Origin of the sequence: uncultured Thiothrix sp., assembly GCF_937873765.1 — a bacterium.
Taxonomy (GTDB): domain Bacteria; phylum Pseudomonadota; class Gammaproteobacteria; order Thiotrichales; family Thiotrichaceae; genus Thiolinea.
The window spans coordinates 170063-227299 of sequence record NZ_CALMZC010000014.1; the positions used below are offsets into that span (position 1 = coordinate 170063).

A 57237-nucleotide genomic window follows, 5' to 3' on the forward strand; every position below is an offset into this window, starting at 1 on the left:
GGTGATGGCGGTGATGGCGGTGATGTTTACTTAGTGGCGGATCGTAATCTCAATACTCTGATTGATTTCCGACATTTACGCCACTATGAAGCTGAGCGCGGTAAGAATGGTGCTGCACGCAATATGACGGGCAACCGTGGTGAGGACAAACTCGTACCCGTACCGGTAGGTACAATGGCCTTCGATGAAGAGACGGGTGAGTTGATCGGTGATTTGACCGAACCAGAGCAACGCTTAATGGTGGCTAAAGGTGGCTTTCACGGTCTAGGCAATTTACGCTATAAAAGTTCAGTGAATCGTGCGCCACGCCAATGCAAACCGGGTACTGAAGGCGAGTTTCGTACCTTGCGCCTTGAATTGAAATTATTAGCGGATGTGGGCTTATTAGGCTTACCGAATGCAGGTAAATCAACCTTGATCAGTGCGGTATCCTCTGCGCGCCCGAAAGTAGCGGACTATCCCTTTACTACTTTATACCCGAATTTGGGGGTAGTGCGGGTAGGCGATTTGCAAAGCTTTGTGATGGCAGATATTCCCGGTTTGATTGAAGGTGCGTCGGAAGGCGCTGGTTTAGGGATTCAGTTCCTCAAGCACTTATCGCGTACCAGTTTACTTCTGCATGTGGTGGATATTGCACCTTTAGATGATTCTATTGATCCCGTTGAATCGGTGCACACGATTGAGCACGAACTAGAAAAATACAGTGATGAGTTGGCTGATCGTCCACGTTGGTTGGTCTTAAATAAGATTGACCTAGTGCCTGAAGAAGAGCGCCAACAGCGCTGCCAAACGATGGTCGATGCTTTAGACTGGCAAGGTGAAGTATTCTTTATTTCTGCGGCGACCGCCAATGGTACGCAGGATTTATGTTATCGAATTATGCAGTACTTAGAAGAAAATGCAGAATAGGGCTGAATTTATCCATACGACGCGCCGCTGGATTGTCAAAATCGGTAGTGCTTTGTTAACTCGCGATGGCGAAGGCCTAGATCGTGCGGCTTTGGCCGATTGGGCAGGGCAAATGGCACGCCTACGCAAGCAGGGTGTTGAGATCGTACTGGTCTCTTCGGGAGCGGTAGCTGAGGGAATGAGTCGGATGGGCTGGAAACAAAAGCCTAAAGCCTTATTTGAAAAGCAAGCGGCGGCTGCGATTGGGCAAATGAGCTTGATTCATGCGTATGAGGTCATTTTCCAAGAGCAAGGTTATTTAGCAGCTCAAGTGTTATTGACACACGATGATTTAGCGAATCGCCGCCGTTATCTGAATGCACGTAATACGCTACGCACCTTAGTCGAGCTAGGTACCATTCCGGTTATTAATGAGAATGATACGGTGGCTGCTGAAGAATTGCGCTTAGGTGATAATGATACGCTCGGTGCTTTAGTGGCTAATTTAGTGGAAGCTGAGTTGTTGGTCATTTTGACCGATCAAAATGGCTTGTATGACAAAGACCCACGCAAGTTCACAGATGCCCAACTCATTAGTTCTGGTCGCGCCAATGATGAGCGCTTTTTAGACTATGCTGGTGGAGCAGGAACGATTATTGGTAGTGGGGGTATGCGTACTAAAGTATTAGCCGCGCGCCGTGCCTCTACGTCAGGTTGTGCCACGATTATTGCTTCAGGTCGTGAGCCTAAGATATTAGAGCGTTTATATGCTGGTGAAGACCTAGGCTCGCTACTTTTACCGGATGAAGCGCCACTCGCTGCTCGTAAGCAATGGATTGCCAGCCAATTACAGTCATGTGGCAAGTTATGGCTAGATGCAGGGGCTGCACGGGCTATTCAGAGTACTGGTGGTAGCTTGTTGCCGGTGGGTGTTGTGAAAGTGGAAGGTGAGTTTGAGCAAGGCGAAGTCGTCAGCTGCTTAAGCCCTGAAGGCAAGGTGTTGGCGAAAGGTCTCGTTAATTATAGCAGTGAAGAGGCTGAGCTGATTAAACGCAAACCTTCACGTGAAATTGAAAGTATCCTTGGGTATATTGATGCGCCAGAGCTGATCCATCGGGATAATCTGGTTTTATTATGATTTCGTGATAGGCTTCCTTTGCGACAATCCCCTTTTAAATTAATACGGTAGTGAGAGTGCATGAGCGTTCAAGAGGCTTACGATATTCAAGTTTCGGTAGAGGCTAAATACCTAGAAGCGGAATCTGATCCTGAGCATGATCGCTATGTGTTTGCCTATACCATCACGATTGTTAATCAAGGCACCGTAGCAGCACGCTTACTCACCCGCCATTGGATTATTACCGATTCAAATGCGATGACTCAGGAAGTGAAAGGGGATGGCGTGGTGGGGGAGCAACCTTATTTATCCCCCGGTGAAGGTTTCCGTTATACCAGTGGAGCTGTATTGGATACGCCGGTTGGCTCTATGCAAGGTAGTTACCATTTACGGGCGGATGACGGTCATGAGTTTGATGCGCCGATTAAACCGTTTAGCTTATCTAATCCCCGTTTACTCCACTAAGCCATCTCTATCTTAAATCCCATAGACATAAAAAAAGCTCGTGTAAGTGTTTACACGAGCTTTCCTGTTGTAGTTTCACTTTCCTTGTGAAGACCACGAACTTATTCCATTAACACACAGGGGGCGACCTTGCCCAATCCACAACGGAGTTTAAAAGTTTGCAGTCGGTCATTACAGCTGAAACCAAGATAGGCGGTTGAAAACCGGTTACCAACTAAAAATTCGTCTGCCATCTGTCTGTTAGACAGTGACAAAATAAAAGAAACTTATAAAAATACCCAGCATAAACAATAATACTAAATGGCTCAAACCCCTGCGCCCTTGTTACTTGTCAATCACAATAACTAAGTTTGGACAACCAGAAGTATAATAAAATGAGTGCAATCCAATTTAAGCGTGACATTGTGTGGAAGTGCGTTATTCCACTGGTGCTAGCCACAGGCTTCAGCCAAACCGTATCTGCTGATATTTATATGTATACTGATAAAGATGGTACCCGTTGGTTAACCAATGGTTCTGTTGCCGGTAAAAACGCCAAGCTTATTGCGCGCACCCCTAAATCCAAATCTAAAAAATATGCCGCTTCTAATGATTCCTTAGAGAGTATTGAACCTCTGCGTGTGAGCGGTCGTGCAGGTAGTTGTACTCGGCTGAATCATAATCAAGTTGAACAGCGAACAGCACCTCACATAAGTACTATTCGTAAATATGCTGAATATTACGGGGTGGAGGAAAATTTAATTCGCGCCGTGATGCGCCAAGAGTCTTGTTTTAATGAGGGTGCACGTTCCCAAGTTGGTGCTACTGGCTTAATGCAACTCATGCCGGGTACTGCTGACTTATTAGGTGTCGCGAATATCAATGACCCGCGCCAAAATATTAAAGGTGGTGCTAAGTATTTAGCACAAATGCTGAAGCGCTTTAATGGCAATAAACAACTAGCACTTGCTGCTTATAATGCCGGGCCCGGTGCTGTAGAAAAGCATGGCGGCGTACCACCTTATCGTGAAACTCGCGATTATGTGGTGAAAGTATTATCTGAATACAAACGCTTAGAAAAACATCAACAGCAAAATGAGTTTGTTCAGGCTAATTATTATATGGAACAACCACAACAAGTTAGGCGTAGCTCTACACAACAACGTCCACGCAATAGCTATTCACGTAGTGGTTATCAATTAACGAGTTTCTCTCGTAGCCAAGGTGAAGACTTTAGCGTCTTTACTGGGCGCAATCCTGATCAGTATTAAGCACCTGCTTGTTTCTCTTGGCCTTGCTTTTTCTAGGTAAGGCCTCTTTTTTCACACAAGTCTGGCGTGTTTTTCATAGGCCATGCTATCCTTTTCGGCTAATTTCATTATTCACTACGGGAGTAGATTGCAATGTCAATGGCAGATCGTGATGGCGTAATTTGGCTGGACGGTGAAATGGTGCCGTGGCGTGAAGCTAAAACCCACGTCCTGACGCATACGTTGCATTATGGTATGGGGGTTTTTGAGGGGGTACGTGCGTATAAAGCTGAGCAGGGTACATCTATTTTCCGTTTAAAAGAGCATACCGATCGCTTATTTAATTCTGCGAAAATTATGCGTATGAGCATTCCTTATAGCAAAGAAGAGCTCAATGAAGCACAACGTCAGGTCGTGCGTGAAAATAAGCTAGAAACGGCTTATTTACGTCCTATGTGCTTCTATGGTTCTGAGGGTATGGGTTTACGAGCGGATAATCTGAAAACGCATGTCATGGTCGCTGCTTGGACTTGGGGCGCGTATTTGGGCAATGAGGCGATGGAGAAAGGCATTCGGATCAAAACCTCTTCCTATACGCGCCATCATGTCAATATTGCGATGTGTAAGGCTAAAGCCAATGGCAACTACATTAACTCGATGCTGGCGTTACGTGAAGCCTTAGATGATGGTTATGATGAGGCTTTACTATTGGATGTTGAAGGCTTTGTCGCAGAAGGCAGTGGTGAAAACTTTTTCTTGATTAAAGATGGCGTGATCTACACGCCTGATTTAACCGCTGCTTTAGATGGGATTACACGTCGTACTTTATTAGCAATGGCGAAAGATTTAGGCATTGAAGTACGTGAAAAGCGGATTACTCGTGATGAGGTCTATATTGCGGACGAAGCTTTCTTTACAGGTACTGCTGCTGAGGTAACACCGATTCGTGAATTAGATCGTCGCCCGATTGGAGAAGGTGTGCGTGGCCCGATTACAACGAAATTGCAGCAGCTATTCTTTGATATTGTGCATGGGCGCAATCCAGCTTATTTAGCTTGGTTAACACCGGTGGCTGCATGAAAACACCGGAGTTAAAGGACTATAAAAGCCTGAATGATACGCGAGAAGTCGTAGTTAATGCTCAGGATTTACCTTTGCATTGCCCAACCAATGAAAATGCTCTGTGGTGCGCTCACCCTAAAGTGTTTTTACCGATTGATACTTCGCCTGATAAGACCTATCGCTGCCCCTATTGTGGGACTTTATATCGTTTAATGAATTAAGCTGGGCAGGCTCAAGCAGTCGTCAATGGCTACTTGAGCCAAACCATTAAAACATACTGCGATTAAGCAGCATGTGAGCAGCAATACTGCCGAAATAGCCGAGTGCAATCACAGGTGTCCACCTCAGGTGACTCATAAAAGTGTAATGCCCACGCGCTTGCCCCATAAGAGCTACTCCAGCGGCAGAGCCGATGGATAATAAGCTACCGCCAACACCTGCAGTTAAAGTTACCAATAACCATTGCCCAACAGGCATCTCAGGATTCATCGTTAAAACCGCAAACATGACAGGAATATTATCTACTACTGAAGATAATAGGCCGATGGCGATATTGGCATAAGTAGCGCCCAACTGACCGTAGAGTAGTTGTGAGGCCATTTCTAAGTAGCCAATAAAGCCCAAACCACCTACGCACATAACTACTCCGTAAAAGAACAACAAGGTATCCCATTCAGAACGGGCGATTTTGTCGAAAATATCAAATCCCTGTCTAGCTGTGGGTTGCACATGCGCCATGTTGGATTCAAAGGGGTCAAAATAGCCGCGAATCCGCGCTCGATGATAGGTTTTCTTTAAGTAATAGCCATAAAGTTGGAGTAAAGCCAAACCTGTAAACATTCCCAATACCGGTGGTAAATGCAGTGAGTTATGGAAGGTAACGGCTAGCGCAATGGTGAAAATAAATAGAGCTAAAATGGCAAAGGCCCCGCGTTTGACCGGAACGGGGCGCGAATCAAGAGTCTGTGGTGCGCTTTTGGAAACGGTAAAGCTCATGATTAAAGCCGGAATAAACCAGTTGAGGACAGACGGGATAAACAGTGCAAAGAACTCCCAAAATTCTACTACACCTTTTTGCCAAACCATTAAAGTGGTGATGTCGCCGAAAGGGCTGAAGGCGCCACCGGCATTCGCCGCAATCACGATATTGATACAGGACACTGCAATAAAGGCGTGATCATCCCTTCCCACGGCGAGAATGACGGCACACATCAATAAAGCCGTGGTCATATTGTCGGCAACGGGCGAGATAAAAAAGGCCATTACCCCAGTTAACCAGAAAATTTGTCTTAGATTAAAGCCTTTATGTAGTAACCAAGAGCGCAAGGCATCGAAGATACGTCGCTCTTCCAAGGCATTGACATAGGTCATCGCGACTAATAAGAATAAAAATAACTCTGCGTATTCTAATAAATTATGCCGTGCTGCTTCAGCGGGTAAACCACTCTGTCCACCATAGGCAAGCGCAATGGCGACCCAGATTAAACCTGCTGCTAAGATGACCGGTTTAGATTTACGTAAATGCGTATATTCTTCTAAAACTACTAAGGTATAAGCGCTGAGGAAAGCGATTAGAGCAAAATAACCAGCGGTGTGATTGGTTAAATCAAGACGTGTTTCGGTGGTAGTTGTGACTGCCCAAGCAAGCTCTGGTAAAGCGCTCAAACAGCAGATGAGTAACCAGTTTAAAGATCTATATGGCATAAGCGCCTCCTAGCACTGTGATGTTGAAGGGAGACTAGATTTTATGATGAAAGAAGCACTTAGCTTCGCTTTTGAATCTCGCATCTTCTCTAAAATGAGTCTAGTCTTTTTTGGTAAACTATCCATTTAGATGGATTATTTTGCCCCCACAAGCCAGCAATGATATATAGACCAAAATTTTTTCAAAAAGGGCATGCTATGAAACAGTTGTTATTATTAGGATTGGCAAGTTTATTAGTCGCTTGCGGTGGTAAAGAAGAACCCAAGGTATCTAACACCACTACAACACCGCCAACAGCCTCTACACCGCTTGATAAAGCTGCTTTAAGCGAGCAAGCTAAAAATGCAATCAAAACGTATGGTGGTAGTTTAAAAGCAGAGTTGCAAACGGCGATGCAAGCGGGTGGACCTGTCAATGCCATTAGCGCTTGCCAACTAAAAGCTCCTGAAATCGCTAAAACGGTCTCTGAAGCTGAGCAGTTGCAAATTTCGCGGGTTAGCCTGCGTAATCGTAATCCAGTGATGGGTGTACCGAATGAATGGCAAACTCAAGTCCTGAATGATTTTGAAGCCCGAAAAGTAAAAGGTGAAGCGCTTGAATCCTTGGTATATTCTGAATTGGTAGAAAACGGTGGGAAGCAGGAGTTTCGTTTTATGAAAGCTATTCCGACAGAAGCGATGTGCCTAACTTGCCACGGTAGCGAAATTAGCCCAGCAGTCATGACTCGCCTAAAAGAACTGTATCCGCAAGATAAAGCGACTGGTTTTAAGGAAGGTGATTTACGCGGGGCATTTGCAGTGGTAAAAAATTTACCTTAACCCCAAAGAATAGGCAGTTTAGGTTTGAAAAGCATGTTATCCAATGCCTTGGAGCTTTATATCACGGCAGCCCATGAATGCCCTTACCTCGCAGAGCGTAAGGCAACTAATCTGCTTGTCGATCCGGCTTATGCTATGGATAATCGCACCTATAGCCATTTGCTAAATAAAGGTTTCCGTCGCAGTGGAAGCGATGTCTATCGCCCTTGCTGCTACCGTTGCCAAGCGTGTATTTCCACTCGCATTCCGGTCGAGCGCTTCCAACCTTCCCGCAGTCAAAAGCGCACTTGGAAACTGAATCAAGATTTGATAGTGCGCATCAATCAAGACGGCTACAAGGATGCATATACTGAGCTATATTTAAGCTATGTGCGCTCGCGGCATACTGGCGGTGGGATGGACGATGATACACCCAGCACCTTTGCAAGCTTTATCCTAACGCCTTGGTGCCAAACCGTACTGATTGAGTTTTGGAAAAATGAGACTTTATTGGCGGTAGCAGCGACGGATTGGCTGAAGCAAGGTCTATCTTCGGTTTATACCTTCTTTGATCCAAAGGAGGGAAGTGAGCGAGGTTTAGGCACTTTTGCTTTACTTTGGCAAATTCATTGGGCAACTGAATTAAAATTGCCTTATGTTTACCCAGGCTATTGGATTAAAGAATCGCAGAAGATGAATTACAAAGTACGCTTCCAGCCTATAGAGGGCTTTGTTAATAATCAGTGGGTACAGCTTGAGAAGCCAGATTAGGAAGCCAACATGGATTTAAGCGACGAGCAACTCTTGCGCTATAGCCGCCAAATCCTCCTTCCACAATTTGATGTTCAAGGCCAAGAGCGCTTACTGCAAGCTACTGTACTTATCTTTGGCTTAGGAGGGTTAGGTTCTCCAGTTTCTTTATATTTAGCTGCCAGTGGCATTGGTAAACTTATCCTAGTTGATCCCGATCATGTCGATTTAAGTAATCTGCAGCGGCAAATTGTGCATAGTGAAGCAACAGTCGATCTGCCAAAAGTCAATTCGGCTCAACAGCGTTTACAAGCCATTAATGCCAGTATTGAAATTAAAACTCATCAGCAAGCTTTTACTGGAGAAGCACTCGTTGCTCTAATTCAGCAAGCTGATTTAGTTCTCGACTGCACCGATAATTTAGCCACTCGCTTAGCGATTAATGCTGCTTGTGTGCAGGCTAAAAAGCCCTTGGTGTCGGCTGCAGCAATTCGCTTTGAAGGGCAGATTGGTGTATTTCAGGCTACTGAAACTTCACCTTGTTATCAGTGTTTCTATGGCAAGGTTGTAGACTTGCCACAAACCTGCACGACTAATGGTGTGTTAGGACCAGTGCTGGGTGTGCTTGGGAGTATGCAAGCGATTGAGGCGATTAAACTGCTTACACAGATCGGCGAACCTTTGGTAGGACGTATGCTGTTATTTGATGCGCTCAATATGGAGTGGACAGCGATTCGTGTACCTAAGCGAGTTGATTGTCCAGTGTGTGCCTAAACGGGCTTTTTTTAAGCTAACCGCCACCGCGACGATAGTAAAGGTCAAACTGCGTCAAAAACTGCTTGATTTCAGTATCACTTAGGTCAATGAACTGGATGTGCATCGGTAGGTAGGGAAGCGCGAGTAAAGCAATTCTGCGTACTTGCTCAGCTTGCAGTTGAATAGTCACTGAGCCATTCGCAACAGCAACAGTGATGAACTCGTCACTCGTTTGATAACTATAATTGCGCAACGCAGAGGGCAGAATTTGCATGAATTCTGCCCGTGTAAAACCCATTTCTCGATATAAAGCTTGCAGCCTAACCTCCTGCAACGGGTGGCCAAATAGCGACAGCATCATTAGGTTTTAGCGCAAAGGCTTGATCACGATCCCTATCACAAACAAACACCCCATTCACTAACACCAAATGTGCCATTGGCCGGGGTATTTGAAAGCGGTCGATTAACTCATTTAAGCTAATCGATTCTAGGACTTCGATCTCAGCTTTATTGTGCTTAGCACCTGCGGGTAGCAAATCGCCAAGGTGGGCGTAAAGTTTTAAGGTAATCTGCATGATTAAGCAACGCGCTGCTGTAAATAAGCCTCCATAAAGCGGCTTGGGTTATCCATCAAATAGTCTTTCCACTTCCCTAAGCGAGTGCGATTTTGAATTAAACCCCGCAAAGCCCCAATATGCTGTGTCATACCTAAAGTATTCGCGCCGACCAGACGCTCACCTTTGAATTGCAGGTTGATGTAGCGATAGTGCTCAGGGTCATTCAAAGTCGCTGACTCGCCATTTTCGACACCTTGCCACAAGCCAAAAGAGGCTGAAATCAGTCCCATGGTGTCTAGTACATTCATATTGACGCTGCCTTGGTGCAGGTAATGGCCACCGGACATATTCGTCGCAGCAATAAAACCATGCTCCACTGCAGTCGGCTGAATCGCTTGTACACTATAATCGCCGGTAGAAAAGTCCCTACCTTCTGCTACATCGCCGGCTGCAAAGATGTCAGGATGGTTGGTTTGCAAACGTCGATTGACTAAAATCCCGTGCCTCGTTTGGAGCCAGCCTTTAGCCAATTCTATATTCGGCTTTACCCCTGTTGCGCAAATCAGTAAATCCACTTGCATAGCGGGCTGAGTCTCCAGTTCAACATAGAGCTTTTCGCCTGCTACACTGACTGCTTTCACTTTAGTGGAGGTGAGCACGCGCACACCTTGCTGCTCACACCAGCGTTTTAATAAGCCACCGGATTGTTCATCCATCATGCGTGGAACCATGCGATTTTCCATTTCCACCACAGTGAGATTCACGCCACGCTTAGCTAGAGCTTCCAGAATGATACAGCCGATAAAGCCCGCCCCCATGAGAATGACATCATCACCTGCATTCGCTTTAGCAATAATTCGGCGCGCATCCGCCAGCGTCCAGCAATTGGTTACCCCCGGTAAATCCATGCCCGGAATCGGTGGACGCACTGCTCGTGAACCCGTAGCAAGCAGCAATTTGTCAAAGCCAAGTTGGGAACCATCTGCCAAAGTTAGTTGATGATTATCCACTTGAATATTGCTGACATGTTGTTGAATGCATTGAATTCGCTCGCGTTCAAAATGAGCAGGTGCTTTGCGTAGATGCGTACCTTCTTCTGCAATATCTCCGATCAAATGATAAGGGATAGCCATGCGTGAATAGGGCGGCTCTGGCTCGTCACCAATTAAGGTAATGGCTGCTGTAGATTCACGTTGCCGTAAGGTTTCAGCGGCCACGACACCGGCAGGGCCGGTGCCAATGATCACATAATTCATAGGCAATCCTTAGCTAGGTAAGCCATAGCGCTGCCGAGTTTCTGGGGTGAGCTGGCCTTCTGTTGTCCAACCACGCAGTTCATAGTATTTCGGTAGCATCGCTCCTAGATCACAAACCTTGCCTTCAGCGGGGCCAACATTCGCGGCGTCCTTCAATAAACGCTTAGGTAAGGTGTCATCAGCCGCAGTTAAGCCTGCCCGCATATTGAAATCACGCTCGAGTTGCCAAATTCGCGCACCGACTTCAGCACATTTCTCAACTGACCAATCCCCTTCACAAGCAGCATCGATCTGAGGAGCGATATTGTCCAGTGACCAAGCGAAAGTAGAGAAGATGCATAGGCCAGAGGAGTCGACGGCTGCAGTCGCATCTTGGAAAGCAATAACCAACTCTGGCTTGCCATCAGTCGCTAAAGGATCAGTTTTGACTGGAATCCCTAGTACCTCAGAGGACACCGTATAGCTACGTAAATGGCAAGCTCCCCGATTTGAGGTGGCATAAGTTAAGCCCATGCCTTGGATACCACGTGGGTCATACGCTGGGAACTCTTGGCCTTTGACGGTCATCGACAATTCTGGGCGACCATACTTTTCGCACAGCCGCTTAGAACCTAAACCGATTTCTTTACCAAAACCTTCCCCCCGTGCAGTTAATTCGGCGATTTTTACTAGAGCTTCTGCAGAGCCAAATTTCAGTTCAATCCCACCTGTTTGTTCAGTGGTAATGACGCCATCTTCAAATAACTCCATAGCAGCGGCTACGGTAGCACCAAAGGAAATCGGGTCAATGCCATCTTCATTGCATAGGAAATTTACATACGTCAGTGCATCCAGATCGTCGACACCGGTATCTGGCCCTAGTGCCCATGCGGCTTCATATTCTAAGCCGCCAGAATTGCCCCAATATTGTGGTTTATCTTTGACGCTGAAGTGAGTGCGGTCAACACTCGAAATCCGCCCACATGCAATTGTGCAGCCAAAGCAACCACCATTGCGCGTGAGGTTTTTCTTACCATCGGAAGCACGTGGCTCATGCATGGCTTCACCCGAGACACTATGTGCGCCTTCAAAGCGTACTTCACGCATATTACGGGTTGGTAAAGCACCTAATTCATTAATAACATTCATCAGCACTTGCGTGCCATAAGTAGGTAAGCCAGCCCCCGTGACTGCATTCGCGGCTAGTACTTTCTTATGCTCGAAAGTCGCATCCATGAAGCGTTTCATGTCTTTGATATTTCCCACACCACGTGTACCGCGTAAAGCAACCGCTTTCACATTTTTGGAGGCTAGCACCGTACCAACACCAGAGCGTCCTGCTGCACGGTGCAAATCATTTACCACAGCAGCGAATAAGTTGCCGCTTTCAGCCGCACGCCCAACACAAGCAATCCGAATCTGTGGGTCTTGATGCTTTTTATGAATTTCTTCGTCGGTTGCCCAGACTGATTTCCCCCAAAGATCCTCAGCAGGAATGAGCCGTGCTTGGTCGTTTTCTACATATAAGTACACAGGAGTAGGGGATTTGCCTTCGAGTATAATCATATCCCAGCCAGCATTTTTCATTTCAGCACCAAAGAAGCCACCCGAGTTAGAGCAAGCAATCGTGCCTGTTAAGGGGCTTTTGGTGATACAAGAATAGCGTCCACCCGTAGAAGCCATCGTGCCAGTCAATGGGCCGGTCGCCATAATAAATTTATTATCAGGGCTTAAAGCACCGACCTGTGCATCCACTTCTTCCACAAAATAGCGGGTGGCTAAGCCACGTTGACCCAGATATTGCTGCGCCCATTCCATATTCAGGGGTTCAGCACTGATTACGCCATCCGTTAGATTGACGCGTAGAATTTTTTTAGTCCATGCCATCTTCTAATCCTCTTTAGGCGTGTGTTGAAGCTTGAGTATCAGTTTTTGCAGCCCACATGCGCATGCGCTCTAAACCCGTTGCATTCGCATCAATGTAGGTGATCGCACCCGTTGGGCAAGCTTCAGCGCATTTAGGATCACCACCACAGAGATCACATTTAATGACTTTACCGGTAGAAGTATTGTAGTTGACCGTACCAAAAGGACAGGCAATCGTACAAACCTTACAACCGACACAACGGTCATTCAGGATATATTTAGCACCAGTAACAAAGTTAAGCACAATGGCATCGACGGGGCAGGCTTGCATACACCAAGCTTCATCGCATTGTGTGCAGGTATAAGGCACAAAGCGGCCTTCATCGTGGAAAGTAAAAACTTTAATGCGGGATTTAGAGGGGTTGAAAACACCTTCATTCTCATAAGAGCAGGCCATTTCACATTGTAGACAACCGGTACATTTCTCCGGGTCGATATGTAATGATTTTTGCATCGATCATCCTCCGTTAACCGTAACAAGACAGCATTTTTTAAAATAGCTTATTGGCTGCTATCCATGATTAAAGCACAAGGTTGGTTTAAGGTTGGTGTTTTGTAGGGATATTGTCTAAGCACTCTTGAGTTTGGAGTGCTCAGACCGATTAAATGAGGCGTTTGGCTTAACGGAAGTTATCAGCTTTATAACGAGTGGACATGAAATCTTGAAGATTGGATACGACTTCAAAAGCGTCTTTGAGGTGACGCCGCTCTAAAGCCGATAATTCTTCAGGGGGTACATAGTTATTCGGCTTTTGACCTTGCTCAATTTGCTTGGCTTGATGCTGTAAACGCACCATGCTAATGAATTCAAAGGCATCTTTGAGATCATCGATGTTTACTTGAGTAATACCATTACTAGCGGCAATCGCATCCAAACGCTCCCAAGTATTCACCGCATGTAAACCTCCGGCTAGGGCGTAAACGCGTGCTAGGTCAATGACGGGCACCACGCCGCGTTTTTTCATATCCATGCCTTTTTCATCGCTATCAACACTTTCTTTATCCAGCACGAAACTACGGAAAAAGCCAATCGGTGGGCGATGACTTAAGGCATTACTGGCCATAAAGGCTTGGAAAATAGTTCTTGATTTAGTTTTAGCTAAGAAGTCTTCTTGTAAGGATTCAAGTAAGCTGCAATCACCGTATAGACAACGTAAATCAAAAAAGATACTGGCATTTAATAAAGCTTGACCGTTAGGTGTGTCGATCCAATTATTAAAATAACTGCGCCATACGGCTAAGGGTTGTCGCCATTGCTCATTGGTTGCCATGATATTGCCTGGGCAATACACATAGCCACATTCATTCATGCCATCGCTGACAAATTTAGCCACATCTCGGAAATATTGCCCATGCTCGGCTTCATTATATGTATCCGACAAAATCATGCCGTTATCTTGATCAGTATGCGCAGTTTGCTCGCGGCGTGCCATTGAGCCTGCCACAATGAACGCGTAAGGAATGGGTGGTTTACCAAACTGTTGTTCAGCCATTGCGATTAAGCGGCGCACAATGGCTTGCCCAATTGAGGTAATCGCATGCCCTATATCATAAGCAGGCAAACTTTGCTTGACTAAACCCACTAAAACTTTCGGTAAGTTTTTACTGAGTTCACTTAGACGTGCTACAGTTTGTGCACAGTAAATATCCGCTACTAAATAAATAGCGCTATGCGTTTGTCCACGTAACAAATCAGTCGCAGAAATCACCCCTACGATCTCATTTTTATCAATGACTGGGACATGCCGGATATTCCGGCGTGCCATTAACAACAAAGCTTCAGAGGCTTGATTGTTGGGAGCTAAAGTGAGGGGTTCTAGAGTCATAATTTCTGTGACTGGCTGATGGATATCTAAGCCATGCGCAACAATCGAGCGGAAATCTGCATCGGTTACAATCCCCGCCAAATGCTGCGTTTCATCGACTACGAGAGCGGTGCGCGAGCTATGTTCATTCATTTGCTGTGCGACTTTTTGAATGGTCGTGGTTTTGGGAACTAACATCGGCTGCTTCATCAAATCACTGACATGTAAGGTGATCATGGCGTGATTATCAGTATTGCGTAGCTCTTGTAGGGCATTACGCACGCGATCTGCTTTATGCTCAGAGAAATAGCTGGCAAAGCGCTGATAGCTTTCAAACAACCGCATAAAGAGATTACCCGATAGGGTATAGAACAGAGAGTCTTCTAAAGCACGGACGGTTAAATTAACCTCACCTCCACGTATGACAGAGCGATGGCCAAACCAGTCGCCTACTCCAAACCGCCCATGCAAAATCCCATCTTCACGCACTAATTCGACTGCACCATAACGAATTAAAAAGACATGATCATTGGTTTTGCCAATGCGCATAATTGTTTCGCCTTGCTCAGCGTTGATTTCTTCAACAGAAGCGGCTAATTCATCAAGAGTTGCAAGGGGAAGACCCTTTAATGGCATAGTTTGTGCCAGATAGTCGCGGATTTCTAAGGTTTTTTTGTCCATGAGAGAGTTCCAAGCTAAATTTTAAATCTGCGGTGCGCAAGCTGATTGCTGCATTGCAACAGATAGAAGTGTATAGCTTTTAGCTTACTATGAATTTGATATGCAGCAAAAACTACGCGGATAGCTTGTTAAGCAATACGAGAACACCTAACTTTGGACTTTGCCCACAAAGTTGTGTCTATTGAGCATGCAGGACAAGACTGCATGCTGAGTTGGTGGATTATCCTGCAATATAACGTTGAAGCTCGGCAATCATGAAGCGTTGCTCATCCATAATGACCTTCATCACATCTCCGATCGAAATAATCCCAATCATGTGACCTTCACTGTCCGTAATGGGTAAATGACGAATCCGCCGCTCGGTCATAATGGACATACAGTCATGGACGGTTTTATCAGGTTGAATCGTAACTAGTTTAGCGGTCATTATGTCCTTAACCGCAGTTTCCCGTGAGCGTTTACCTTGTAAGATGACCTTACGAGCATAGTCACGCTCTGAAATAATCCCAACCAATTCTTTATTTTTAACCACAGGCAGGGCACTTAAATTACGCTCTGCCATAATAGTGAGTGCATGATACACCGTATCATCAGGTGCTACTGTTGATAAAGTCTGATTGGCACTGTTTAAAAACTCCCTGATTGTTCTCATATCCTCTCCCTCGTAGGTTTTTGGTTGCGTAAAACTAACTTGAGTGATGCTGCAGTGCACTATAGCATAGGACTATCTTTTCGACATTTCTGAAGAGTGCCATAGTTTATTGAATGGGTAAACTATCCCAAGATAAAGATATGTGCATACAGTTGGCTATTTCTTTTTGATAATACTCAGATAGAATAGAAAGTTTTCCAAAACTTCCTGTAAGGAATATTGAACATGGCACGTGTTACCGTTGAAGATTGTCTACCTTACGTAGAGAACAATTTTGAGTTAGTACTAAAAGCAGCCAAACGCGCACGCGATATCTCTCATGGTGCTCAACCTTTAATTGACGAAGAAGGGGACAAACCAACTGTGATTGCCTTGCGTGAAATTGCAGCTGGTTTATTAAACAAGAAACGTACCCAGGATTTTGATGTGGGCTAACTAACCACAAGGCAAGGGCGATATGTTGAGGGGCTTAGCTAATGAACGACTCAGTACCTCCGAATGATTTTTTTCGCGCGAATGATCTGACGCGGACGGTCGAGCGTTATATGACCCCAGAAGAGAGTTCGCGAGTCTATGACGCTTTTTTGTTGGCAGCACAGGCACATGCAGGTATCACGCGTAAATCTGGTGAGCCCTATATCACACATCCTTTAGAGGTCGCACGTATTTTAGCAGATATGCATCTGGATGCAGATGCAGTCTGTGCGGCTTTGTTGCACGATGTTTTAGAAGACACGGATTATAGTTATACCGATTTAGAAAATCGCTTCGGTAAAGTAGTGGCTGATTTAGTCGAAGGTGTGACTAAACTAGAGTCCGAGCAATTCACTGATAAAAACGCAGCCTCAAAAGCAAGTTTCCAAAAGTTTATGCAGGCCATGTCGGATGATTTCCGAGTGGTCATCATTAAACTGGCAGATCGCTTACATAATTTGCGTACTTTGGGCTATAAAAAGCCTGCTTCACGCCGTCGTATCTGCAAAGAAACTTTAGATATTTATATTCCATTGGCGCATCGGATGGGTATGAATGCTTTGCGTCGTGAACTACAGTCTTTAGTTTTTGAGCATTTATACCCTTGGCGTTATTGTGTTTTAAGGGCTGAATTAGACCGCTATTTAGTATCCGTTAAAGAACTGAGTGAAACCGTCGAAAATACAGTCAGTCAACGGTTAAGCGAAACTATTTCCAATCCGCTAGTCTTTATCCCGGATAAAAATCTTTACCGTATTTATGACAGCATGAAAAACGGTGAATCCTTTGATGAAGATAAAGAAGTCATTGAATTGCGCGTGCTAGTTGGTACGGTGGACGAGTGTTATCGTGCTTTAGGCATTTTGCATGCCACTTATCGCCCACGTCCCGGCAAATTCTTAGATTTTATTGCCACACCGAAGTCCTATGGTTATCAAGCTTTACAGACTCTATTGATTCCAGCGGGACAGCGCCGTCAAGTAGCAGTGAAGATTCAAACTCGTTCAATGTATCAAACGGCTTTGTTTGGCATTACTGCTCAATGGCGGTATCCAGGGCAAAATGCAGGGCAGCGTTCTTTATTTACTCAAGAAGCGCTCAAGCGTTGGCAAGAGCAAGTGCGCGATTTAGATTCTAAGGCGGGTAATGCGTCTGAGTTTTATGACGATATGCAAGCTGATTTATATCGTACTGAAATTTATGCTTTTACGCCTAAAGGGGAAATGAAAGAATTTCCACGAGGTGCTACACCTATTGATTTTGCTTTCGCGATCCATACAGAAGTGGGCTTACACTGTACGGGTGCGAAAATTGATGGCAAAGAAGTGCCTTTGCGCACCCGCATTCCTGATACGGCAACTGTAGAAATCTTGACAGATGACAAGGCCGTACCTCAGCCCTCTTGGTTAAATTATGTTGTTACTGGACGGGCACGGGCTACCATTCGCAATTGGTTGCGCCAGCAAACCAATGCAGAGCAATTAGATTTAGGTAAGCACCTATTGGAGAAAGCTTTGCATGATCGTTCATCGAGTTTGGAAAAAATTAGCCCTCACATGTTAAGCGAGTTTTTGAGAGTATCCAACTATCAAGATCTAGACGAGCTGTACATGGCGATTGTGCATAATGACCAGTGTTCACGCTTAACGGCGCAGCGCCTAATTAGTATGGAAGGTAATTCAAGTAATAGTTTCCTAGCGATGGGTGATAATGATACGCCATTGGTGATTAAAGGGACTTCAGGCTTAGCAATTCATTTTCAGACATGTTGTTATCCCTTACCGCAAGAGCCGATTCTGGCTACCTTAACATCTAAGAATGGTTTGGAAGTCCATCGGGATGGCTGTGCGGTTTTACATGCACAGGCAGAGCCACTTGATATTTTATCGGTGGCTTGGGCTGAGCAGCAGTCTGAGGAAAAGTGTTTCCTTGCAGGGATTCAAACCCATGCCCATAATGTGGTCGGCGTGCTACACCACATCACTCAGTTGATGCACCGCTTAGATGTCAATATTGAGGCCGTCAATACGAGTGGGGATCGTCGGGTTAAGGAAACAAATTGGGTGTTATGGGTGCGGGATTTAGCCCACTTAGAGGAAATTATCCATCAAGTTGAGCGTGTACCCTCTATTCTTAAAGTGAAGCGCTTAGAAGCAACTGATAAACGTAAACCAACAAGCCTTGATGATTAAACCCTAAGGCTGTTGCGGCAGCCAAGCGGGAGAACAATCATCATGTCGAGTAGGTTGGCGAGCGAGCAGCGGATTGCTGCTGTTGATTTGGGGTCAAATAGTTTTCATATGATCGTGGTGAGCGTCGATGCGGTAGGCAATGTACGTATTCTCGATCGCTTACGTGAGCCAGTGCGTTTAGGTAGTGGCTTAGATGAGTTTGGCAACTTGTCACTGGAAGCGAGACTACGCGCACTGGATTGTTTACACCGCTTTGGCGAGCGCTTGCGCGATTTTTCTTCCACCGAAGTTGCTGCGGTAGGGACTAACACTTTACGCATGGCGCGCAATTCGCGTTCTTTCCTAGATTTAGCGGAAGAAACTCTTGGTCACCCGATAGCAGTGATTAGCGGGCGCGAAGAAGCGCGTCTAATCTATTTAGGGGTGTCGCATTCTTTAAGTGCGACTGAGGATCAAACGGCACGTCGCTTTGTGATTGATATTGGTGGAGGCAGTACCGAGCTTATTATTGGTCAGGGCTATGAGGCGCTGTATACAGAAAGCTTACGGATGGGTTGTGTGAGTAATACCCGTCGCTTTTTCCCGAATGGATCTTTAGATAAAAATTGTTGGAAAGAAGCGATTACTGCCGCGCATTTAGAGCTAATGCCTATCCAGAAAAGCTATCGTGATATTGGTTGGGAAGCCGCAAATGGTGCTTCAGGGACGATCAAAACGGTAGAAAAAGTTATCCAACAAGCAGGTTTAGCAAATTTCGGCATTACCCTTGGACAGATGTACGAAATTCAAAATCGGATGATCGCGGCCAAATCGATTGATAAGCTGCAATTACCCGGTTTAAGTGAGGATCGTAAACCCATTTTTGCAGGGGGGTTAGCTATTCTCATCAGCGCTTTTGAAGCGCTACAGATTAAACAGATGTTGGTGTCTGAAGGCGCCTTACGTGAGGGCTTGGTCTATGAGCGACTTAATCGCCTGCATCAAGAGGATTTGCGTGGCAAAGCAGTCCTAAATTTACAAAGTCGCTTCCAAGTGGATGTCGTGCATGCGCAAGCGGTACGCAAAACTGCTTTAGAGCTGTTTGATGCTTGCCAAGTTGCATGGAAATTATCCACAGAATTACGTGAAGTGTTGTCTTGGGCCGCTGATTTGCATGAGATTGGTTTAGCCGTATCACATAGCGGCTATCATAAACATGGTGGCTATTTATTAGATCATTTTGATTTGGTGGGTTTTTCAACCGAAGAACAACATTGGCTAAGCTTATTAGTGCGGACGCATCGGCGTAAAATTTTCCCTCAACTTTTTGAAGGTTTAGAGGCCAAACGCTCACAACAAGCAGTGTATTTGAGTGTAATTTTACGCTTAGCCGTACTCTTACATCGTGATCGTAGCGGGCAAACTGCTTTGAATATCGAAAAGCTAGAAGCCAGTGAACAGTTACTAGATTTGACCTTTGAAGATATTGAGCGTGACCGCCCCTTATTAGTGGCTGATTTAGAAGAGGAAAAGAAATTCTTAAAAGGGATTAGTTTTCGCTTGAAATATTCGATCTAAGCACTTAGCGCCCTTTCACTTTTGGTGTAGTAGGCGCATACGCCTCTTCAGCTTGTGTGACCATCTCATTCACAAACTTCAAGATATTTGGAATTTGTACCTCAAGCGTAGCATCCAAATGGGCGCTTTGTTTCACTGGTAACTCAATACCTAATTGCTGCAAAGCGGCTGGAATTTCAACCGCATATAGAAGGCGGTACTCAGCATAAAGATTGTGCTGCAAGGCAGTTTGCCAAAGCTGCAAAGTACGTCCTAGAGGTAAATCACGATAGCGCTGTATATAGTTTTTCACAGTTTGAATCTGCTGAAAAATATGCGCCCGCTGATTAGTCAACATGGTTAGGCTTTCGAGCACATTATTTGAGCCATTCTTATTCAGCCACTCCATGATCTGTTGACGATTATCCGGCTTATAAGAAGTCAGCCCCTGCTGTGCTGTTGGCAGCTTATTAGATTTCAGCATCGTTTCAGCAGCCCGCATAGCTTCAATAATATACTGAGCTTGTTTAGCTTGATTATCTATATCATCACCACGTGTCTGCTGAATATCTTGGATCAAGCGTGTTACTACGGGCTGAAATTTCTGTAGAGTATTTTCGCTGTTGCCCGTGCTGTAATGTACCCAAAAATTACGCAATTGCTGACTCACTTCTAGATAACGTTGTGAGTAGCGCTTGTAGGTTTCTTGGCGTAATTGATAAATCCGATTGAGGAGTGGAATTTGCTTGGGTACAGAGGGTGCAAACTGTTTGATCTTAACAAAAAATGCATCTAAGCCCTTAATATCACGATATAGAGAAGTGCGGTTATCGTATAGTTCAGAGAAGTTTTCTTGCTCAAAACGAGCTAATTTTTGCTCTTCAGTAAGCTTCTCTTCCGGCTGATTGAGGATATCCTCGGCTAAAATCGAGTCTGAATTGTTAGTGGTCGCTACTGGATTAAAAGTTGTATTGTTGTGCCGCCAGTGATTCAACTTAAAGGCGTAGCTGAGCCAAATAAGACCAGCCAGCATGATCACTACTAAAGTGATTAAGCCACGTTTTTCAGGCGCAATATCTAAATGTGGGTTTTCACCTAAAAGCCATTGCCAAAGCAGGTAGAGGCCTAACAGCCCCAGAATGATGTAAAACAGAAAAATAATATCAGCAAAACCCAAACCACTCTCTCCAGCGAGCTATAAAAAGTCTATTAAGAAGTTTAGATTAGCTCGTTCAATACGGCTTGAGCTAGTGAAAACCACTCTGCTATTTAGCATAGCAGAGGGTAGGTCTGCAAAGGCGGGAATGTTTTAGTTAACGGCTTGCCATTGACCGTTAGCACCACGGCAAGCATTCATTTGAATGTTTTGCTGTTGACCATTGATATAACCCACGACAGTGACTGGACGGCAAGCAGTTTGCTGACCTTGGTAATTAGAGTTGTAAATATTACCCGGAGTCGCTGTATAGCTATAACCCGTGTTAGGATTCTGCCAAGTAGCTGGACGGCCAGAGTAAATGGCACTACCCACTTGTTGTTGATCATAGGCATCCATGGATGCACCAATTTGACCACCAATATAACTACCTAACATAGTACCGGCGATCGTAGCAGCAACTTTACCATCGCCTTTACCCAATTGATTGCCAGCTACACCACCTAAAACAGCACCCATCATGGCGCCACCTTGAGCATTATTCGGCGGATTACAGCCTGCTAAAGCGAAGCTAGTAGCCAGTAAGACGGCAGCTACTTTAGTCGTTGTTTTAAACATTTGGGAAACTCCTTTATCATAAGCTATTTGTTTAACCTTGTTCTTGTTAGATTAGCCCAATGAGAACTATTCTGTTGGCTTAGACTAGCGACTAATACGCAAGTTCTAAAAATCCCGCATTATTTATCCGTAAAGTTGAATGTGTAATCTGTCACAGCGTCTTGCGTTACCTTTAGACTAGCCTCTAAGATTTTTTTATCTAAGAGCGCCTTGATACGATATTCACCAACAGCCAAACGTGTTTTCATCGATTCTTGAAAAACATGCCGAGAGATAAATTCGCCCTTAGTGGTATATACAGCATAGTTCACGGCTACTGGTTGCTGAGTTTTATTCAGTGCGTTTACTACAAGCTCGCCAGTAGGGCCGATATTAAAGGTTAAGGGGGTAGCCTTACCTGAATGAATCGTGACATTTTCAGATTTTTCTACCGTCTGCCAAATAGCTTTTACGCGATACTCACCCGGTGGCAAATATTCAGTGACACGGTTACGAGCAGAAAAATTCACCACGTTCGTGCCATCAGGATGATAAATCGAATAGTTAGCACGTAAAGGCTCGGGGTTACCCTCTGCTAAAATATTTAGCTCTACACTGCCTGGCTGAGATTTTTTATCAATCAAAGTACGAGTAGGTTTAGCAGCTTCGGTAATACCAACCGCTTTGGCTTGTACGCCCGCTAATAGAGTTTTTAAGCGCTCTGTGTCGGTGGCAACTACAAAAGCACCTCGTCCATTCTCAGCAATACATTCTAGTTGAGCTTCTTTTTCCGCACGGAAGCCCACTACATCAATTTGTAAGCTCGGATTGGCCTCGACTAATTGCTGAGCTGTGGCACAAGGGTCGCCTTCACAACTTTCAATCCCATCACTGACTAATAAGATGTGGGCATTTTCCGTTGGTAATTGTTGAGCAGCCTCTTTCAAAGCAGCCGCAATCGGTGAACGTCCTTTGGGTTTGAGTTTGTAAACTTCTTTGAGGACTTTTACCAGATCATAATTTTCTGGTTTCACGACTAGATTAAAATCATTACAGCCGGTTTTTTTGCCTTCAGACCCATAGGTGAGTAAGCCAAATTGAATATTCCCCTCAGCACTTTCTAATAGAGTACGAATACTTTCGCGAGCTGTGATAATTTTGTTCACCTTATTGAGTTGCCCCCACATGCTATTGGAGCCATCCAAAATTAGCATTGTGGTTTGACGCGGCGAAGAGGTGTCTGCTACAGGGGCAGGATTGGCTGGAGGGGTTGGTTCATTAGCCAACAAAACTGGACTGAGTACGACTGTAAACGCCGCCCCGAGTAAAACACGCAACATAAAAATCTTCTTCATTATGAATGGGGTATTCTGAATCTTGCTGCCAAGAGTAGCATTATCTAAACAAAAATGTAGACCAAGACAGCAATGAGTGGCGTTATTTCCAGAACAAGCACCTAAGAATACGATAGATGGTTAGGTGAGACATAACTTGCAGGTTTTAGTAGATGTCTTTATTGTGGGCAAGTTTGTTTTCTAGCGGAAGATTAACTTATGCCTTTATCTAAGCCAGTTGAGCGCGAATTGGCTCATACCCGCACGATTATCTGTCACGGCTATGAGCGCAAAGATGGTCTATGGGACATTGAAGCCCAGATTATTGACACCAAACCTTATTCCTTCCCGAATAAAGATCGTGGTGGGCGTATTGAGGCCGATGAAGCTTTGCATGATATGACGGTTCGCTTAACTGTGGATGAAACTCTATTAATCCATGCTGCTGAAGCGACTACGGATTATGCACCCTTTAACTACTGTACAGTGATTCACCCAGCTTATACTAGCTTAGTCGGTTTGCGGATTGCGCCCGGTTGGAGTCAGAAGCTTAAGGAAATCTTTGGTGGGACTCAAGGTTGTACGCATATCACCGAATTATCATCTACCCTAGCGACAGCAGCTTTTCAAACGGTAGGGGGTTCAAAAATGCGGCGGAATAATTTTGTTGCTGACGATCCTCAAGCGATTCCTAAGCATTTAAATACTTGTCATGCGTTAGCTTTTACCAGTCCAGTGGTCTTAGAGCACTGGCCACAGGCTTATCAACCACCTACCTCTGACTCATAAGAGATAGGCTGACTTTAGTTAGCTCCCCATTTAGTTATATTGTAAATACGATGCTTAGCAGGCTATAACCGCGAAGCCGTAAAGTTTATAGCCAATTTTAAGCCGTTATAGGAGGTATTGCTATGCCAGAGTTGTTTTCTGCTGAGTGGATGAATGAGTTAAAGGATCAATGGAATAGTGAGCCGGAAGTTAGTGCAAAGCTCGCTGAAATTGATTTTAACTCAGTCATTACTTGTGGTTTTAAGAATGAAGAACAGCCTCGTGGCGTGTTTATAGTTGAAAAAGGGCTTTGTATTCGTGCAGGTGCTTATGCTGGCGAAAAGCCTGATTGGGATATGCGTGCTGAGCGTAAAGATTGGCTGAAATGGGTGGAAAAAGGCCTTGGGTTAACCGGTATGGGCTTGGCCTATACCACCGGTAAGCTTAAATTTAAGACGGGTGACTACGGGGCTATGATTAAAAATCCGAAAATGGCGGGTCCCTTTGTGAAATCCTTTGGCTTGATGCAAAAGATTAAAACACAATAGCAATCTTGGGAGCTAGCACAAGCCGAGCTTGACAAAGTTTGTGCTCCTTCCCCGAAGTCTTATTCCCCTCATCTAAATAATTATCTTGTTTATAAAATATTTTGGTAGGTTTTTTCTGGCCGTTGTTCGGCTCTTGTTCACTGCATGACTGTTATTAAGCTAAGCTTAAACTTTCATTAAAAAAATCAAGGTGATTCAATGAGTGTTCAAGATGCTTATGCCCCTCCTCGTTCTGTGGTGCGTGATGTGGCGGGTGATAGTGGTTTAATGAATGAACGTGTAGTCGCATCCTTACGTAAAACCCGGCCTTGGGTTTTATTTATAGCGATTCTTGGTTTTATTGGTGCTGCTTTTACTTTGATTGCTAGCATTCCTATGTTTTTAGGTGGTGGCATGATGGGTATGAGCGGTGTGGAAGGCCTTGATGCCAACGCTGGCTTTGCTGGTACCGGTTTTATGATCGGTATGGCTGTCATGTATTTATTACTTGCAGTTATTTATTTTATTGCATCTTTATATCTACTGCGGTATGCCAATGCGATTAAAAGTGCAGTCACTGGTTTAAATGCCAGTGATCTAGAGGCGGCTTTGGAAGCTCAAGCCAGTTTTTGGAAGCTGGTAGGGATTTTATCGATTGTTTCTATCGTTTTGATGATTGTGTTCATGGTCGTTGGCTTTGGTAGTATTGCGATGATGAGTAGCAACTTCCCTCATTAATTGGTTGCTCGCTTTCCACTCAGAGAGAAACTGCTTGCATGTTTCTCTCTAATAAATAAAAATTATCAAACCTTCCAAGTTACTTGATGCTTTTTAAGTGACTGTTAGATTTACTTGCTGGTTCTGTTTTTAAAATACTAACAATAAATAAAAATTATCTATGCTAGCTACTGTTTCTAAACCAGTGCGTGTACCAGTTCTTTTTGGTGAGCGTCTAGTTCAACTTAACAAGATTAAACCGGCAGATCTGGAGCGAGCGCTGCGTGCTCAAGCTGAGATCCATCAGCCTTTAGGCAGTGTGTTAGTACGTTTAGGTTTACTCACCGAGCAAGAAGTGGCGGTAGTACTCTCACGCCACCTTGGTATCGCCTTAGCTTTAACACGTGACTATCCCACTGAACCGCTGCAAGATTTAGGCATTTCGGTAAATTACATGCGCTCAGCAGAGGTTGTACCTTTATATGAGCATGAAGGGGTACTGACGATTGCCATGTCTGACCCAGGGGATGAGTTTGCGCGTCAAGCTTTACAAATGGCTGCTGGTAAACCCATTAAACCGTTACTGGGTTTACCTTCAGAAATTCGCGCGAATATTGAGCGCTTATACAGCGCGACTGCCAAAAAAGATGAGGAAGAGTTTGAAATCAGTACCCGCGATGATGGCATGGCTGATATTGAGCACTTAAAAGATATGGCGAGTGAAGCGCCGGTCATTAAAATTGTGAACCAAATCATGGCGGAAGCGATGGCTAGACGCGCTTCCGATATTCATATTGAGCCATTTGAAACGCATTTAAAAGTTCGCTATCGCATTGATGGCGTAATTCACGAAGTGGATTCTCCGCCTGCTTCCATGACCGCAGCGGTGTTGTCACGGATTAAGTTGATGGCACGGTTGAACATTGCTGAACGCCGTCTACCACAAGATGGGCGGATTCAGTTGAAAGCCCAAGGCAAAGAGATTGATATGCGTGTCTCCACTGTGCCGACGATGCATGGGGAAAGTGTCGTGATGCGTTTGCTAGATAAAAATAGCGTGAAGTTGGAACTCAGTTCTTTAGGCTTTTCGGATGAGAACTTCTCGCGCTTACAAAAAGAATTAAATCAACCGCACGGTGTAGTTTTGGTTACTGGCCCCACTGGCTCAGGTAAAACCACCACGCTGTATGCGGCGCTAACGCAGATGAATACCACGGAGAATAAAATTCTCACGGTAGAAGATCCAGTCGAATATGAGCTAGAAGGAATTAATCAGATTCAGGCCAATCCTAAAATCGGCTTGACCTTTTCGGATGCGCTGCGCTCGATTGTGCGTCAAGACCCTGACATTATTATGATCGGGGAAATGCGGGACGTGGAAACCGCACGGATTGCGATTCAGTCAGCTTTGACGGGGCACTTGGTGCTTTCGACTATTCATACCAATGATGCAGCGAGTGGCGTGACGCGCTTATTAGATATGGGGATTGAGGATTATCTAATTACCTCAACCGTGAACTGTATTTTAGCGCAGCGTTTGGTGAGACGTTTATGTCCACAATGCCGTGAGCCACATAGTGTCTTAGCTGAAATCGAACATGAACTAGGTCTGCGCCAATATCAACGCGAGGGCGAGATGCGCTTATGGCATGCTAAAGGTTGTCGAGCTTGCGGGTTTACCGGCTATAAAGGTCGTAGTGCGATTCATGAAGTGTTAGTAATGGATGATCCGATTCGCCGCCTCGTGCTCAAGCATGAGGATGCTGGGGTGATTCAAGAGCAAGCGCGTAAATCCGGCATGCGTACCATGTACGAAGATGGTTTGCTGAAAGCGCTGAAAGGCGTGACGACTTTAGAAGAAGTCTTACGTGTCGCGGAGGAAACTCCAAATGCCGCTGTTTGAATATAAAGCTTTAAGTTCTGCAGGTGCGAATCAAACAGGCACGATGGAGGCGAATAATGAGGCTCAAGTCCTTGAACGGATTCATGCTCAAGGTTTGCTACCTTTACAAGTCAAACCGGCTGGTATGGGTAGTACAAACTCAGAAACAACAGGTAAGAAAAAGCCAAGCTTATTTTCTAGTAAAAAGGTTAGCCAAGCCGACATTATCGCTTTTACCCAACAACTTGCTTCCATGCTGAATGCGGGTTTGCCCTTAGATCGCGCTTTGAGTATCCAATTAGAGTTGATTGAACAGCCGGGCATGAGTGCTTTAGTGCGTAGCCTGCAAGAGCGTGTGCGTAGTGGGGTGCATTTTGCCGATGCTTTGGAAGAAACCCATAAGTTCTCACGCTTCTATGTGAATATGATCCGCGCCGGTGAGGCGAGTGGTTCAATTGGGGATGCACTAGCGCGGCTAGTGGAGTATATGCTGCGCGCGAAAGAACTCCGTGGAACAGTCATTTCTGCCTTAATTTACCCGAGTATTTTATTTGTTGTAGCTATTGTCTCAATCATTGCCTTGCTTTTATTCGTAGTGCCTCAGTTTTCGCAAATGTTCGAGGATATGGGAGCGGATTTACCCGCTTTGACTAAGGTGGTGATGGCTGCGGGCGAGGTGCTTAAAGTCTACTGGTGGGCTTTGCTAGGTGGATTTTTATTCACTCTGATTCTTTTGCAATATCTATTCACTAATGAGCAAGCGCGGTTGTGGTTAGATCGTTCCATGTTAGGTTGGCCGATAGTCGGTGACTTAGTGGGTAAAGTGGAGATGGCTCGTTTTTCGCGCGGCTTAGGCACTTTACTGCACAATGGTGTGCCTTTGCTGGGTTCACTACAGATTGTTAAAAATACCATGAGCAATCGAGTCATGGCTAAGTCAGTGGGTGAGGCAGCCGATAGTCTGAAGCAAGGTGAAAGCCTGACGCGGACTTTAATGGGTAAGCGGGTGTTTCCGGCTTATGCATTACATATGCTGCGCGTGGGTGAAGAGACGGGGCAAATGGAGCAGTTGCTCAATGAAGTGGCTAATATTTATGACACTGAAGTCCGTAATGCAGTACAACGTATGTTGTCCTTACTGGAGCCTATTTTAATTCTCATTATGGCCGTGGCTATTTTACTGATTATTGGGGCGATTCTGATTCCGATGATTAGTATGGCCGATTTAGTTCAATAAGCCTTTGCATAACAAATCGATAATTAATAACAACAAGGAGCTTGTTAGCATGTTGCAGTCATCTAAGGTGTATTCATTGAAGCGCCGTTTGCGTGGTTTTAGTTTGATCGAATTAATGATTGTTTTAGTCATTTTAGGCTTGATCGCAGGGATTGTTGGTCCGCAAGCCATGAAGTATTTAGGGCGTGGTAAAAGCCAATCCGCCAAAGTACAGATTGAAAACATTAGTGCTGCTTTAGATATGTATCGTTTAGAAGTTGGCAACTATCCGACAAGTTCCGAAGGTTTAAAAGCTTTAGTCGAATCACCTTCAGGTGTTAAAGGCTGGAACGGACCTTATTTAAAGAAAGGTGTGCCACAAGATCCTTGGAATAACGAATACCAATACAAACGTCCGGGAAGTAATAATCAACCTTATGATCTCTTATCGTTCGGTGCTGATAATGCAGCGGGTGGAGAAGGGGATGATGCTGATATTTCCTTGTGGGTGAAAAAGAATTAATCATGCGCCAATCACGGGGCTTCAGTTTAATTGAGGTCATGTTAGTGCTGGTGGTTGCAGCCCTGATGATGGGCGTGGTCGCTAGCTCCTTAACTGAAGGTCCTGTATTGCGCAAAGCTGCTCGTGAAGTAGCTACTAGCATGCGTCAAGCTCGCAGTGTCGCTATCTTACAGCGCAAAGAAATGGTATGGACGATGGATATTAGCAGCCGCTATTTTGGCTTAGCGGCTAATAAAATTGAGCAACGGTCTTTACATACCAGTATCGAAGCTAAAATCAATACCGCTAAAACGGAAGTGGTGTCTGCTACTCAAGGCAATATTCGTTTTTATCCAGATGGTAGTTCTACGGGTGGCTCGGTTGAGCTGACAGCACGTGGGCAAACCTTCAAGGTCAATGTGGAGTGGATCAGTGGGCGTATCAGTCTGCTTTAAGCCCCAGCAGCAAGGTTTTACCTTACTCGAAATCATGGTGGCGTTCGTGATCACAGGCTTAGTGGTAGGTAGTTTACTGAATTTATTTGGCTCTGCGATGCAAAGTGCCGCTTTAGCGGATGAATACAGTTTTGCAGTACAAGTCGCTGAATCACGGATGGAGGCGATTGGCAGTGAAATCAAAGTCGAAAAAAATACCGTAACTGGACAAGAAGAGGGTACACCTTATCAGTGGGCGATTAATATGCAGCCAATTAAACTTGATGATAAACAAGACGAGTTTTCGCTCTCGATTGAACCTTATCAAGTCACAGTAGTGGTAAGTTGGAAGAGTGAAGGTAAACAGCGTCAATTCACGCTATCGTCCCTGCGGTTTGGGGAAAAATCGTGAGCTTAAAGCCAAAACAGCAAAGCGGTTTTACCTTGCTGGAAATGATGGTGGCTTTTAGTTTACTAGCTTTGTTATTTCTTGCTTTGTTTTCGAGCTTCCACACCATTGGTCGTGGTTGGGAGGCAGCGGATCGTAAACTACTCAAAACCGAAGATACGCGCTTAATTAGCGAGTTTCTACGTAATCAACTCAGCCAAACTATTGTGGTACAAATTAAAGGTGAAAAAGGTTCTGTCTATGCTTTTGAAGGTACGGATCAGTATGTGCGCTATGCAGCCCCCTTGCAGCCTTTACAGCATCAAGGTGGTATCTATTTGATTGAGTTATCGGTGGATCGAGCTGGGAAAGAACGTCAGTTAGAAATGCGCTATGCCCCTTATCGTCCAGATATGAGCTGGGATGATGCCTTCAAAGGGGTCGAGCCGGTGTTGGTCTATAGTGGTTTAGGTTTAGTGCATTTTGATTATTATGCCGCTGAATCGGATAAAGATGATCCGCGTTGGCAAGCGGAATGGGTCGATAAGCCCGTTTATCCGTTGCTCATGCGCGTCATGATTGAAGGGAAAGATCATCAAGTTTGGCCGCAGCTCATTGTCGATTTACCTCAAGTAGATGAATATGTGGGCGCTAGTTAAGACTCAGGCTAAGCAGCGTGGGGTAGCGCTTATGATGGTGCTATGGATGATCATGGTGATGATGACCATGGCAGGTACGCTGATTTATGCCGTAAAAACTGAAACCCAATTAGTGAGCTATGCACGCGCTACGGCTCAAGCTCGCAGTTTTGCTGAAGCAGCGGCACATTATACGGTGATGCAATTATTTCTACCGGTGGATAAGCGCCAAATTAAATTAGGGGGCAGTCCTGCGACGTGGACCCGTGATGGTTACGGGGTAGAAATTCGTGTGATTGGGGAAAATGGCTTAATCGATATTAATCAAGCAAACCGTGTCTTATTGCAAAAAGTTTTAAAAGAATTAGGAATTATCGATCAAGAAGCGGAAACAATATTGGATGCGATTGAAGATTTTCGTGACCCAGATGATTTAGAGCATACCAATGGTGCTGAAGATGATGATTATAAAACCGCTGGTTTAGAGTATGGATCGAAAGATGCGCCCTTTGAACGAATTGAAGAGCTACAACAAGTCTTAGGTGTGACGCCACTGATGTATCAAGGTTTAGTACGCTATTTATCAGTGAATGCGCGCAGTAATGGAGTGAATCCCATGTTAGCACCGCGTCATGTGTTATTAATTTTAGCGGATGGTGATCAAGCTGCCGTTGATGAGTATATTCGTAAGCGCGAGGAAGCTGAGGGTGCTTGGGTGCAGCCGCCTTTTGGTGGAGGTTTATTAGATCATACTGAGCAACCGGTTTATCGGTTACAATTAAAGATTAAGGCTTTAGAGAGTGAAACCGCTTATTTTGAGGAACAGGCAATTCGTTTACTGCCGGGGCATAATCCGCCTTTTATTACGTATTTTCGGGTACAACAGCCACTATCTTCGCAGTTCTAATGGCTTCACCTAATTGTAAAAACTCTTGTTCTCGTGCACTACCACGTCGCCATGCTAAACCAACCTCTCGATAACTTTCTTCACGAATCGGCCAAAGTTTGACGGTAGTACCTGCTAGTAAAGGTGAGCCAATCACCATTTCAGGTAAATAAGAAATGCCCAAATCAGCATCTAGCATTTGGACTAAAGTTAATAGACTACTAGCAGCAAAACGGCTTATTTTCTCAATGTCCTGCAAATGACAAGCTGACAGCGCATGATCGCGTAAACAATGACCATCCTCTAAAAGTAGTACGGTTTCTGGTTCTAGATTTTCAATATCATAGCTAGTCGGATTAAGGTGCTGGGTATCTTCGCGACAAGCTAAATAGAAGCGATCACGGAATAAGGGTTGTACCTCTGTATTTCTTAAAGCATAGGGTAATGCCAGAATAATTAAATCTAGCTCACCCTCCATCAGCTTTTCATAAATGCGTTGGGTAATATCTTCCGTTAAATATAGTTTAAGGCGGGGAAAATCAGCACGTAGTTTTGGCAAAATCTCGGGGAGTAAGAAAGGCGCAATGGTAGGAATCACGCCAATTCTTAATTCACCCGTTAAGGGTTGTTGATTGCTGCGGGCGAGTTCAACTAAACCTTCAATATCGCGTAAACAGCGACGTGCTTCAATCGCGAGTTGGCGTCCAATATGGGTAACAGTTACATTTTTATTAGTACGATCAACGAGTTGTACTTCAAGTGTTGATTCTAGCTCGCGAATAGCAGTACTAAAAGCAGATTGGGATACAAAACAAGCCTCAGCAGCACGTCCAAAATGACCGTAAGTTTCTAGAGCTACAAAATAACGGAGTTGTTTAACCGTAGGCAGATTCATGCCTGTTCCTCAGTGTAGTTCTTTATTTACGACTGCTGCGCGTGTATTGCAGCGGCCCCCCTCGAAAAGCCGGAAAGCCAGCACCGAAAACTATAGCGGCATCTAATAGCTCAGGGTCTTCAATAATACCTTGTTCTAAACACAAAGCAGCTTCTTCCGACATTTGATTAACTAATTTATCTTGTAAAGCGGCCGTATTTCCAGTCCATTGCGCCCGCTCTGGCTTGAGCCTACGCCCATGGCGATAACGATAAAAGCCGGTACCCTTTTTTCGACCTAATTTACCCGCTTTGACCATATCGACTAATAAATCGGGCACTAATAAGGGACTAGTTTTAGCCAGAGTTTCGCCTAATTGCCGACAATAATCTAGCCCTAAAACGTCAGCCCATTCTAAAGGACCTAAAGGCATACCAAAATCTTGCCCGGCCTTATCAATCACTGTGGTTGGTACATTCTGCTGATGTAGGCGTATACCTTGCATAATATAAGTCAGTAAAATGCGATTGACTAATAATCCAGGGGTAGTGTGAATAGGTAAAGGTAGTTTATTTAACTGTTTAACAAAAGCACAAGCTTGTGCAATTACACGGTCTGTGGTCTTGTCACCTAAATGAACGATTTCCACCAATTCGTGTTGAGTAATTGGGTAAAGAAAATGTAGACCAATTAAGCGATTAGGCTTTAAGAGAACAGCAGCTAAACGTTCTAAGGGCAAAATTGATGAAGTCGTAGCTAAGAGCGCATCCGGGCGAGCATTTTCCTCTAAACGGGCTAACAATTCTTGTTTGTGTACTAATTTATCGGCAGTTGCTTCAATCACTATATCCGCTAGGGCAATACCACTGCCTTCGTGATCGACATGAATACGTTCTGTAGCGGCCTTCAGTTTAGCGGAATCTTTATAAACGTAAGCACTAAAAATGGTGCGAATTTTATCCAGCGCACAATTCAAAGTTTCAGGATTGGATTCTTGGATACTGACGTTTAACCCTAATAAACCACACCAAGCCGCAAGTTCCGACCCAACCTGTCCAGCTCCAATGATATGTACATTTGAGTAAATGTCCGCATTCAGAGGAGCGAAAGCTTTGAGTCGTGTTTTTAGTCTTGCCAACCGCAATAGGTTTTGAGTAGTAGGGGTATCGACTAGTTGTTTAAATGTACCTATTTCAGCAGCTTGCAAGTTAGCTAAAGCACTGCCATGTTGTTGCCATAAGTTTATTAAGCGCGCACCTGCAGGATAATGCTCAATATCTTGTGTTTTAGCTAATTTACGCTGCTGCTGATTATTTATAAGCACACGCATAGGTAGTGCTTCCAATAAGCTTACACTGAAAGGCTGGTTAGTTTTAGTAGGTTGACCCGCGATGTAACGTAAACTAAGCAGATGAATTTGCTCAGGCGTAGCGGCGGCATCAATTAGTTGTTTTTGTAAAGCTTCCTCAGTATTTAGCACCATACTTTGAGTAAGAAAATCTAAAGCTGCCCTAACCCCCATACGTTGCAAAGCACGTGACATTCCGCCCCAAATAGGATGAAGACCTTGACTGACTTCGGGAAAGCTAAAACTAGTACTCTGATACAGAGTACCGATGCAATAATGACAGGCTAAAGCCAATGAAAGACCAGCACCCGCGCATTCACCTTCAATCATGGCCAAACTGACGATAGCCGAGGACTTAAGCTGTTCGCAAAATTGCTGACCAGATTTTAGAAGGTTTGTGAGTACTGTGGAGTCTAAGTTAGTTTCTAACAGACTTAAGTCTAGTCCTGAGCAAAAAACGTGAGGGCGAGTCGAATATAAAATCAGCGCACGCGCTCCCAAGGCTTGAGCTACTTTATAAGCTTGTTGGAGTTCAGCCAAGACTTCAGGTGTGAGTAAATTGTGTGTAGAGTTTTTTACTGCTAAACCAATCCAAAACACATGTTGTTCACGACGGATGGCGAGATGTTGGAAATCGTTAGAGGTAGAACTAAGCAAGCCTCACTCCATCTAACTGTATAATAAAGCCCATTTTTAGTCCCTATCAGCGTACTTAGCGATCTATTTTTCCGAATAATTCTACTGCAAAATACGTTTATTTGTCAGCAAACTGTACATATAAAACAATTTTTACGCAAAATACTGCCTAAAAATAGGTAGTTTAGGCACTAGGCAGTAATTGACTACTGCTTGCCGTCTCGGATGTAACTGGTGCTAAACCAGAATGCTGCCAAGGCAAACGCCGATAAGCAGGTTGATCACTAAAGTGCCAAGCTGGATATTTAATAACTTCAAAATAAGGTGAGTAATCGAAATCACTGGGAATAAATAAACGGAAGTCACGTTCTTCTAAACTTACTGGATGCTCTGATTGATTATTATGAATTACCGGTAAAATCGGATAATGCACATGTTGAAAACAACGCGCAATCATGCTGGAACAAATAATGTGGGTGGGTTGACCGGCATTATGTTGAAACAAAGATGAGCGCCAGCGTCTAGGCAAGATGCCATAAGGGAACAAAAAGCGTGCTAAATCCATCAACTGTTGAACATCATAACCCATCCCCAAATGCTCAATAGCAACATTCACTACTATATCCGCATCACGCCAATCCAAGCCTGAGGGACGACAAATGCGTAGATGCTCTTCTCGATAAGCGCTGAGAGGATTAGCTACTGTGCCATAACCCAGTAGCGATTCAACCACTAATTTATCATTCGGGCTGCCAGCATAATGAGTTTGGAGTTTTTCACGGACTTGAGGATCACGAATATCATTGATGCGCCCTACATACAGAGCAGCATGCGTCCAAGGTGAAAGTGTCACCATTTGAATGACTTTGCTAACCCGTGTTTGTCCCGCAAATAGCAACACATCGCCTGGACGTACTTCATGTTCGAGGAAGTCGAAATTGCAATAAGCGCTGCCCTGCGAATCGGCAGGTGGAACAGCATTTAGCCAATTAATCCCTTTATCCCACAGCCATTGCCGTGTTGCTTTGAACATGACTCTCTCCTTCTGTGTATAACAGGTAGCAGTGCAGTTCAAAAGCTAACCGGAACGAAGCAAAGCTTCGGAGCGGAGCATCTTAGTGCCCCTGTAATACTTATCGCTAATTAGAGTACTAGCAGTTTTACATGATTCATTAATTTAGATCAATTGCACCGAAACCTACTATGTTTTTTGACAATTGGTCATAACTAGTTTGGTGAACTGGAGAGTAAATCAAGCCATTGCTCTGAGAAGTTGAACTCATAGGTTTAGGTTTGCTTAAATGTAATTTTGGTACTATATTGGTTTTTAAAAAGCTTGAAAAAAGTGTTAGTAAGCACATTACTACTGGTGCATAAAAGCCAAACTAGAATGGCTAGTTAGCGCATCTCAAGCCGGCAATGATACCTTGAGTCGTTGTCTCACCCAGTAAATTGGAGTCAGATTGATGCAAACCCGCTATCTATTTTTATTACTTGCTTTGTTTTTGCCTGGTTATATGGCGCCACTTGCAAATACCTTTGATGAGTCCGCGCACATCAGTATCCGCGAAATGGGAAAGCGTATTGCTACCCTAGAAGCTATGCTAGAAAAACAGGGCGATGTGATTCGGATCAAAGCTCCTTTTGAGGTTATCGACAAGGCTGGCAATTTGATAATGCGCGTCAATAATAATGGGACTCTTACAGCGCTGACCCTATCCTCACAGGAAAAAAAGAATACTGTAGCAATAGCAACCGGTGTACTAGGTAGCCGTATCTTGCTGACAAACGATTCCAATTCAGCACTGCTCGAAGCCAATAATGATGGCAGCCATGTAGCAGTTACAAACGCCGATGTGAGCGCATTACTGGGGTCAGGAGATGATGGGCGGGATGGGCTGGTGATCCAGACCCCAGGTGTTGCACCAATAGCTCAGGAAAATCCAGATACGGGTGGCAACCAAAGTGCTGCTGGTGGGCAGATGGGTGCAGAAATTTCTACACAAACTGGCAAAAAGTTGGCATTACGCTTATATGACGACAAGGGCACTATGATTGTTTCTGCGGGAAGTAATCCAGCAGCAGCGGGTTCTGGGACGGTGCGCATTGCAAATACCAAGGGAGAAACGGTTGCCTTCATGGGAACAACTTTGGAAGGCGAGCATGGTGCTGTTGGGGTGGCAAAAGCGGGTAAGGATGTTGCTGCCATATTCTCAGAGCCACGCATGATTGCTGTGTATAGCGAAACAGGTGCGCCATTGGCTACGATGGGAAAAAGTGATAAATCCGAAGGGGGCAACCTGACTGCTCGTTCCCCGACAGGAGATGGTGTGTTCAGTGCCGGATTCAACAGTGTTGAGGGTGGTGGAGATGCTTGTGTGTATCGTGCCAAAAAACAGAGTCAATTTTGTTTGGGGATCGGTGTACCCAGCATGGGTGCTATAGGACGCTAAAGCATGAGTACCAAGCCTGTTACGCTCCTGCTTTTCCTCACCTTCAGTAGTAATTGTATGGCTGCAACCACTCCTAGCATTCCGCTATGCCCCGGTTTGAACATCGTCACCGCTATTAACCAAAGCAGTGGAGATTATGAATCCATCAAACGCATTACTGCTGTGGATGATGCTGGTATCACCCTGCATTATTCCAGTGAACACGAAGTTGTTGACCCCTTCAGCGACAAGCCGCCGGAACTGATCAACACTAACGTGACCCGCAGGGTATTGCGTGAAGACCAGCAAAAAGCAGCTTACTATCTGGCGGTTTTCAGCCCGATTCTGCCGGAAGCCGTGCCGAACAGCGTGGCTATCAGTCTGACTGACGACAACTACATCCGTTTGAAAACCACGGGCAAAGCAGAAGTTTCCATCGTCACCACACTCAATTACAGCACTACCCCAGAAAATGTGCTTGATCCTGAGTCGCCCTATCGCTGGTGGTTTGCACCCTCCGTATACGCACTGGAATTGGCGGATAAAACTCCCGTCCCCTTCCCAGTTTTGTTGAATGGCAAACCGGCGGAATTACCCGCCTTACAGGTCAAGGGTGTATTTGGCACAGAACAAGCCGAGTTTTTTGTACTGGATGACCCCGATAACCCATTGATATTAAAGTTCCGTCTGGGGTTTGGCGCAGATGAGGCCTTGAAAGCCAAGTTTGCCGACGACCCGGTGATGAGCAAAATGTTGGAAGAAATCGCCGCAACCTCGCCCGCACCTTCAGAACGGGATCGCCTACAAGTGACACAGATTACCTTTGACTGCCACCGCAGCGATGACCTGCCAATAGCCACCAATACGGACAAGCCGCTGGACATATTTGGCGAATTCGACACTGATGCCGAACCTTTCCCCACCGGTAGCGGCGGCGCAGCCAATGTTAGTAGCTTAGGCGCTGGTAATGGCAACGGTGGTGGCAGTGCAGGTACGGGCTCAATAGGCGGCGGCACAGGTAGCCTGAGCCTTGGTCAAGGTGCTGGCGGCGTGGGGAGTGGCAACAAAGCTGCTGAACTGGAAAAAGCCCTGCAAGAAGGCGAGAAAGTCGACATCTACGACATCTTTTTCAGCTTTAACAGTGCCACCTTGCGCCCGGAATCGGATGAAACCCTAAGTACCATCGCCAAGCTGCTTAACAAACACTCTGACTGGAAACTCGCCATCGGCGGGCACACCGACAATATTGCCAGCGACAGTTTCAACCTTGATCTCTCCAACCGGCGTGCCGCAGCGGTCAAAATCGCTTTGGTGGAACGCTTTAAGATTGCTGATAACCGTTTGAGTACTCAAGGCTATGGCGAAGCTAGCCCACGCGACACCAATGAAACTCTTGAAGGTCGTGCGCGTAACCGTCGGGTAGAGTTGATGAAGCAATAAGGCTGTTAATCAACTAGATCAACCCTTAAAGTGTTTTAAACAGCACCTTTGAATTGCGCTTATGATTATAGACCTGCTTTTTATTCTCCGGTAAATCCGCAATATCGGCATCCACAAAGCCGCGCTCTCTAAACCAGTCAGTCGTTTGGGTGGTGAGCACCAGTAATTTTTGTTTCTGCTGAAGCTTGGCGAGCTGCGTAATAGCCTGTAATAAACGGTCGCCACGATTGGCCGTCCGATAATGTGGATCAACCGCTAAACAGGCCAATTCGCCCACCTTAGGATCAGCCGTATCATATAAAGCCGCACAGCCAATAATTTTCTGATCACGCACAAAGACTTGGAAGCGATTCACCTCTAATTCTAATTGCTCCCGCGAACGCTTAACCAGAATACCGGCTTGCTCCATCGGGCGAATCACATCCAGAATTCCACTAATATCATCGACACCTGCCGCGCGAATTGTTTCATATGCATCCGCAGAGATCATACAGCCGATCCCGTCTCGAGTATAAAGTTCAGTCAGCAAAATTCCATCAACATTCGCATCTAATAAATGCACTCGACCGACCTTATGTTTAAGAGCTGCAATGATTTGTGGCAGCATATCGTGTTGATCGACGTAAGCTTCAGCTTCTTCAATCGTTAAGTTATTAGGCAGATCAAACGAAGTCTCGTCTAATAACATGACTTTGTCAGCTTCAAGGGCTTGTGCTGCTTCAATCGCCAGTTGTTCATAACGCAAATTATAGGCTTCTCCGGTCGGTGAATAGCCTAAAGGGGAGAGCAGTACAATATGGCGATTTTCTAATTGCTGACGAATAAAATTATGCCGAATCCGTCGGATTTGCCCGCTATAGCCATAATCAACGCCATCAAGCACACCAATTGGGCGGGCAGTGACAAAATTGCCAGAAATTACTCCGGGACCAATATTGCCGACTCCGGGTTGAGCGAGCATATAGGTAAGTGCATTTTCGATGGTAATCCGTGCGGCTCCACAGGCTTCTTGAGCGGCTTGTAAAGCTTCTCGATCCGTAATGCGCAGGCCATTATGAAAGTGAATAGGGTGATCTAATTGCTCTAAGCGCCGATCAATTTGTGGGCGTGTGCCATGGACAAGTACAATCTTCGCACCCAAAGCCGCAATAATAGCGATATCTTGCAAAATACGCCGGAAGTTCGCTTGCCCTAATACTTCACCCGGGAAGGCTATCACAAAGATTTTGTCGCGATGCTTATGAATATAGGGGCTAGCCTCACGGAAAAATTCCACACTATTGCAATCAACAGGGTTAGAACCGGATTTATGAGTGTTAGACATGATCATTCCTAATTAGCGGAGGTTTAGCTCGCGTCAAAAGCATTTTTGAGCCAAGTAATTTGTTGCTGAGCATTGATAGCAATCACATCAAAGCGGCAAGCTAAATCATAGGGGTGCAGCAGTAAATAGTGTTGAGCGGTGCGAATAATTTTTTGTTGTTTGCGCAGATCGACACTATAGAGCGCTCCACCAAAGTCTTCGCGGCTACGATAGCGCACCTCAGCAAAGACCAGATGCTCGCCATCTTGCCCAATCAAATCGATTTCACCCCCACGTAAACGATAATTGCGTGTGTAGAGTTTAAAACCCTGAGCTTGCAAATAATCACAAGCCCAAGTTTCCGCTAGTTGCCCAAGTGTTTGGCGACTAGCCATTATTCTAAAGCAGTGGGCAAACCATCTTTAAAGGTTGCCATTACTAAGCGACGTTGGATCAGACGATTGGGCGCGAGGCTAATTTCACCCGTGTGGCCTTGTATGCGTTGATTTTGGGCAAGAGCTGGTAGGTTCTTGGCAATAGCCACTGCATCCATGCCTAAAGCATACAGGCGCGGGTATTTTAGCTGCTCTAAACTACCTTGCTGTAGGCTTTGCAATACAAAGGGTATTTCGGTATAGATAATACCTTCTAAATCAGCGTCTTTATTTCTTTCTACACGCCCAGAGAACACATGTGAAGTAGCATAAACCGGTAAGTCTGGCGCTTGCGCTTGCAGTAAAGGTTTCATTAAACGCGCTTGCGTAGGGGAAGCTCCTAAAAACACCATTTGTGCACCGCTGCTATTCGCTAATGCCGCTTGTAGAGTACCCAGATAATCTTTGCTCGTATTGTTTGGATAAGCCACACTGATAATGACTTGACCACCAGCAGCACTATACGCGGCGGTAAATGCTTCCGCTAAACGACTACCCCATTGTGAGTCGGGCACTAAGACTAAAGCTTGGCGTAAACCACGACCTGTAGTAAAAGCGGCTACTTGGCGTGCTTCATCTTCAGGCGATAAACCAAACTGATAAAGTGCTGGTGAGCTTTGCCCATCAGTGGCGTAATTTAGACTTAACACCGGTACAGTTAAAACATTGCTGGCTAAAAGCCCATCTAAAGCGTCTTTGTCCAAGGGGCCGACGACAATATCTGCACCTTCGCTAGTTGCTTGTTGGTATTGGTTAATGACATTTGCTGCGGTGGTCGCATATTGCTTGCTACGAGTGACTGTCCCCAACTGGTTGCCCATATCCTGCATGCCTTGATAAATTTCTTTACCGACTGACCCTAAAGCCCCACTGTCTGGGAGCAACACTGCTAAATTTTCCACTGCGCGTGGTAAAGTACTCTGTTGCTGAGTCGTGTGCTGATTTGTTTCGGAGTGTGGCTGTAATTCTGGCGGAATACCTGACAGATTACTTGGCTGAGGGGGTAATCTTCCACCCATTTCTAAAGCGCGTTGCCGCACTAAAGACACTTTACTGCGTAAGCCCGTTGATATCACCGAATGGGGTAAAGGTAATAAGCGTAGAGCTTGAGTGGCTTGCTCATTTTGTAAGGCCAATAAAGCTAAGGTGTAGCGATAGCGTGCTTGATTCTCACCGGTTAAGGCTTGGCGCGGAATTTTTTGCAGATAGTGCTTAGTGGTGTTCTCATCGCCTAAAGAGGCAGTGACTTCAGCGGCTTGGAGAATGACACGCTCACGTTGGGGTGACGGTAAGCTTAAGGCAGCTTGATAATAGACTTCAGCCGCTTGGGGTTTACGGCCTTGCTTAAACAGTTGGTTACCTAATTCGACAGTTGGTGTGCCTTTAAATTGACTAACCACACGACCTTCACCAAAGGTTTGCTGGTTAGTAGAAGCATTATTCGCAAACAGATTGGAATTGAGACTACATCCTTGCAGCAGAAATATCCCACTCATCAAGCCCATTGATAATGAGTAGCGTAAGTCCTGAATTGTCATTATAACTATCCTAAATATACGAGGAACTAACAGCGCTTAAGCTCAATTAGGCTGAAACTATAGCAGGATTTCGCTTTTTAGGGATAGCAAAAAGCTCGGCAAAGCCTGATCATACCTACCTTTCATCTAAAGCCAGTCTAGGTTGCTATGAGCGCTAGTTTGTATTGTGTTGCTACACCAATTGGTAATTTAACTGATATTACCGAACGTGCGATTAAGACCTTGAAAGAAGTTGAAAAAATCTATGCTGAAGATACACGTGTCACTTTACGCTTGCTCACTCACTTAGGCTTTCAGAAACAGTTAGTGAGTCTGCACGACCATAATGAGGCGACTCGTGTCACGCAAGTGCTCGCTGATTTAGAGCAAGGCATGAATGTCGCTTTGGTAAGTGATGCAGGTACTCCCTTGATTAGCGACCCGGGCTATCATCTTGTTAAAGAGGTAGCTAAAGCAGGCTTTAGAGTAGTACCGATTCCCGGTGCTTGTGCCGTGGTCGCGGCTTTATCAGCCGCTGGTCTGGCGACCGATCGTTTTGTATTTGAAGGCTTTCTAGCGGCCAAGTCTTCAGCGCGCAAAGCGAGTTTTGAACAACTTAAGGCTGAAACACGTACCTTAATTTTTTATGAGTCCAGTCATCGTATTGAGGGATTTTTAGAGGATCTAGTTGCTGTCTTAGGGGCAGAGCGCGAGTTAGTCATTGCTCGTGAACTGACGAAACTTTATGAAAGTTTTTATCGAGATACGGCGCAGAGCTTACTAACACGCTTAGGCATGGATAGCGATATGCAAAAAGGTGAGTTTGTCGTGTTGGTCAAGGGTTCTAACGATGTAGTAGAGCAAGGCAGTGTTGCGGTGGAAACGGTGTTGCAGGTTTTATTAGAGGAAGAGATTTCAGTCAATCAAGCGGCAAGGATTGCTGCCCGAATTACCGGGCAGGCAAAGAATAAGCTATATCGTCAAGCCATAGAAATGAGTAAATTACTCAACTGACGGTGTGACCGGTTTCACAGGTATTTCAGGTACTACCAGCTCTTCAGTCTCAACGCCATCTTTATTCAGCACAATTAACTTATCGGGATCAATCGCTAAAATTTGTTCAGCCACTTCACTAGGGATTAGGCAGCGCTTACCTTCTAGGAAAGTAATTGCTAAAGTACCTGCAGCCAGTTCTTGTTGCTGTTGCTCAGTGACATATAGATATTTGACGGTTTCACCTACTACAAAATTGTAGCGGATAGCTGCATCGTCCACATTTTTCAAATGAGCAGTGATCAGCTCACGCACCTGCTGGCGCGTTTGCTTCTTACGCTCCGCCACTTCACGTTTGCGTTGTTCTTCAGCCGCTTTCTCTTGGCGCTCAAGTTCATTGCGCTCACGGTAGAATTGCTCCAAATCAGAAGACTTGCGTGATTTCGCAGGTTTATTAGGAGCTGGCTTCTTATCCGCTTCAGGCGTATTTACCTCTTCCGGTTTAGCTGCTGGAGGTTTATTGGATTTAGGCGTAAAACTGCGATTGGGTTTTGCTGGTTTCAGCTTAGCTTGCTCGCGCGCTTCTTTCGCCTTTTCTTTCTGCTGTTGCTTCGTTTGTTCAGCTTGATCAATTTGTGCTTGGGTAATCAAGCCTGCTTTCAGCAGTTGTTCGCTTAGTGAATTGGACATGGTCAATGGTCGTCAATATTAAACAGTAGCCAGTTCCGCTTGGATCGCCTTGGTAATGTCTTCCATCTCACCAATGCCATTAACACGCTTGAGCAAACCTTGATCTGCGTAGTAATTAATGAGTGGTGCGGTGTTCTCTTCATATACCTTGAGGCGATTGCCAATCGTCTCCTCATTATCGTCAGCACGATGATATAAGTTCGTACTGCCGCATTTATCGCAGACTCCTTCCTTAGTTGGCGGAGAGAAGTAGCGGTTATAAACGGTCGAGCAATCTTTACAAGATAAACGACCGGTTAAACGTTTTAATAGAATATCAAAATCAACATCGATTAAGAGGCCAGCATCAATCGGTTGGCCCACTTCAGCCAGCAACTTATCTAAGCTTGCAGCCTGACTTAAATTGCGTGGGAATCCATCCAAAATAAAGCCATTAGCTGCATCGGACTGCTGTAAGCGCTCGCGAATCATGCCTAGTACTATATCATCAGAGACCAAGCCACCTGAATCCATGGCAACTTTAGCTTGTTTACCGAGTTCAGTGCCTGCTGCAACAGCGGCACGCAGTAAATCGCCGGTCGAAATTTGCGGAATATTATAAATATCCGTCAAGCGTTGTGCTTGAGTTCCTTTACCTGAGCCTGGTGCTCCGAGAAGTACGATACGCATAAATTTTGGTTCCCTTTTCTGCTCCAATCGAGTCACTTCTTATACTTAATTAAATGTTGCAGTGCAAGTTAGATTCAACAGTCGTTATAATAGTCCGCTTTAAACCAATGGAAGACCGCTATGAATATCGACAAAATTGCCGTCGGTAAAGACGTACCTGAATCTGTCAATGTTATTATCGAAATCCCAGCTCAATCTTCTCCTGTAAAATATGAGATAGATAAAGAGAGTGGGGCAGTGGTAGTGGATCGTTTTATGTCTGCGCCGATGTTCTATCCTGCCAATTATGGTTTCGTGCCACACACTTTGTCAGACGATGGCGACCCGGTTGACGTTTTAGTGGTAACTCCCCACCCATTGGTACATGGCTGTGTAATTCCAGCGCGGCCAGTTGGTGTCTTAAAAATGTCTGACGAAGCGGGTCAAGATGCAAAAGTCGTCGCTGTTCCTGCTGGTAAGCTGGCACCTGAGTTTAAGGATATAACTTCTTATACTCAGCTTTCACCGTTATTAATCAAGCAAATCCAACATTTCTTTGAGCGTTACAAAGAGTTGGAACCTGGCAAGTGGGTAAAAGTGGACGGTTGGGCTGATGCGGCTGAAGCTAAACAAGAAATCTTAGATAGCATTAAGCGTTACGAAGCCAGCAAATAAGCTTAGATTAAACTTTTAGTTAAGCTGTACTCATCCCATAAACTCCTGCCAATTTTCTGATAAACTTTCAGAGCAGGAGTTTATCTCTTTGGGCTATGAAATCGTATTTATCATTAAACTAATTAATTCTAGTATCAGCACGGTATGGGTGAGCGCTTATCAATTAAAACAGAACGGGATGAACAACAGCTCTTCAACTCGCGTGCTATTGTTGCCGGTCTGATCGTGTTAATCGCCTTAATAGGCATTATGACACGCCTCTATTTTTTGCAAATTCAAGAGCACGAAGCTTATACGGTGCTTTCTAAACAAAATTATCAAAAACACATTCCACGTGCTCCGACGCGTGGACAAATCTATGATCGTAACGGGGCAAAGCTAGCAGATAACCATGCGCAATACGTGTTAGAGGTCGTTTGGGATAGTGTTCCGGATCAAAATAATGATGGCAAAAAACGCTGGAACGACATGCAAATGATGTTAGAGCGTCTCAATAAAATCGTACCGCTTTCAGAAAAAGACTTGCGTATTTTTGGCCAGCAAGTGAATCGCCGCAGTCGTTATCAACCAACACCGCTGAAAGAAAACCTTACTGAGCAAGAAATGGCAATGTTCGCTGTCAACAAATCCCGTTTTCCAGGGGTGAATTTAGAGCGGCGTATGCAGCGTTATTACCCGTTAGGTACCGTTGCTAGCCATGTGATTGGTTATGTCGGGCGGATTGATGATCGCGATTTAGAGCGCTTGGATAAGAATAATTATGCAGGTACTACTCATATTGGCAAAATCGGTGTGGAAGCCGCTCACGAAGATCGTTTGCATGGTCAAGCAGGTTATGATCTAGCCGAGGTCGATGCACATGGTCGGCATCAGGATATGATTGAGCGCGAAGAGGCAGTAGGAGGACAGGATTTAATTTTAGGTTTAGATATTAATCTACAACTCAAAGCAGAGGCCTTACTTAAAGGTGAACGTGGGGCTGTGGTGGCTATCGATCCACGGAATGGTGAAGTATTAGCGATGGCGAGTGTTCCCACTTTTGACCCTAATCTTTTTGTCGATGGGATCTCCAGCAAAATTTATACTGAGCTGCGTGACGATCCTGACCGTCCGCTCTACAACCGCGCTTTACAAGGGGCTTATCCACCGGGTTCAACCGTTAAGCCTATGAACACTATGGCTGGATTGTATGAAAAAGTCATTTGGCCGGGTAAAACTGTTTATGATCCGGGGTTTTTTCAAATTCCGGGGCACAAACATCGCTATCGCTGCTGGAAAAAATCGGGTCATGGTGGGGTGAGCATGGATTATGCTATTGCCCAATCCTGTGACACTTTTTTCTACGATATGGCCTACCGTATGGGTGTAGATAAATTCTCGGGCTATATGAGTTTGTTTGGCTTTGGTAAGAAAACTGGGATTGATCTAACTTCTGAGTCGGATGGTTTAATGCCCACACCGGAGTGGAAACAACGCCGCTATAAGCAGGTTTGGTATCCGGGCGATACGGTTAATATTGGGATCGGACAAGGTTATTGGCTGGCAACCCCTGTTCAACTTGCACATGCTACTGCAAGTGTCGCTATGCGTGGCAAGCGGATTCGCCCACATGTCTTACGCGCCTTTCGTATGGCTAAGGATAAACCTGAGCAAATTCTGCAGCCAGAAGTCATTGCGCAAATTCCAGCCCGCGATAAACGCCATTGGGAAATGGTAGTACAGGGTATGGTGCATGTAGTACATGCATCTTATGGTACAGCTAAACGCGTTGGGGTTGGTGCGCCCTATACCATTGCGGGTAAAACGGGCACTGCGCAGGTTTTTGGGATTGCTCAAAATGCTCGTTATGATGCCTCACGGTTAGCTAAACGTTTACACGACCATGCTTTGTTTGTAGGTTTTGCCCCTGCGGATAATCCGCAGATTGCAGTTTCTGTGATTGTTGAAAATGGTGGCGGTGGTAGCTCCACAGCAGCACCGATTGCCCGTAAGGTCATGGATGCTTACTTATTAAAGAAATACGATGACGAGCCCCCTACTGAAGAAAGTGGTGAAGTAGAACCTGCCGATATCGTGCCACGCGTAGAGGGAGCTGATGAATGATTTCTGGATTATTACCAGCCTCACTGTTGAAAATGCTGCAGCGCGTAGATTTAGTGATGCTGGCTGCTTTATCGATGCTCATGTTTATGGGATTGGTCACCCTTTATAGTGCTTCAGATACATCAATGATGATGGTATACCGCCAAGGTATCCATTTCGTTTTAGGCTTGGTGTTGATGCTGCTGTTTTCCCAAGTAGAGGGTAAAACTTTAAGGCAGTTTGCGATTTGGTTGTATGGTATTGGCGTTGTGCTATTGATCTTAGTGCTGATGGTGGGGGTTATTAAAAAGGGTGCACAGCGTTGGCTCTATTTGGGAATTGATATTCAGCCTGCAGAGATGATGAAGCTAGCAGTACCCATGATGGTGGCTTACTATTTTTCTGAAAAGCCGTTGCCGCCGCGCTTTCTCGATATCATCGTTGCCTTGATTTTAGTCGCAGTACCGATGGTGCTGATTATGAAGCAGCCTGACTTAGGTACTTCGTTGTTGATTGCACTGTCTGGTTTATTCGTTATTTATTTAGCCGGTATGTCTTGGTGGCTGATTGGTGGCTCGTTAGCGGCTATCGCTATTGCTGCTCCCTTGATGTTTAACTACGGTATGCATGAATATCAGCGACAGCGGATTCTTACCCTATTTGATCCTGAAAGTGACTTACTAGGTACGGGTTATCATATTTATCAATCTAAAATTGCCATTGGTTCGGGTGGCGTGTATGGCAAGGGTTGGTTGCATGGCGACCAATCACATTTAGACTTTTTGCCAGAACGACATACTGACTTCATTTTCGCTGTCTTTGGTGAGGAGTTTGGCTTTTTAGGCAATCTGCTGTTGATTAGCTTATACGTGTTTATTATTTGGCGTGGGTTATATATTGCGTCTAAAGGTGCTGACACTTTTTCGCGGTTATTAGCAGGTAGCTTAAGCCTAACATTTTTTATCTATTTGGTGGTTAATACAGGCATGGTGAGTGGGGTGTTGCCTGTAGTGGGGATTCCTTTGCCATTAGTGAGTTATGGTGGAACCTCGGTAGTCACGCTCATGAGTGCCTTTGGCATTATCATGGGTATGAAAAAGCGTAAGCGTAATTATCAGACAGAGGAATAGGGCTATAGCATGCAAGTATTTTGGGGAAAGACGCGAGTCTTTGGCTTAGTCGTGTTAGCTTTAAGTTTAAGTGCTTGTAGCAGTACACATAGTATACCTGAAGCCGGTATTGGCTCTGGCCAATCGACAGGCATTCCCTCTGCTGATCCTCTGGTCAATCCACGACCTCGACCCCAACGACCGAATAGGCCAGCAGTCACTTATCCGCAGCAGCCAGTCATACCACCTATTCAATCTGGTACTCCTGAACCCCTACCTCCACAAATACAGTCGCCAGCAACGAGTGGTGCTTATTTAAGTTATCCTGCGCTGCAGTTTTTTATTAGCCGCATGCATAAAACACATGGTTTTGATGCAAGGCAACTGCAGAGTCTATTTGCAAATGTACAGCGCAATGAGGATATTCTTGCTAAAGCTAGTAAGCCTGCTGAAGGAAAACCTTGGTTTCAATATCGTTCGATTTTCCTAACAGAAGATCGGATTAACAACGGTGTAGGTTTTTGGCGGCAATATGCGAGTGCAATCGAGGCCGCTGCCCAGCAATATGGAGTTGACCCTGCTTATATTGTAGCAATCATTGGGGTTGAGACACTCTATGGACGCAACACAGGCAATTATTATGTGTTGCAAGCTTTAACGACTTTAGCCTTCGATTTTCCTAAACGTGCCGATTTTTACCAAAAAGAGTTAGAGCAATATTTATTACTGACTCGCGAAGAACAAGTTCAGCCTTTTGGCTGGCAAGGTTCTTATGCTGGAGCGATGGGCTTAGGCCAATTTATCTCCAGTAGTTATCGGCAATATGCGCAGGATTTTAACCGTGATGGACAGCGTAATCTTTGGGATCCAGAAGATGCGATCGGCAGTGTCGCTAACTACCTAGCGCGACATGGTTGGCAAAGTGGCGAGGATGTGGCTGTTCCTGCTTATGTTTCCGGTCAAGCCTATGCTAGACTGCTGAATGAAAAGCCAGTTAAGCCTACTTTAGGCTTGTCAGCACTCGCGGCAGAGGGGGTTGTGCCAGTGAGTCATATACGGGCAAGACAAGCTAGCTTAATTCTACTGGACGGGGCTGCAGGGAGTGAGTTTTGGTTAGGCGGGAATAACTTCTATGTGATTACTCGCTATAACCATAGCAATAAGTATGCACTGGCTGTTCACCAATTGGCGCAAGCCATCCGTCAACGGATGGGACGTTAATGATCTGTTACTCTGCAAAGCCTTAGACTAAATCTTAAGGCAAGCCATGAATTAATGATGATAACAACGATGAAAATGATTCAACGAGTACTGTTATGGGGGCTTACTGTCAGCTTATTAGCAGGCTGTAGTGCTTTGACGACTGATGAACCAAGCGCGATGGGTTCTATTCCTCCTTTGAAAACGAACAGCGCTATGAGTTGTGGTAATGAACCAAGTTACACTTTGAAAGGCAAGACCTATCAAGTGCTAAGTTCAGTGAGTGGTTATCAGGAAGAGGGTACAGCTTCTTGGTATGGTAAGGAGCTACAAGGATTTAAAACAGCGGGCTGTGAAACTTTCGATATGAATAGTTTCTCGGCAGCTCATCGAAGTTTGCCTTTACCAAGTTTCGTGCGTATCACGAACTTGGAAAATCAAAAAACTGTGATTGTACGTGTTAATGATCGTGGACCTTTTGAAACCGATGATTTAATCCAGTTATCTTTTGCAGCTGCCAATGCTTTAGGCATGAGTACCAACAAGGGGTGGGAAACAGTCAAAGTGCGGGTAGAGGCTTTAGCCCAACAACATACTGAATCGGGGCAGGGTAAACTTGCTGAACGCGCTCGAGTCAAAGCTAAACAAACACCAGAGCAAGTTAAAGTTGAACAGGCTGCGAAAGCGACAGGCAAAAGTTTTTATGTGGTAGTAAATAATTTTGCTGAGCAAAATGAAGCACTAGAAATGTTTGTGCGTTTGACCTCGGTGGGCTTAGCTAAAACTGAAATGGCAACGGCGATGCAAGACGGTAAGTCAATGCATCAAGTACGGATTGGGCCACTGTATACCCAAGATCAAATTGACACTGTGAAAGATGCACTAGAAAACAATGGTTTGGCAACTTTCCGTGTTGTCGAAATAAATCAATGAGATAGAGAGTGAATAACAGGATGTTACTGAGAATACTGTTGGTCGGTTTATTGTTATCAGGCTTAGCCCATGCTGAAACGAAACCTACCAAATCTGTACCCGCTGCTACAGTGGACAGCTCTGAAGATATGCCAGCCGGTGCAGGTAATAATGCTAAGCCATTAAGTCCACCTAAAGGGGGGCAAGTTGTGGCCTTAGCGGATGGTGCTCCTGAAGTAGACTCCACCAGCTTTGTCTTAGTAGATTTTCAAAGTGGCGAGGAGTTGGCCTCTCTCAATCCGGGCGAGAAAGTAGAGCCAGCAAGCATCACCAAGCTTATGACGGCTTATATTATCTATCGTGAACTGAGCAAAGGGACGATTAAGCTCGATGATGAAGTGCTGATTAGCCAACATGCTTGGGAAATGCAAGGATCGCGCATGTTTGTAGAGCTAGGTAAAAAAGTACAGCTTGAAAAATTGCTGCGTGGTCTCATTATTCAATCAGGTAATGATGCCGCTGTCGCTTTGGCTGAGCATATCGCAGGTTCTGAGACTGCTTTTGTGCAGCGCATGAATGAAACCGCTAAAGAATTAGGTATGAATGAGAGTCAGTATCAAAATGTCACGGGTTGGCCCGCACCCGATCACTATACCACCGCGCGTGATATTGTGGTGCTTGCGCGTGCTCTAATCACTGAGTTCCCTGATCGATATAAGCTCTATTCTGAAAAAGAATTCACCTATAACAATATTAAGCAACATAACCGCAACAAATTATTGTGGCGTGACCCATCCGTCGATGGTATGAAAACAGGTCATACTGAGTCAGCAGGTTTCTGTTTAGTAGCCTCTGCTAAGCGCGATAATATGCGATTAATTTCAGTGTTGCTGGGTTCAACTGACGAAAATAGTCGGGCTGAGTCGAGTCAACGCTTATTGGAATACGGTTTCCGTACCTTTGAAACTCATAAGATGTACAAAGGTGGTGATGCTTTATCTGAGGTTCGAGTCTGGCAAGGTGAAAAAACGCATGTGGCTGCAGGTGTGATTGATGATCTATATGTAAGTATAGGCAAAGGCCGCTATGACCAACTTAAAGGGGTGATTCAATTTGATAAAGCAATTGACGCACCGATTCGACGCGGAGATGTTTTAGGAAAAATTGTATTTTCTGAACAGAGTAGAGTTTTGAAAGAAGTCCCTTTATTAGCCCTCGAAGATATTGCGGAAGGGGGCTTGTGGCGGCGTATGTCAGATAGTGTCCAGAAATTTTTCGCGGACTAAGGAGCCAAAATGAGTACGTTTAGCCGATCTGAAGTGAACATGGAATTTCCAAGTCATTTTCCCATTAAAGTGGTGGGGGCGGCGCATGATCAATTAGCCCAAGTCATCCACGACATTATTCTAAAACACGATCCAGCCTTTTCAATGGAGGCGATTCGTACCAATCAAAGTCGTACTGGCAAATATCACAGCCTAACTTTGGGTGTGAATGCCACTAGTAGAGAGCAATTAGACGCGATTTATCATGATTTGCAAGCCTGCGAGCTGGTATTGTGGGCTCTTTAAAAATCCGTGTCTTAGGTATAAATCAGCCCTATTTATCTACTTTGGAAGCTATGCAAACCTTCACTCAGCAGCGCTCTGAAGATGCGCTGGATGAGTTGTGGATTTTAGAACATGAGCCAGTGTTTACCCTAGGTCGTAATGGGCAGATGGAGCATGTACTTGATCCGGGTGCTATTCCTGTCGTCAAAGTTGACCGTGGTGGCCAAGTGACTTACCACGGCCCTGGCCAACTGGTTATTTATCTGTTGGTTGATGTACGCCGTTTAAATCTGGGAGTGCGTGAGCTAGTGATGAAAATTGAGCAGTCGATTATCAAGCTGTTAGCGAATCGTCAGATAACAGCAACAGGGGATCGTGAAGCTCCCGGTGTCTATGTGGACGGTAAAAAGATAGCAGCTTTAGGTTTACGCGTAAGCCGCGGTAAAACTTATCATGGTCTCAGCTTAAACGTAAATATGGATTTAAAGCCATTTACCTGCATCAATCCCTGTGGCTATGCAGGTTTAGAGGTTACGCAATGCCGCGATTTGGGTATGGAGGAGACTTCGATGGAGCTAGCAGATGAGCTAGCTGTCTTACTCGCCCAGGAATTGGGGTATCAGCAAATTGAGTGGTTAGCTGACTAGATATATTTAGCCGTACTCGTCATCAGCTTTGAAATCAAGGGCATGGCTAATTTGCGAATCGGGAAAGGGAGTTTAGCGCCACCCGCCTGTTGAGCCATCTGACCATGCCGTACTTCATCTTCTTTCATCTGCTGTAAAATGACAGTGCTAGGCAGGTCGCTCGCGGGTAATTTTCCTAAATGATTAGCTAAATGTTGTTCAACTTGATCTTCAGTTTCTTTAACAAAACCTAAGCTCCATTTGTCACCGATTAAACCAGCAGCAGCGCCCATTGAAAACGAGCCCCAATACCACAGCGGATTTAAATGGCTACGATGACTAGATAACTCAGCTAAGCGCTGTGCACACCAAGCTAAGTGATCATTTTCTTCTAAAGCAGCACGCTCCATTTGGGCACGTACTTGTGGCAGTTTAGCAGTCAGGGCTTGACCACGATACAAGCCCTGTGCAGCGACTTCACCCGCGTGATTAATACGCATCAATTGAGCGGAGTGTTTTCTTTCTTCTTCGCTTAACTCAGCTAGCGGCAAAACATTTTGTGCTGGGTTAGTGCGTTCCGTAGTAGTGGGAATGGCGAGAGTGGCACGAAGTGACTGATCAATTTCCACTAAAAGACGATCAAAAAAACTCAAAGCGCGCATAGTGAGGGTTAGCGAGGTAAAGTAGTTAAATATTTAATGACATCATTGAGCTTATCAGTCCCCGTCATTTTGCTAGGACCGGTTAAGTATTTACCATTGACAATGATGCTGGGTACGGAATCAATACCTGATTTAGTATTAATATCACGTGCGTAACTCAATAAAGAGTTGAGTTCCATTGAGTTCATGGCTTTATTGATTTCGTCAGTGGCATAGCCAAACGATTCAAAGAAACGCCGTAGGTTGTCATCATTTTTTGCTGTATTGCCACGTTCAAAGCGTGGTAAAGGACGGCGTTGCACATGGACTGCATTGAAAATCTTACCATGTAGATCTTTAGCACCATCACGGTCTAAAATATAGCCAATATAATAGAGCTTAGCATGATAATCCCAAGTTTCACCTAAAGTGCCAGGTACCCGATTAAAGAACACATTCGCAGGCTTAGTTTTTAGATAATCTTTAATGGTTGGCTCTAAGTGGAAGCAGTGTGGGCAGCCATACCAGAAAATTTCAGTGACTTCATGCTGACCTGTAGGAGCTTTTAAAGCCACTGGTGGGTCAATCAGTGAGTATTGCTTACCTTCCGTGTATTCGGCTTGAGTGACTTCCGACATACAACCTGCCAAAGTAAACAGTAAGGCTGTCACCATAGGTAGGAAAAATTTTACCATTCTCATCAATTATTCTCCGTCGTTATTGTGTTGCATCGCAAATCTTTAGCTCAGACCTTGACACTAGGCTTAAAGTTCACCATAAGAGTGTAGACCGGACAGGAACATATTGACGCCTAAGAAAGCAAACAGTGTGATAAATAAACCAATTACTGCCCACCATGCCATCTGTGTACCACGCCAGCCTTTAGAGAAGCGGAAGTGTAGCCAAGCTGCATAATTTAACCACACAATTAAGGCCCATGTTTCCTTAGGATCCCATGACCAATAACCGCCCCAAGCTTCTGCTGCCCACATCGCGCCTAAAATCGTCGCAATCGTAAAGAAGGCAAAACCTAAGGCGATGGCTTTGTAGGTAATATCATCAAGCATTTCTAAAGAGGGTAGCGTCTTCTGCGTACTGGGTAGCATCAAGAGCACACCCAGTGCCGTGAGCAATAAAGTAACTGCAAAAGCAATACCTGCTGAGTTTAAACCGAGGCTAATTAGACTACCTTCAAAGGGCGTTTTACCAAATGCCGTCCGTGCAAAAATCCACGTGAATAGACTAAGGAATATAAAGCTAGGTACTAGAATAGCGACTAAGCGCGATGGGTGACTGTAATAGTATTTGATTAAATAAGCCGAACTAGTCATTGCTGCCAAAGCGAAAGCACCATAGCCGACGAAGTTGGCAGGAACATGAATTTTCATCCAATAGCTTTTTAAAGCAGGTACTAATGGGCGAATCTCGTGTGCACCACGCTCGAAGCTATACCAGAGCAAAAAGGCTACTGCAGCACTAATCACTAAGAGAGCAAAACCGCCTAAAGCACGGCTACGATAGCGACCTTCATAATATAAATACAAAATACCCGTGATCAGGCAGAAGAGAATGAAAACTTCATATAGATTACTAACAGGAATATGTCCGAATTCAGGGTCGACCAAATACGATTCATACCAGCGCACCATCAGGCCAGTAAAACCCATAATAACTGCAGACCAAGTTAAAGTACTTGCTGTTTTAGCAATGAACTCATTATTTGCAATTAAGCCACCAAAATAAAAAACGGTGGCTATCACAAACAAAGCACTCATCCACATAATCGCGGATTGGCTAGAGAATAGATATTTTAGGCCAAAGACAGCTTCAGCATTAGCGATATTGCCACTGTAAAGCCAAATGCCTAGCAAGCTAAAAGCTGTAATCAATAAGCTTAAAGGCTGGACAGCGCGCCAGTTCCAACCCAAGGCGATCAAAGCAGGTGCACTGGCAATCAAAAAACCTTGTTCATAAATATCCATCGCCTGCGAGTAGAGCAGATAGGCATAAGCAGTACCTACTAAAACCAGTGCTGCCCAAATCCAATCCGTCAGTTTAAGACGCTGCCAGAAACTCGGTTTGTCCATCAGCGCCTGCATGGCTTCTTGTGTAACAGACATTATCAATCACCTCTTACTGTAAGCACTGTCTGAAAGGCTAAACCTAAGCGTTGGAAATACTTGTCAAAATCATGCGGATTACGATTGGTGCCGCCCGCTACAATGACTTCATTTTCACCAGATTCCAATGGCTTGACCATCACCCAAATTCTACGTTGTGCCACATAGAATAATAAAAAGACCCCAATTGTTAGCATAATACAACCCAGATACACCACATCTTGCCCGGGAGAACGTGTAATTTGTAAACCAGACGCTTCGATCTGCTTGAAGGTTTTGAGCTGAATGTACCAAGGCGAGCCATAGAAAGGCAGATTCGAGATCGCATTCAAACTATCATCAAAAAATAGCCAATCTGTATCTTTAGGCTCAGTGATGCCGTGCTGCTTTAACACATCAAGATACACACCACGTAGCGAGGCTTGCAGTACTTTGGTAAAGGCTTCACTCACTTGGGCACGTTGATCTTCAGGGAAGCGCGCTTCAATGTCGCTCATAATACCATCAAAACCTTTAGTGGCGAATAATTGAGTCAATCGGACCATCGATTCTACAATCTGATTCTCAACCGTTGCACTATCTACTTGTTGATTCTGTATTGCGCCCATCGAGTTGCGTGTAGTAGTGATGGCAGTAGTACGCACAAACTCATCGTCCTGCAAAGCGCTTAAGAAAGTTAGGAATAATTCGGCAGAGCCTTTTTGGTCAGCAGGAATATGGAGAAAGCGTTCAGGATCAGCAGGGCTTTTGCGCACGCCACTGATGAGGTACATGCGTCCTTCAATGATCACGGGATTCATATAGTTACTGTATTCAATCGCCTCACCCGCTGCATTTCTTAAACGGAAGATCACACTTGGGCCAATATTTTTTTGTTCTTCTTCGCCTTTATCGTTTTTGACAGGGTTGATATTAAATAAGCGAAAGTTGTCGAGTTCTAAACGATATTTCTCGGTAGAACTACTTAAGTTGTAATCTTGTGAAATATTCCCAGTTAAAGTTTGTTGAGCATATTGTTTGGTTAATGGGTTGAGTTGTAATTGTACTTCAGAGCCGCCGTCACCAAAATTTGCTTGATAGATAGCTGTGCCTTTATAAATCAAAGGGTGATTGACCGAAATGGTGTGTGCAAAGGGTTCTTTGAGATCAGGATCGTGAATCACAATATCACTCTCGAATGACTTGGGCTGACCCGTTGAGTAATGCTCAACTCTGAAATCTTTCACTTCGATTTCATAAGGTAGGCGCTGTACCAAATAACCTTCACGTATCGGTAGGAAAATAATATTAGCGGTACGTCCTTCAGGAATATCGACTGAGCCCCGATAGGAAAAGTTATTGACTCCTAGTTGGCTGATAGGAGGTACTTCTGACGCAGGAATATTACGAGTTTCCGGCTTAATAGTGCCCACCCACTCGCCAAACATAGTCGGGAGTTTGCTATCGAGCAGTCCACCAATAAAGATAACAATCATGCCAATATGGGTTAACCAGTAGCCCCATTTATTAGCCCCCCCTTTCATAGCAGCTACAATACTAGTCCCGTTTTCTTGGTGCGTCCGGAAACGGAAACCTTCATGCTTTAAGGTTTGTTGTGAGAGTGCTTGAATTTGCTCCACTGGTTGAGTGGTGGTGAAGTTAAGAGAGTGATGCATTGCACGCAACGATTTTTCTTGAGCTTTTTCACGGAAATGGCGTAATTCGCGCATGATACCGGGCGTATTACGAATCACACAGATAGTGGTAGACAGTAACAGAAAGCCTAAGATCAGCAAAAACCACACTGCAGCATACAAATCATACAAACCCAGCGAACCAAAAAATTCAAACCAAAACTTACCAAATTTAATTTCATAATCAGGATAAGGCTGATTCTGTTTCAGAACCGTACCAATAGCTGAGGCAATCGCCACAATCACTAAGAGCGCAATAGCAAGGTTCATAGAGCCTAGAAAATCAAGTAGGCGCGTGCTCGTAGGGCGTGAGATTTTCATAATTAGTCTAAGATCAGTAAGATTCGTGTTCAGGGCAAATAATAAAGGGTGGACTAGCCACCCTTTGTCTATATATCAGAAGATTAGCAAATAGCAAATTACTTCTGTAAACCAGAGATATATTCAGCAACCGCAGTCATTTCGGCATCAGTCATTTTAACAGCGATATTACGCATCATTTTGCCGTTGTCATTCGCACGTGCACCAGTACGGAAGTTATTTAATTGATTCTTCACGTAAGTGACTTGTTGACCTGCTAGAGATGGGAAATTAGCAGCGGGATTACCGCTTCCTGTAGGTCCATGGCAAGCTGCACAAGCTGGGATGCCATTAGATGCATTCCCACCTTTGTAAACTTGTTCACCTAAAGTTACTTGAGTTTGATCTGCTTTGCCAGGAGCAGTCGTTTGGCTAGCAAAGTAGGCAGCCAAGTCAGCCATATCTTGATCCGTCAATGGGGCGACCATTGGTGCCATCGAAGCATTATAGCGACCACCTTCGGCAGTTTGACCGGCTTTAAAGTTCTGTAATTGCTTGAATAGATAACTCTCAGCTTGACCAGCTAATTTTGGCCATTCTGGGTTAGTGCTGTTACCATCTGCGCCGTGGCAGGCGGCACAGGTGGCTGATTTTGTCTTACCCGCAGCAGGATCCCCTTTTAGGGCTGCATCGGCTGCCCATACAGCGGAAGTGCTCAATGCAAGGCTGGTTAGTGCTAGGATGAGTGTCTTCTTCATCTAGAAAGTGCTCCCAAAAACATCGAAGTAAAGCTACAAATTCGTTTGCCTGAGAGGATGGCCGCCGGGTATCCTCCAAAAGTGCCAGAATTGTATATCATATCCCGCAATCATACCTCAAAAAATGCATTAGAGAACGCTAACATCATGATGAATCATTATTATCAGCAAGCTAGTTTTGTGCAGAGCGCCACTACTCCAAAAACCCTTCCTAAAGAAAGTGGCCTCGAAGTAGCTTTTGCGGGGCGTTCTAATTCAGGCAAGTCCAGTACAATCAATCGTGTGTGTTCTCAAAAATCGCTGGCACGCACCAGTAAAACACCCGGACGCACTCAGTTGATTAACTTTTTTACCCTGCCAGAAGGGCAATTGCTAGTTGATCTTCCCGGCTATGGCTATGCCAA

The 57237-nt window shown here is 45.0% G+C and carries 58 protein-coding genes (2 of these 58 only partly in view); 34 read left to right on the forward strand and 24 right to left on the reverse strand.

Annotated elements, in window-relative coordinates; translation table 11 throughout:
* The 6 genes from cgtA to Q0307_RS04080 form a co-directional block, all read left to right on the forward strand.
* Positions 1-909, forward strand: partial view of an Obg family GTPase CgtA gene (gene cgtA, locus Q0307_RS04055; RefSeq protein WP_298656926.1) — the 3' portion only. The gene continues 108 nt to the left of window position 1, outside the view; the window shows 909 of its 1017 coding nt (coding positions 109-1017); its start codon lies beyond the left edge, outside the window; the stop codon is at positions 907-909.
* Positions 899-2026, forward strand: coding sequence for a glutamate 5-kinase (gene proB, locus Q0307_RS04060; RefSeq protein WP_298656929.1), 1128 nt, complete (start codon positions 899-901; stop codon positions 2024-2026). Before cgtA ends, proB begins: the two co-directional genes overlap by 11 nt.
* 60 nt (positions 2027-2086) lie before the next feature.
* Positions 2087-2470: a Co2+/Mg2+ efflux protein ApaG gene (gene apaG, locus Q0307_RS04065; RefSeq protein WP_298656932.1), complete on the forward strand. Its 384-nt coding sequence runs from the start codon at positions 2087-2089 to the stop codon at positions 2468-2470.
* 374 nt (positions 2471-2844) lie between these two features.
* Complete coding sequence (locus Q0307_RS04070) at positions 2845-3720, forward strand: lytic transglycosylase domain-containing protein (RefSeq protein WP_298656935.1); 876 nt, start codon at positions 2845-2847, stop codon at positions 3718-3720.
* A 132-nt stretch (positions 3721-3852) separates the two neighbouring features.
* On the forward strand, positions 3853-4779 hold the full coding sequence (locus tag Q0307_RS04075; RefSeq protein ID WP_298656939.1) for a branched-chain amino acid transaminase: 927 nt from the start codon (positions 3853-3855) through the stop codon (positions 4777-4779).
* Complete coding sequence (locus Q0307_RS04080) at positions 4776-4982, forward strand: zinc-finger domain-containing protein (protein WP_298656942.1); 207 nt, start codon at positions 4776-4778, stop codon at positions 4980-4982. Before Q0307_RS04075 ends, Q0307_RS04080 begins: the two co-directional genes overlap by 4 nt.
* A gap of 46 nt (positions 4983-5028) precedes the next feature.
* Here Q0307_RS04080 and nhaD read toward each other — a convergent pair whose 3' ends face one another.
* The gene (nhaD, locus tag Q0307_RS04085; RefSeq protein WP_298656945.1) at positions 5029-6465 is read right to left on the reverse strand and encodes a sodium:proton antiporter NhaD; all 1437 of its coding nucleotides are present in this window, start codon (positions 6463-6465) and stop codon (positions 5029-5031) included.
* Between the two features lie 198 nt (positions 6466-6663).
* Between nhaD and Q0307_RS04090 the strand changes: the two genes are divergently transcribed.
* The 3 genes from Q0307_RS04090 to moeB are packed head-to-tail and all read left to right on the forward strand — an operon-like array spanning position 6664 to position 8787.
* A complete protein-coding gene (locus Q0307_RS04090; protein ID WP_298656948.1) occupies positions 6664-7284 on the forward strand; it encodes a DUF3365 domain-containing protein in 621 nt (206 codons plus the stop codon).
* A 33-nt stretch (positions 7285-7317) separates the two neighbouring features.
* Positions 7318-8034: an arginyltransferase gene (locus Q0307_RS04095; RefSeq protein WP_298656951.1), complete on the forward strand. Its 717-nt coding sequence runs from the start codon at positions 7318-7320 to the stop codon at positions 8032-8034.
* A gap of 9 nt (positions 8035-8043) precedes the next feature.
* Entirely contained in the window at positions 8044-8787 is a 744-nt protein-coding gene (gene moeB, locus Q0307_RS04100) for a molybdopterin-synthase adenylyltransferase MoeB (RefSeq protein ID WP_298656954.1), read from the forward strand.
* Positions 8788-8803: 16 nt separating this feature from the next.
* Here moeB and Q0307_RS04105 read toward each other — a convergent pair whose 3' ends face one another.
* From Q0307_RS04105 to Q0307_RS04135, 7 genes are all read right to left on the reverse strand, one after another.
* Positions 8804-9043, reverse strand: a complete 240-nt coding sequence (locus Q0307_RS04105; RefSeq protein WP_298656957.1) for a hypothetical protein — start codon at positions 9041-9043, stop codon at positions 8804-8806.
* A gap of 46 nt (positions 9044-9089) precedes the next feature.
* Positions 9090-9344 (reverse strand): MoaD/ThiS family protein, encoded by a 255-nt coding sequence (locus Q0307_RS04110; protein ID WP_298656960.1) that lies wholly within the window; start codon positions 9342-9344, stop codon positions 9090-9092.
* A 2-nt stretch (positions 9345-9346) separates the two neighbouring features.
* Positions 9347-10582 (reverse strand): FAD/NAD(P)-binding oxidoreductase, encoded by a 1236-nt coding sequence (locus Q0307_RS04115; RefSeq protein ID WP_298656964.1) that lies wholly within the window; start codon positions 10580-10582, stop codon positions 9347-9349.
* A gap of 9 nt (positions 10583-10591) precedes the next feature.
* Complete coding sequence (locus Q0307_RS04120) at positions 10592-12448, reverse strand: aldehyde ferredoxin oxidoreductase family protein (RefSeq protein ID WP_298656967.1); 1857 nt, start codon at positions 12446-12448, stop codon at positions 10592-10594.
* A gap of 13 nt (positions 12449-12461) precedes the next feature.
* On the reverse strand, positions 12462-12941 hold the full coding sequence (locus Q0307_RS04125) for a 4Fe-4S dicluster domain-containing protein (protein ID WP_298656969.1): 480 nt from the start codon (positions 12939-12941) through the stop codon (positions 12462-12464).
* Positions 12942-13107: 166 nt separating this feature from the next.
* Positions 13108-14973 carry a DUF294 nucleotidyltransferase-like domain-containing protein gene (locus Q0307_RS04130; RefSeq protein ID WP_298656972.1) on the reverse strand — a complete coding sequence of 622 codons (1866 nt, stop codon included), beginning with the start codon at positions 14971-14973 and terminating at the stop codon, positions 13108-13110.
* 220 nt (positions 14974-15193) lie between these two features.
* The gene (locus Q0307_RS04135; RefSeq protein ID WP_298656975.1) at positions 15194-15625 is read right to left on the reverse strand and encodes a CBS domain-containing protein; all 432 of its coding nucleotides are present in this window, start codon (positions 15623-15625) and stop codon (positions 15194-15196) included.
* Between the two features lie 225 nt (positions 15626-15850).
* Between Q0307_RS04135 and rpoZ the strand changes: the two genes are divergently transcribed.
* Genes rpoZ through ppx form a run of 3 tightly spaced genes read left to right on the forward strand, consistent with a single transcriptional unit; the run spans position 15851 to position 19848 of the window.
* Positions 15851-16060 (forward strand): DNA-directed RNA polymerase subunit omega, encoded by a 210-nt coding sequence (gene rpoZ, locus Q0307_RS04140; protein ID WP_298656978.1) that lies wholly within the window; start codon positions 15851-15853, stop codon positions 16058-16060.
* A gap of 41 nt (positions 16061-16101) precedes the next feature.
* On the forward strand, positions 16102-18291 hold the full coding sequence (locus Q0307_RS04145; protein ID WP_298656981.1) for a RelA/SpoT family protein: 2190 nt from the start codon (positions 16102-16104) through the stop codon (positions 18289-18291).
* A 42-nt stretch (positions 18292-18333) separates the two neighbouring features.
* Positions 18334-19848, forward strand: coding sequence for an exopolyphosphatase (gene ppx / locus Q0307_RS04150; RefSeq protein WP_298656984.1), 1515 nt, complete (start codon positions 18334-18336; stop codon positions 19846-19848).
* A 4-nt stretch (positions 19849-19852) separates the two neighbouring features.
* On the opposite strand, the gene Q0307_RS04155 is transcribed toward ppx, so the two are convergent.
* The 3 genes from Q0307_RS04155 to Q0307_RS04165 all read right to left on the reverse strand — a co-directional run bounded on the left by Q0307_RS04155 (position 19853) and on the right by Q0307_RS04165 (position 22920).
* Positions 19853-21004, reverse strand: coding sequence for a hypothetical protein (locus Q0307_RS04155; protein ID WP_298656987.1), 1152 nt, complete (start codon positions 21002-21004; stop codon positions 19853-19855).
* Positions 21005-21136: 132 nt separating this feature from the next.
* On the reverse strand, positions 21137-21601 hold the full coding sequence (locus Q0307_RS04160) for a glycine zipper 2TM domain-containing protein (protein ID WP_298656990.1): 465 nt from the start codon (positions 21599-21601) through the stop codon (positions 21137-21139).
* Positions 21602-21720: 119 nt separating this feature from the next.
* Entirely contained in the window at positions 21721-22920 is a 1200-nt protein-coding gene (locus tag Q0307_RS04165) for a VWA domain-containing protein (protein ID WP_298656993.1), read from the reverse strand.
* A gap of 213 nt (positions 22921-23133) precedes the next feature.
* On the opposite strand from Q0307_RS04165, the gene Q0307_RS04170 reads away from it, so the two are divergent.
* The 10 genes from Q0307_RS04170 (at position 23134) to Q0307_RS04215 (ending at position 30893) form a co-directional block, all read left to right on the forward strand.
* Complete coding sequence (locus Q0307_RS04170) at positions 23134-23703, forward strand: DUF2889 domain-containing protein (protein WP_298656997.1); 570 nt, start codon at positions 23134-23136, stop codon at positions 23701-23703.
* Between the two features lie 122 nt (positions 23704-23825).
* Complete coding sequence (locus Q0307_RS04175) at positions 23826-24230, forward strand: SCP2 sterol-binding domain-containing protein (RefSeq protein WP_298657000.1); 405 nt, start codon at positions 23826-23828, stop codon at positions 24228-24230.
* A gap of 198 nt (positions 24231-24428) precedes the next feature.
* Positions 24429-24947: a DUF5362 family protein gene (locus Q0307_RS04180; RefSeq protein ID WP_298657003.1), complete on the forward strand. Its 519-nt coding sequence runs from the start codon at positions 24429-24431 to the stop codon at positions 24945-24947.
* A gap of 160 nt (positions 24948-25107) precedes the next feature.
* A complete protein-coding gene (gspE, locus tag Q0307_RS04185) occupies positions 25108-26829 on the forward strand; it encodes a type II secretion system ATPase GspE (protein ID WP_298657006.1) in 1722 nt (573 codons plus the stop codon).
* Positions 26816-28045, forward strand: coding sequence for a type II secretion system F family protein (locus Q0307_RS04190; RefSeq protein ID WP_298657009.1), 1230 nt, complete (start codon positions 26816-26818; stop codon positions 28043-28045). Before gspE ends, Q0307_RS04190 begins: the two co-directional genes overlap by 14 nt.
* Before the next feature lie 49 nt (positions 28046-28094).
* Positions 28095-28547: a type II secretion system major pseudopilin GspG gene (gspG, locus tag Q0307_RS04195; protein WP_298657012.1), complete on the forward strand. Its 453-nt coding sequence runs from the start codon at positions 28095-28097 to the stop codon at positions 28545-28547.
* Between the two features lie 2 nt (positions 28548-28549).
* Positions 28550-28981 carry a GspH/FimT family pseudopilin gene (locus tag Q0307_RS04200; protein ID WP_298657015.1) on the forward strand — a complete coding sequence of 144 codons (432 nt, stop codon included), beginning with the start codon at positions 28550-28552 and terminating at the stop codon, positions 28979-28981.
* Positions 28959-29372: a prepilin-type N-terminal cleavage/methylation domain-containing protein gene (locus tag Q0307_RS04205; RefSeq protein ID WP_298657018.1), complete on the forward strand. Its 414-nt coding sequence runs from the start codon at positions 28959-28961 to the stop codon at positions 29370-29372. The genes Q0307_RS04200 and Q0307_RS04205 overlap by 23 nt, the downstream gene beginning before the upstream one ends.
* Positions 29369-30007 carry a prepilin-type N-terminal cleavage/methylation domain-containing protein gene (locus tag Q0307_RS04210; protein WP_298657021.1) on the forward strand — a complete coding sequence of 213 codons (639 nt, stop codon included), beginning with the start codon at positions 29369-29371 and terminating at the stop codon, positions 30005-30007. Before Q0307_RS04205 ends, Q0307_RS04210 begins: the two co-directional genes overlap by 4 nt.
* On the forward strand, positions 29991-30893 hold the full coding sequence (locus Q0307_RS04215) for a type II secretion system protein GspK (RefSeq protein ID WP_298657023.1): 903 nt from the start codon (positions 29991-29993) through the stop codon (positions 30891-30893). Before Q0307_RS04210 ends, Q0307_RS04215 begins: the two co-directional genes overlap by 17 nt.
* Here the strand turns inward: Q0307_RS04215 and Q0307_RS04220 are convergent.
* The 3 genes from Q0307_RS04220 to Q0307_RS04230 form a co-directional block, all read right to left on the reverse strand.
* Positions 30850-31767, reverse strand: coding sequence for a hydrogen peroxide-inducible genes activator (locus Q0307_RS04220; RefSeq protein ID WP_298657025.1), 918 nt, complete (start codon positions 31765-31767; stop codon positions 30850-30852). The genes Q0307_RS04215 and Q0307_RS04220 overlap by 44 nt on opposite strands.
* Positions 31768-31789: 22 nt before the next feature.
* Positions 31790-33751, reverse strand: a complete 1962-nt coding sequence (locus tag Q0307_RS04225; RefSeq protein WP_298657027.1) for a 3-hydroxyacyl-CoA dehydrogenase NAD-binding domain-containing protein — start codon at positions 33749-33751, stop codon at positions 31790-31792.
* 163 nt (positions 33752-33914) lie between these two features.
* Positions 33915-34763 carry a YiiX/YebB-like N1pC/P60 family cysteine hydrolase gene (locus tag Q0307_RS04230; RefSeq protein WP_298657030.1) on the reverse strand — a complete coding sequence of 283 codons (849 nt, stop codon included), beginning with the start codon at positions 34761-34763 and terminating at the stop codon, positions 33915-33917.
* A 433-nt stretch (positions 34764-35196) separates the two neighbouring features.
* Here Q0307_RS04230 and Q0307_RS04235 point away from each other — a divergent pair, with 433 nt between their 5' ends.
* Both Q0307_RS04235 and Q0307_RS04240 read left to right on the forward strand, forming a co-directional pair.
* Positions 35197-36183: a hypothetical protein gene (locus tag Q0307_RS04235; protein ID WP_298657032.1), complete on the forward strand. Its 987-nt coding sequence runs from the start codon at positions 35197-35199 to the stop codon at positions 36181-36183.
* A 3-nt stretch (positions 36184-36186) separates the two neighbouring features.
* Positions 36187-37602 (forward strand): OmpA family protein, encoded by a 1416-nt coding sequence (locus Q0307_RS04240; protein ID WP_298657035.1) that lies wholly within the window; start codon positions 36187-36189, stop codon positions 37600-37602.
* A 25-nt stretch (positions 37603-37627) separates the two neighbouring features.
* Here the strand turns inward: Q0307_RS04240 and argA are convergent, their stop codons facing one another.
* Genes argA through Q0307_RS04255 form a run of 3 tightly spaced genes read right to left on the reverse strand, consistent with a single transcriptional unit; the run spans position 37628 to position 40877 of the window.
* Positions 37628-38926: an amino-acid N-acetyltransferase gene (argA, locus tag Q0307_RS04245; RefSeq protein WP_298657038.1), complete on the reverse strand. Its 1299-nt coding sequence runs from the start codon at positions 38924-38926 to the stop codon at positions 37628-37630.
* 23 nt (positions 38927-38949) lie between these two features.
* Positions 38950-39300 (reverse strand): YraN family protein, encoded by a 351-nt coding sequence (locus Q0307_RS04250; RefSeq protein WP_298657041.1) that lies wholly within the window; start codon positions 39298-39300, stop codon positions 38950-38952.
* The gene (locus tag Q0307_RS04255; protein WP_298657044.1) at positions 39300-40877 is read right to left on the reverse strand and encodes a penicillin-binding protein activator; all 1578 of its coding nucleotides are present in this window, start codon (positions 40875-40877) and stop codon (positions 39300-39302) included. Before Q0307_RS04255 ends, Q0307_RS04250 begins: the two co-directional genes overlap by 1 nt.
* Before the next feature lie 147 nt (positions 40878-41024).
* On the opposite strand from Q0307_RS04255, the gene rsmI reads away from it, so the two are divergent.
* The gene (gene rsmI / locus Q0307_RS04260; protein ID WP_298657046.1) at positions 41025-41870 is read left to right on the forward strand and encodes a 16S rRNA (cytidine(1402)-2'-O)-methyltransferase; all 846 of its coding nucleotides are present in this window, start codon (positions 41025-41027) and stop codon (positions 41868-41870) included.
* On the opposite strand, the gene Q0307_RS04265 is transcribed toward rsmI, so the two are convergent.
* Positions 41859-42539: a DUF2058 family protein gene (locus tag Q0307_RS04265; protein WP_298657048.1), complete on the reverse strand. Its 681-nt coding sequence runs from the start codon at positions 42537-42539 to the stop codon at positions 41859-41861. The two genes, rsmI and Q0307_RS04265, sit on opposite strands and share 12 nt — an antisense overlap.
* Positions 42540-42557: 18 nt before the next feature.
* On the reverse strand, positions 42558-43208 hold the full coding sequence (locus tag Q0307_RS04270) for an adenylate kinase (protein WP_298657051.1): 651 nt from the start codon (positions 43206-43208) through the stop codon (positions 42558-42560).
* A gap of 120 nt (positions 43209-43328) precedes the next feature.
* Between Q0307_RS04270 and ppa the strand changes: the two genes are divergently transcribed.
* The 8 genes from ppa to lipB all read left to right on the forward strand — a co-directional run bounded on the left by ppa (position 43329) and on the right by lipB (position 51362).
* A complete protein-coding gene (ppa, locus tag Q0307_RS04275; protein ID WP_298657054.1) occupies positions 43329-43862 on the forward strand; it encodes an inorganic diphosphatase in 534 nt (177 codons plus the stop codon).
* 144 nt (positions 43863-44006) lie between these two features.
* Complete coding sequence (gene mrdA, locus Q0307_RS04280) at positions 44007-45965, forward strand: penicillin-binding protein 2 (RefSeq protein WP_298657057.1); 1959 nt, start codon at positions 44007-44009, stop codon at positions 45963-45965.
* Complete coding sequence (gene rodA / locus Q0307_RS04285; protein ID WP_298657060.1) at positions 45962-47074, forward strand: rod shape-determining protein RodA; 1113 nt, start codon at positions 45962-45964, stop codon at positions 47072-47074. The genes mrdA and rodA overlap by 4 nt, the downstream gene beginning before the upstream one ends.
* Before the next feature lie 9 nt (positions 47075-47083).
* Entirely contained in the window at positions 47084-48274 is a 1191-nt protein-coding gene (mltB, locus tag Q0307_RS04290) for a lytic murein transglycosylase B (RefSeq protein WP_298657063.1), read from the forward strand.
* A gap of 69 nt (positions 48275-48343) precedes the next feature.
* Positions 48344-49186, forward strand: coding sequence for a septal ring lytic transglycosylase RlpA family protein (locus tag Q0307_RS04295; RefSeq protein WP_298657066.1), 843 nt, complete (start codon positions 48344-48346; stop codon positions 49184-49186).
* Between the two features lie 20 nt (positions 49187-49206).
* Entirely contained in the window at positions 49207-50451 is a 1245-nt protein-coding gene (locus tag Q0307_RS04300) for a D-alanyl-D-alanine carboxypeptidase family protein (RefSeq protein ID WP_298657071.1), read from the forward strand.
* 9 nt (positions 50452-50460) lie between these two features.
* Complete coding sequence (locus Q0307_RS04305) at positions 50461-50736, forward strand: DUF493 domain-containing protein (protein WP_298657074.1); 276 nt, start codon at positions 50461-50463, stop codon at positions 50734-50736.
* The gene (gene lipB / locus Q0307_RS04310; RefSeq protein WP_366936743.1) at positions 50724-51362 is read left to right on the forward strand and encodes a lipoyl(octanoyl) transferase LipB; all 639 of its coding nucleotides are present in this window, start codon (positions 50724-50726) and stop codon (positions 51360-51362) included. Before Q0307_RS04305 ends, lipB begins: the two co-directional genes overlap by 13 nt.
* Here lipB and coq7 read toward each other — a convergent pair.
* The 5 genes from coq7 to Q0307_RS04335 form a co-directional block, all read right to left on the reverse strand.
* Positions 51359-52003, reverse strand: coding sequence for a 2-polyprenyl-3-methyl-6-methoxy-1,4-benzoquinone monooxygenase (gene coq7 / locus Q0307_RS04315; RefSeq protein ID WP_298657078.1), 645 nt, complete (start codon positions 52001-52003; stop codon positions 51359-51361). The genes lipB and coq7 overlap by 4 nt on opposite strands.
* Before the next feature lie 8 nt (positions 52004-52011).
* The gene (locus tag Q0307_RS04320; protein WP_298657081.1) at positions 52012-52683 is read right to left on the reverse strand and encodes a thiol:disulfide interchange protein DsbA/DsbL; all 672 of its coding nucleotides are present in this window, start codon (positions 52681-52683) and stop codon (positions 52012-52014) included.
* A 63-nt stretch (positions 52684-52746) separates the two neighbouring features.
* A complete protein-coding gene (gene ccsB, locus Q0307_RS04325) occupies positions 52747-54102 on the reverse strand; it encodes a c-type cytochrome biogenesis protein CcsB (protein ID WP_298657084.1) in 1356 nt (451 codons plus the stop codon).
* Positions 54103-54104: 2 nt separating this feature from the next.
* Positions 54105-56096: a cytochrome c biogenesis protein ResB gene (locus Q0307_RS04330; protein WP_298657087.1), complete on the reverse strand. Its 1992-nt coding sequence runs from the start codon at positions 56094-56096 to the stop codon at positions 54105-54107.
* A gap of 98 nt (positions 56097-56194) precedes the next feature.
* Entirely contained in the window at positions 56195-56833 is a 639-nt protein-coding gene (locus tag Q0307_RS04335) for a c-type cytochrome (RefSeq protein WP_298657090.1), read from the reverse strand.
* Positions 56834-56980: 147 nt separating this feature from the next.
* On the opposite strand from Q0307_RS04335, the gene yihA reads away from it, so the two are divergent.
* On the forward strand, positions 56981-57237 hold the 5' end (the start) of the coding sequence (yihA, locus tag Q0307_RS04340; RefSeq protein WP_298657093.1) for a ribosome biogenesis GTP-binding protein YihA/YsxC. 373 nt of this gene lie beyond the right edge of the window; the window shows 257 of its 630 coding nt (coding positions 1-257); its start codon is at positions 56981-56983; its stop codon lies off the right edge, out of view.

Excerpts from the sequence above, each read along its gene's own strand:
- Q0307_RS04295 (WP_298657066.1), top strand. The coding sequence starts at position 48,344 with ATGAAAATGATTCAACGAGTACTGTTATGGGGGCTTACTGTCAGCTTA.
- Q0307_RS04090 (WP_298656948.1), top strand. The coding sequence starts at position 6,664 with ATGAAACAGTTGTTATTATTAGGATTGGCAAGTTTATTAGTCGCTTGC.
- Q0307_RS04130 (WP_298656972.1), bottom strand. The coding sequence starts at position 14,973 with ATGGACAAAAAAACCTTAGAAATCCGCGACTATCTGGCACAAACTATG.
- coq7 (WP_298657078.1), bottom strand. The coding sequence starts at position 52,003 with ATGCGCGCTTTGAGTTTTTTTGATCGTCTTTTAGTGGAAATTGATCAG.
- gspE (WP_298657006.1), top strand. The coding sequence starts at position 25,108 with ATGCTAGCTACTGTTTCTAAACCAGTGCGTGTACCAGTTCTTTTTGGT.
- Q0307_RS04125 (WP_298656969.1), bottom strand. The coding sequence starts at position 12,941 with ATGCAAAAATCATTACATATCGACCCGGAGAAATGTACCGGTTGTCTA.
- Q0307_RS04160 (WP_298656990.1), bottom strand. The coding sequence starts at position 21,601 with ATGTTTAAAACAACGACTAAAGTAGCTGCCGTCTTACTGGCTACTAGC.
- Q0307_RS04095 (WP_298656951.1), top strand. The coding sequence starts at position 7,318 with ATGTTATCCAATGCCTTGGAGCTTTATATCACGGCAGCCCATGAATGC.
- gspG (WP_298657012.1), top strand. The coding sequence starts at position 28,095 with ATGTTGCAGTCATCTAAGGTGTATTCATTGAAGCGCCGTTTGCGTGGT.
- Q0307_RS04270 (WP_298657051.1), bottom strand. The coding sequence starts at position 43,208 with ATGCGTATCGTACTTCTCGGAGCACCAGGCTCAGGTAAAGGAACTCAA.
- Q0307_RS04250 (WP_298657041.1), bottom strand. The coding sequence starts at position 39,300 with ATGGCTAGTCGCCAAACACTTGGGCAACTAGCGGAAACTTGGGCTTGT.
- moeB (WP_298656954.1), top strand. The coding sequence starts at position 8,044 with ATGGATTTAAGCGACGAGCAACTCTTGCGCTATAGCCGCCAAATCCTC.
- Q0307_RS04330 (WP_298657087.1), bottom strand. The coding sequence starts at position 56,096 with ATGAAAATCTCACGCCCTACGAGCACGCGCCTACTTGATTTTCTAGGC.
- Q0307_RS04115 (WP_298656964.1), bottom strand. The coding sequence starts at position 10,582 with ATGAATTATGTGATCATTGGCACCGGCCCTGCCGGTGTCGTGGCCGCT.
- Q0307_RS04300 (WP_298657071.1), top strand. The coding sequence starts at position 49,207 with ATGTTACTGAGAATACTGTTGGTCGGTTTATTGTTATCAGGCTTAGCC.
- Q0307_RS04110 (WP_298656960.1), bottom strand. The coding sequence starts at position 9,344 with ATGCAGATTACCTTAAAACTTTACGCCCACCTTGGCGATTTGCTACCC.
- rodA (WP_298657060.1), top strand. The coding sequence starts at position 45,962 with ATGATTTCTGGATTATTACCAGCCTCACTGTTGAAAATGCTGCAGCGC.
- nhaD (WP_298656945.1), bottom strand. The coding sequence starts at position 6,465 with ATGCCATATAGATCTTTAAACTGGTTACTCATCTGCTGTTTGAGCGCT.
- Q0307_RS04170 (WP_298656997.1), top strand. The coding sequence starts at position 23,134 with ATGCCTTTATCTAAGCCAGTTGAGCGCGAATTGGCTCATACCCGCACG.
- ppa (WP_298657054.1), top strand. The coding sequence starts at position 43,329 with ATGAATATCGACAAAATTGCCGTCGGTAAAGACGTACCTGAATCTGTC.
- Q0307_RS04255 (WP_298657044.1), bottom strand. The coding sequence starts at position 40,877 with ATGACAATTCAGGACTTACGCTACTCATTATCAATGGGCTTGATGAGT.
- Q0307_RS04335 (WP_298657090.1), bottom strand. The coding sequence starts at position 56,833 with ATGAAGAAGACACTCATCCTAGCACTAACCAGCCTTGCATTGAGCACT.
- argA (WP_298657038.1), bottom strand. The coding sequence starts at position 38,926 with ATGTCTAACACTCATAAATCCGGTTCTAACCCTGTTGATTGCAATAGT.
- Q0307_RS04145 (WP_298656981.1), top strand. The coding sequence starts at position 16,102 with ATGAACGACTCAGTACCTCCGAATGATTTTTTTCGCGCGAATGATCTG.
- Q0307_RS04070 (WP_298656935.1), top strand. The coding sequence starts at position 2,845 with ATGAGTGCAATCCAATTTAAGCGTGACATTGTGTGGAAGTGCGTTATT.
- Q0307_RS04075 (WP_298656939.1), top strand. The coding sequence starts at position 3,853 with ATGTCAATGGCAGATCGTGATGGCGTAATTTGGCTGGACGGTGAAATG.
- rpoZ (WP_298656978.1), top strand. The coding sequence starts at position 15,851 with ATGGCACGTGTTACCGTTGAAGATTGTCTACCTTACGTAGAGAACAAT.
- Q0307_RS04135 (WP_298656975.1), bottom strand. The coding sequence starts at position 15,625 with ATGAGAACAATCAGGGAGTTTTTAAACAGTGCCAATCAGACTTTATCA.
- Q0307_RS04235 (WP_298657032.1), top strand. The coding sequence starts at position 35,197 with ATGCAAACCCGCTATCTATTTTTATTACTTGCTTTGTTTTTGCCTGGT.
- Q0307_RS04305 (WP_298657074.1), top strand. The coding sequence starts at position 50,461 with ATGAGTACGTTTAGCCGATCTGAAGTGAACATGGAATTTCCAAGTCAT.
- Q0307_RS04180 (WP_298657003.1), top strand. The coding sequence starts at position 24,429 with ATGAGTGTTCAAGATGCTTATGCCCCTCCTCGTTCTGTGGTGCGTGAT.
- Q0307_RS04220 (WP_298657025.1), bottom strand. The coding sequence starts at position 31,767 with ATGAATCTGCCTACGGTTAAACAACTCCGTTATTTTGTAGCTCTAGAA.
- rsmI (WP_298657046.1), top strand. The coding sequence starts at position 41,025 with ATGAGCGCTAGTTTGTATTGTGTTGCTACACCAATTGGTAATTTAACT.
- Q0307_RS04215 (WP_298657023.1), top strand. The coding sequence starts at position 29,991 with ATGTGGGCGCTAGTTAAGACTCAGGCTAAGCAGCGTGGGGTAGCGCTT.
- Q0307_RS04320 (WP_298657081.1), bottom strand. The coding sequence starts at position 52,683 with ATGAGAATGGTAAAATTTTTCCTACCTATGGTGACAGCCTTACTGTTT.
- Q0307_RS04165 (WP_298656993.1), bottom strand. The coding sequence starts at position 22,920 with ATGTTGCGTGTTTTACTCGGGGCGGCGTTTACAGTCGTACTCAGTCCA.
- Q0307_RS04080 (WP_298656942.1), top strand. The coding sequence starts at position 4,776 with ATGAAAACACCGGAGTTAAAGGACTATAAAAGCCTGAATGATACGCGA.
- proB (WP_298656929.1), top strand. The coding sequence starts at position 899 with ATGCAGAATAGGGCTGAATTTATCCATACGACGCGCCGCTGGATTGTC.
- Q0307_RS04190 (WP_298657009.1), top strand. The coding sequence starts at position 26,816 with ATGCCGCTGTTTGAATATAAAGCTTTAAGTTCTGCAGGTGCGAATCAA.
- Q0307_RS04175 (WP_298657000.1), top strand. The coding sequence starts at position 23,826 with ATGCCAGAGTTGTTTTCTGCTGAGTGGATGAATGAGTTAAAGGATCAA.
- ccsB (WP_298657084.1), bottom strand. The coding sequence starts at position 54,102 with ATGTCTGTTACACAAGAAGCCATGCAGGCGCTGATGGACAAACCGAGT.
- Q0307_RS04240 (WP_298657035.1), top strand. The coding sequence starts at position 36,187 with ATGAGTACCAAGCCTGTTACGCTCCTGCTTTTCCTCACCTTCAGTAGT.
- apaG (WP_298656932.1), top strand. The coding sequence starts at position 2,087 with ATGAGCGTTCAAGAGGCTTACGATATTCAAGTTTCGGTAGAGGCTAAA.
- Q0307_RS04230 (WP_298657030.1), bottom strand. The coding sequence starts at position 34,763 with ATGTTCAAAGCAACACGGCAATGGCTGTGGGATAAAGGGATTAATTGG.
- Q0307_RS04105 (WP_298656957.1), bottom strand. The coding sequence starts at position 9,043 with ATGCAAATTCTGCCCTCTGCGTTGCGCAATTATAGTTATCAAACGAGT.
- mltB (WP_298657063.1), top strand. The coding sequence starts at position 47,084 with ATGCAAGTATTTTGGGGAAAGACGCGAGTCTTTGGCTTAGTCGTGTTA.
- ppx (WP_298656984.1), top strand. The coding sequence starts at position 18,334 with ATGTCGAGTAGGTTGGCGAGCGAGCAGCGGATTGCTGCTGTTGATTTG.
- Q0307_RS04200 (WP_298657015.1), top strand. The coding sequence starts at position 28,550 with ATGCGCCAATCACGGGGCTTCAGTTTAATTGAGGTCATGTTAGTGCTG.
- Q0307_RS04265 (WP_298657048.1), bottom strand. The coding sequence starts at position 42,539 with ATGTCCAATTCACTAAGCGAACAACTGCTGAAAGCAGGCTTGATTACC.
- Q0307_RS04120 (WP_298656967.1), bottom strand. The coding sequence starts at position 12,448 with ATGGCATGGACTAAAAAAATTCTACGCGTCAATCTAACGGATGGCGTA.
- mrdA (WP_298657057.1), top strand. The coding sequence starts at position 44,007 with ATGGGTGAGCGCTTATCAATTAAAACAGAACGGGATGAACAACAGCTC.